Here is a 56,504-nt window from a genome sequence, read left to right as displayed (position 1 = left end):
GCGGCCCTGCTCGTGAGGCAAAATCAAGAATTCGCCGGCGGCGACCTGCCGATAGATGTAGTCGGCAATATCAGCAGCGGTGATCGGCGAGCTTTCCAGCAATTTGCCAACCTGGGCTTTCATGGCCGGGGTCGGGCCACGGAAGGAGTCCAGCAGATTGGTCTGGAAGAACGACGGGCAAACTACATGCACGCTGACTTCCTCGTGGGCCAGTTCAATCAGCAGACTTTCGGACAATGCCACCACACCCGCCTTGGCCACGTTGTAGTTGCTCATGGCCGGGCCTTGCATCAGCGCCGCCATCGAGGCGATGTTGATGATCTTGCCTTTGCTTTTCTCCAGCAGCGGCAGGAAGGCCTTGCAGCCCTTGACCACGCCCATCAGGTTGATCGCGATTTGCCAATCCCAGTCCTCCAGCGACAGTTCACTGAAGAACCCGCCCGAGGCCACACCGGCATTGTTGACAATGACATCGATACCGCCGAGTTTCTCTTCGCAGGCTTGGGCGAAGGCGGTCAACTGACTGTAGTCGCGCACATCGCAGCGCTGAATGAAGCCGTCACCGCCGGCTGCGCGCACCAACTTGAGGGTTTCCTGCAGGCCGGGCTCACTGACATCCGACAAGGCCAGTTGCCAGCCTTCACGCGCCCAGCGCAGCGCGATTTCGCGACCCAGGCCTGAGCCCGCGCCAGTGATCATCATGCGATTTTGCATAGCAAACAGCCTTGTTGTTCCGGGGAAGATGCACCGAGTGTAGCGAAGGATAATGCGCGACCCACGCTCCATCAGAGTGCTGAATGGCCAGCGATGAACCACGGCGCGGTCCGGTTGTTTCAACGTCGAAACGCTGTCAAAGAAATAAGCGTACCGTCCAAAAACATTAAAAAAACCTGGAATTATTTTTCATTGCCGCGAGTCGGATTTTGTAAGCAGCGCGGATTAATACAGTCCAGCTGAACGGCTGAAACGCCAAGTCAAATCCACAATGCTTCCAGCAAGGAAATAGACATGGGCACAATTCTTATCGTTCTTCTTATCCTGTTGCTGATAGGTGGTTTGCCGGTCTTCCCGCACTCCAGAAGTTGGGGTTACGGCCCGTCCGGTATCATCGGCACGGTGTTGGTGGTGCTATTGATCCTGCTGTTGCTTGGCAAGATATGAAGATTTTACCGGCAAAAAAAAGAGGCCCTGTGAAGGGCCTCTTTTGTATTCCGGAAAAACTTAGTCCGGTTTGCCGTTAACCACACCGGCGGTGTTATCGAGCAGGCTCTTGGTCGCCGTTTGCAGGAACGCTTCGAGCTTGAGCTTCAGCTCAGCTGTACGCGGTGCATCCGGAACGATCTCGGCGTGAGGCGTCGCACCCAGTTCGTACTGGTACATCTTCGGCGCCATTTCCTTTTCTTTCGGCAGCACCAGGATCTGGTCAGCCGTGACGATGGCGGTGGTCTGCTCGCTACCCGACGGCTTGATCACGCCAAAACCGGTGTCGCCTTCAGGCAGATTGAGCAGGTCGCGTCCCCAACACTGATGACGTACTTCGCCACCAATACGGCCCATGATGGTCGGCACGATGTCGATCTGGGTGCCCACGGTGTGGTCACGCTGGCCGAACTTTTCCTGGATGCCCGGTGCGATCATCAACATCGGCACGTTGAAGCGGCCCAGGTCCATTTCGGTGATCTGACGCTCGTTGCCAAAACCATGGTCGCCAACGATGACAAACAGGGTTTCCTTGAAGTACGGCTCCTTGCGGGCCTTTTCAAAGAATTGACCCACTGCCCAGTCCGCGTAACGCATGGCGGTCAAATGCTCGTTCAGGCTGCCGCGATCGGTTACAGGTTCAACCGGCAATGGTGTCGGCAAGGCATATGGCGTGTGGTTGGACAGGGTTTGCAGCAACGCATAGAACGGCTTGCCGTTTTCCCGCGCCTTGAGCTCTACCAGACCACGGTCGAACATATCCTGGTCGGATACGCCCCAGGTCGGGTCGGAGAACACCGGGTTCACGAAGTCGTTACGACCAATGAAGTTGGTCATGCCCTGGTTGCTGAAGAAACCCGACTGGTTGTCCCAGGCGAAATCGCCGTTGTAGACATACACGTCGCCGTAATCACGTGCGCTGAGCAGCTGCGGCAGGCCGGACAACTTGTGGCTGCCTTCCGGGGTCTGCATCAGGTATTCGAAACCCGGCAGGTTCGGGAAGCAGGCCATGGTGGCGAACATACCCTGGTGGGTATGCGTCCCGTTGGAGAAGAAGCGATCGAACAGCAGGCCTTCTTTCGACAGTTTGTCGAGATACGGCGTGATGTTGCCCGGTGCGCCCAAGGCCCCCACCGAGTGACCGGCCATGCTTTCCATCAGGATCACGACGACGTTCTTGATCGGAAGGGTCTTGTCGGCCGGCGGCATGTAATCGCGACGCACCGCTGCGATATCGGCATCCACCAGTTTTTCGTCCGGCATCACCAACATGTCACGCACGATTTGCTGAGCTTGCGGCTGTGGCAGCGTTGCCTTCCAGATATTGTCGCGATCTTCGGACATCCGGCTCTTGGCCGCCGCGATCAGCGACAGCGTGCCGTTGAGGCCCAACTGGTTGGCGAAGTTCGAGTCGGTGGTGTAAACATCACCCCAACGCAGCGGCGGGCCCTGGCGCAGGGTGCCACGCGCCGCGACCACACAGACCATCAGGCAGACCACGAACACTACGCCGCGCACATACCACGGAGCGACCTGGCGCGTGCCAATGCTGCCACCGCTGAACGGCCCGCGAGGACGCGTGGCGCGGTCGGCGCCCTTGAACGCCAGGGTCAGAATCAACGTGCCCACGGCCCAGGCCAACAGATAGCGAACTACCGGGAAACCGTACCAGAGCATGCTCATCACGGTTTTCGGGTCTTCTTTCACATACTGGAAGACCAGGCCGTTGAGGCGCTGGTGGAACTCGCGGTAAAAGTCCATCTCCATCAGGCCGAGGAACAGCGCGATACTCGAGGCAACGGTCAACCAGAGCCGGAAGAACCCGCGGGCCGCCATGGCCCGGGCGCTGAACAGGGCCAGCAGCAGCGGGACGCTGAGGTAAACCACCAGGCGCAAGTCGAAACGCAGGCCGTTGGCGAACGCTTCCAGGAAAGTCGAAGCCGGTGTGTCGAGGATCATCGAGCGGTTGTAGACCAGCAGCGCGACGCGCAGCAGGCTGAACATGACCATCATGATCAGGGCGCACAACAGCGTGTAGGCCAGATGCGATTTGACGGTCGGTTGCAGCAGGCGACTAGAAGCTCGCTGCTGATTCAGGGCGTCCGGGTTTGCCATGTCGTTTTAGGACCCATTGGAAGTTGAAGTTTCAAAAATACAGCGGCGCCTTGCCCTCTGTTGGCCATCCTCGGCCCCGGGGCGTGCGCGGTGCGCAAATGTTGCACGATCAACCGCGGCATTGCCATTGATTACTGTCCGGCAGCCCAACTGTCGCTTGTAGCGCTCTGGGACAAGAGGCGTGGCGCAAAGTTGCGGGGTTGACTCGTTGAGGCGAGAGCGAATTGTCTTGGAGACTTTGTGAAAATTTCGTCCAACGCATATCCGGAAACAAAATAAAGCCAACCCTTGGTAAAAAACGCAAACGCCCCGATCAAATCGGGGCGTTGTTCAACAGGTCGTATCAACTGGATACGCGGTTACTTCTCGGCGCGTTCTTTCAGGGCTTTGAGAGTATTGAACGGCGCATCGACCACGAACTTGTTGGCCAACCACGACGGCACGCTGCCGCCTGGATCGGTGTGGACCTGATACGTCACTTCGACTTGATCGCCTTTGGGCACGAACTTCCAGAAACCCTTGACCTGGGCAACCCGTACAAAACCTTTTTCTTCCGGAAGGTACTTCGGCTGCCCTTCCAGCTCGCGGGTCAGGCTGCCATCGGCGCCGTCAACGGTGGTGACATGCAATACCGAATCGCGAGAAGTCACCGGCCACGGTGTATTGAACTGAGTGTAAGTCCAGCTCTGGTTGCCTTCATGCTTGAGCAGCTTCTGGACCTTGCACTCGTGAATCCAGGCGCAGGCTCCCGGAACGTCTTCCTGCAGTGCACGCAGTTTGGCCATGGTGGTCTTCATGATCGTTACACCACGGTAAGCCTTGTATTGGGAACCGGTCACCTCACTCAAGGACACCTTGATGCCGTCCTCGTCCTTGGCGGTTTTCCAGTCTTCGGCCTGGGCCGTGGAGGCCAGCAAAACCGTCAAACCACACAGCACAGCGATACGATGCAGCGAACCCATAGTCTTATTCCTTATTGTTGAAGTTCCGTTCGTTGAACACATCACGCGGCCGTCATTTGCTCCCACCAGCCCAGCAATTTGATCGCTTCGTCGCGGCTGCTTCCGCAAACCTCGACATCGGCCTCAAATGCCGAACACACCGCGGGGCGTTCCGGCTTGCCGAAAATGCTGCACAGGTTATCGGCAGACAGTTGTACGCATCGTTCTCCGGCGGCTTTGCCATTGGGCATGCCGGGAATCGGCGAACTGATGGAAGGGGCAATGCAACAGGCGCCACAGCCTTCACGGCATCTCATGACGACAAGCTCCTCGCGACGAGCAATGTGTTTAAGGGACGTGGCACAGAGTAACGGCTAAAACAGTCGTTTTAAATTACCTGGGCCCGGGTTTTTACGCTCAAACGAACGTGACTGACCAGTCTCCGACAAAGCGTCTGTTTCAGGGGTCACGAATAGGGGGAAATTACTGCTTGAACTCGAACTCCAGCGCCGCGCCTTCAACTTCCCGGCGCTCTTCATTGCGCCGTTGCAGCTGCATTTCGTTGCTGATCAGGCGACCGTTGAGCTGGAACGGACTGCTCTTTTCACCGAACATTTGCGGCAACACCGCATCGTGTCGAGGCAACGGTACCGTGCCGATCGGTTTCAATTCGTCGACCTTATCCTTGGGCAAGCTCAAGTCGAGATTGGCGGGAGGGAGTTTGGTTTTCAGCACTTCACTGGCCGGTTTCGACTTGGAAGCAATGGGAGAACGCTTTTTGACCGGTGCAGCCTTCTTTGTGGCCGGAGCGGTTTTTTTGACCGCCACCGGTTTTTTCGCGGTTGCGGCGGCTGTCGGTTTTTCCTGAACGGAAGCCGCCATGACACCTTCCGCATGACAAGTCATCAACAGGCAGATCAATAACCAGGCGGCAGGAAAAATCGGTTTCATGGACCCAACGGCACGAACGGCAGAAAGTCATATGCTCGCCTGTTGGAGGCGACAAGACAAGCGGGCCGTTCATAACTGCCCGGCAAGTCAATAACCGCTCGTTGTCTCCTGACACAGTTGTGTCGCCAGCAGCCCCAGCGTCATCAATGCACGCTCGGCCTCGCGGTTCCAGGGGATGCCGCAGTTCAGGCGAATGCAGTGATTGAATTGCTCGGTGTTACTGAAAATAAGCCCCGGCGCAATGCTGATGCCCTGCTGCAACGCACGCACATGCAACTCTTGCGTATTGACCCGCCCCGGCAGACTGACCCACAGAATGAAACCGCCGGTAGGCCGGGTCATCTGTGTGCCTTCCGGGAAGTATTGCTGCACTGCCAACTGGAAAGCGCTGAGGTTCTTGCGGTACTCCTGACGGATGTAACGCAAATGCCGGTCGTAACCGCCGTTCTCCAGATAGGCCGCAATGCCCATTTGCGTGACGCTGCAGGCCGAATGCGTGCTGAACGTCTGCAGGCGCTGGATTTCCGACTGGTACTTGCCGGCAATCATCCAGCCGATCCGCACGCCGGGCGACAGGGTTTTGGAGAAGCTGGAGCAATAAATCACCCGATCCAGCCGGTCATAGGCCTTGAGCGATTTGGTGCGGCCCTGCTCGAACATCAGTTCGCCGTAAATATCGTCTTCAACGACTTGAATATCGAAATCCGAAGCCAGGCGCAGCAGTTGTTTCTGCCGCTCTTCGGGCATGGTGCCGCCCAAGGGATTGCTCAGGCGCGTGGTCAGCACCAGTGCCTTGATCGACCACTGGTTAGCCGCCAGTTGCAAGGCTTCGAGGCTCATGCCGGTGGCCGGATCGCTGGGGATCTCGATGACTTTCAGCCCCAGCAGGTCGGCCAGTTGCAGCAAACCGTAATAGGTCGGCGACTCGGCGGCGATCAGATCGCCCGGCCGGGTCAATACGCGCAGAGACATCTGCAACGCATCGACGCAGCCGTGGGTGATCACCACTTCCGACGGATCAACCACCACGCCGGCATCGCGCATGCGGATCGCCACTTGCCGACGCAACGGCTCGAAACCAGGGCTGAACATGTAGCTGAACGCCCGCGGACTATGGAAACGGGTGACTTTGGCCAGTTGCTGATGCAGTGCCCGCACCGGCAGATAATCGACACTCGGTACAGCCGCGCCCAACGGGAATACGCCTTCGCGGCGGGATTCGACCAGGACTTGCTGAATGATGCTGCTGCGGGTGACCAGGCCTGGGCGCTCGACCCGGGCGATGTCCGGGGTCGGTGCCGTCAGGGCGGGCGTCTGGTGCACGTAGTAACCGGATTGCGGCCGGGCACGGATCAGCCCTTGATCTTCAAGGTTGGCGTAGGCCTGCAACACCGTCGCATGGCTGACGTTGAGCTGCGAGCTCATCTTGCGCACTGAAGGCACGCGCTCTCCTGGCTGATAGACACCGCGGCGGATGTCTTCGGCCAGTTGCTGAGCAATACGTTGATAGAGCAAGAGATTGGTCATGACGCAGCACTCGATTTCACGGGCATTTTATTCTTGTGTGAAACAATACCGGAACAGTTTAGAAGTGTACTGGGACAGTTGCCACAATAGTCGACCATACAGTGCGGTGTCAGCAAAATCTGTACTGTTTTACGACGCATTCAACAGGCGCAAAAAAACCCGGCGCTGCTGAACAGGCCGGGCTTTCCAGTGACGCAGCCCTCAGCGGGCGGCGCCGAGCTGGCCTTTTTCGTCGGAGAATACAATCTCCACACGACGGTTCTGGGCACGACCGCGCTCGGAAGCGTTGGCGTCCACCGGGTATTCATCGCCGTAACCTTCGACCTGGATGCGTTTGTCGTCGATGCCCAGATCCGTCAGCACGTCGGCCACCGATTGCGCACGGTCGCGGGACAGCTTGAGGTTTTCCTGTTTACCGCCAGTGCTGTCGGTGTAGCCTTCAATCCGCACCACGCGCTTGGGGTTGAGTTGCAGGAACTGGACGATCTTCAGCACCACACGGTTCGCCGAGCTCTTCAGTTCCGCTTCACCGGTGTCGAACAACACATCACCCAGGGTCATCACCAGACCACGGTCGGTCTGGGTGGTCGCCAACGCCACGATCTGCTCTTCGAGCCACTTGCCCTGTTGCTGCACGCTGAGCAATTTGGACTCACGCAGTGCCAGTTGCAGGCGCTGACGCTCGAGTTCGAGCTTCGCTGCACGCTCTTCGTTGAGCACTTGATTGGTGTGTTCCCGGGCGATTTCGCTGTAGCGCTGGCTCAGGTAGGCGTAATGCACCACGTCAGAACCACTGCCCCAGTAGCTGGACAGACGATCGGCGCGGGCCAGGGACTCGCCGGCACGGATCACGTCTTTGGGCGCAATGCGCAGCACGTTGGAGTCTTCCTTGACCTTCTGGAAGTCGGTGCCGGCCTGCTGCAACGCGGCTTCACTGTGTTGACCGGCGCAGCCATAGAGGCTTGCGCAGCCGGCCAGGATCAAGCCGCCGAGTACTTGGGTCTTGAGGTTCATTGGGCATCTCCCAGTTGCTTGCGCAGGCGGGTGATGCGGGTATTGAGCACGCTCAACTGCTCCTCGCTCTTGTGGGTCAGGACCCGGGCTTCGGCCAGGCGCGCGTCCAGCTCGGCCTGCTCGGCCCGCATACGCGCATTCTTGAAGGACTGGTCGGCCATGTTGCCCTTGGCACGGTTGAACTTGTCCTGGGCCAGTTTCAGCTCCGGCACTTCCTCGGCGGTAGCGCCCACGGCCTTGGCTTGTTCGAGGGCCTGTTCGGTCAGGCGTATTTGTTCATTCGGCGCCGGATCGGCTGCACAACCCGCCAGAGCCAGAACGGCCAGGGCAGCGAAAAGAGGTCGAATATTCACTAAAAATCCCTACTGTTTTGGGGTACTGACAGGTTGTGGCTGCTGTTGTGAGCCTTGCACTTTCCAACGCTCGATATTGCGCAGCAACGCAGCTTCCGTCAGTCCGGACGCGGGCAATTCTGTCATCTTTTTGGCCAGCTGTCCGCGCAACCAAGGATCGTTGCAGGCGGAGTTATGGGAAACCGCGAGGTACAGGCCGGGTTTGTCGATGGGTTGTGGGTGGGCCATCAAGTCATTGGCCATCCCCAGCGTTTGCACCATGGCCATGCCCGAGTAACGGCCGGCGAGGACAAATTCCACCTCGCCCAGCAGCAATTTCTGAAAGGCCTGAGTCAGATTGGGTGTGCGCACGAGGGTCAATTGCTGCTCGGCGAAAGTGCCGAATGAAGAGGTCACTCGAGCCTTTTCCGACAACGCGCCGGGATGACCGTGAAGGTCCTGCGCTTCGTTGTAGACCAATAGCGAGTCGTTGCGAGTCCAGACCAGATAGTCGTTTTCCAGCAGCGCTGGATGGATGTAATCCAGATTTTCCAGCTCATTTACCGCCAAGGGCGCATCGGCCAGCATGTCCATGCGCCCGCTGCGCACTTCATCCAGGGCTTGGGAGCGTTTGCCGGCGTACAGCAGCTCAACCTTGATGCCCAACTCCCCCGCCACTTGCTGCAACAGATCAGCACTGGCGCCGATCAGGTGCTTGGGGTTTTGCGGGTCTTGCCACAGGTACGGCGGTGCGTCCGGGCTGCCGGTCACGATCAGGCGCTCGCACTTGCCCGCGGCAAACGACAGCCCTGGCAATAGCGATAATCCCAGCAAACCCCATACAAGGCGCAGATCCATGGCCAAACACTCCTCTCAATCCCGGATATGCCAACTGTAGGAGCTGTCGAGTGAAACGAGGCTGCGATCTTTTCAGCTCCACTTGAATCCCAAGCGAAAGATCAAAAGATCGCAGCCTCGTTTCACTCGACAGCTCCTACAAAGCACAAAAAAAAGCCCGACCAAAAGGCCGGGCTCTTTATAAGTCAAGCCGCCGGATTAGACCAGCTTCTCGAACTCGGGGATGGCTTCGAACAGGTCTGCCACCAAGCCGTAATCGGCCACCTGGAAGATCGGCGCTTCTTCGTCCTTGTTGATCGCAACGATCACCTTGGAGTCTTTCATGCCGGCCAGGTGCTGGATCGCGCCGGAGATACCGACGGCGATGTACAGCTGTGGCGCAACGATCTTACCGGTCTGACCGACCTGCATGTCGTTGGGTACGAAACCTGCGTCGACCGCGGCGCGGGAAGCACCCACGGCTGCGCCCAGCTTGTCGGCCAGGGCGTACAGGTGTTTGAAGTTGTCGCCGTTCTGCATGCCGCGGCCGCCGGAAACGACGATCTTGGCAGCGGTCAGTTCCGGACGATCGGACTTGGCCAATTCTTCGTTGACGAAGCTGGAAGTGCCGGCGTCGTGAGCAGCGGCAACGGCTTCAACGGCAGCCGAACCACCTTCGGCAGCCACCGGGTCGAAACCGGTAGCACGCACGGTGATCACTTTGACCGCAGCGTTCGATTGAACGGTGGCGATGGCGTTACCGGCGTAGATCGGGCGCTTGAAGGTGTCGGCGCTTTCGACCGAGATGATCTCGGAGATCTGGTCAACGTCCAGCTGAGCGGCAACGCGCGGCAGGATGTTTTTGCCGTTGGAAGTGGCGGCGGCCAGGATGTGGCTGTAACCAGCGCCCAGCTCGGCTACCAGTGGAGCAACGTTTTCCGGCAGTTGATGCGCGTAGGCGGCATTATCGGCCACCAACACTTTCGCCACGCCAGCGATTTTCGCTGCGGCGTCAGCCACGGCGCCAGCGCCCTGGCCTGCAACCAGAACGTGAATGTCGCCACCGATTTTGGCAGCGGCAGCCACGGTGTTCAGCGTGGCCGGAGCCAGCACTTTGTTGTCGTGTTCAGCAATAACCAAGATAGTCATTTAGATTACCTTCGCTTCGTTTTTCAGTTTCTCGACCAGTTCAGCCACCGACTTGACCTTGATACCCGCGCTGCGTGCAGCCGGCGCTTCGACTTTCACGGTCTTGTTGGTGGAGGCGGTGGAAACGCCCAAAGCGTCTGGAGTCAGCACTTCGAGAGGCTTCTTCTTGGCTTTCATGATGTTTGGCAGGGACGCGTAGCGCGGCTCGTTCAAACGCAGGTCGGTGGTGACGATGGCCGGCAGCTTCAGGGAAACCGTCTGCGCGCCGCCGTCGATTTCGCGAGTCACGGCAACGCTGTCGCCGCTGACTTCGACTTTGGATGCGAATGTGCCCTGACCGTAGCCGCTCAATGCTGCGAGCATCTGGCCAGTCTGGTTGTTGTCGCTGTCGATGGCTTGTTTGCCGAGGATCACCAGCTGAGGCTGTTCCTTGTCGACCACCGCCTTGAGCAGTTTAGCCACGGCCAGGGAAGTCAGATCTTCAGCGGATTCGACGAGGATGGCGCGGTCGGCACCCAGAGCCAGCGCGGTGCGCAGTTGCTCTTGAGCGGTGGACGGGCCGATGGAAACGACGACGATTTCAGTCGCAACGCCTTTCTCTTTCAGACGTACGGCTTCTTCCACTGCGATTTCGCAGAACGGGTTCATCGACATCTTGACGTTAGCGAGGTCGACGCCGGAATTGTCCGCCTTGACGCGAACCTTGACGTTGTAATCCACAACGCGTTTGACAGCTACAAGAACCTTCATGGATTCCTCGTTACTCTCCGGTGAAAAGAAAGTCGCCTAGGCGAACCTGGCGGTTGATGCACATGGGGCACAAGGGCACCTCTAAAAACGCTGGCAGGTGTATCGGGTGAACCTTGCTCACGAGGCTGATGACCGTTCGTCAGTGGTGACCGACGAGTCATTCATTATCGCGGCGTGTAAACTGCGTGCAAAACCTGCACAACGCATCACCTGGTACTGCCATCGCCCTGTCTTTAGAGGTGCTCTTGGAACCAACAATCAGCCTACGGCGAGCGCAAAACCGCCCGTATCTTGACCGGAACACCTATTCCGGTCAATACGGCAAAATGGCCAGTCATAAGCCGCGTGACTTTGATTTATCTGGCTTTGAGCCGATTCAAACAAACGTTTGTATTGGACGCTAAGAGTGGTGTAGATATAATGCGCCACCCAGAGAGAAAGGTGGTTCATCGATTGTCCTCTTCCCCGCGTTGTGGGGAATTCATGGATGCGACACCCAACCTCCAATTAGAAAAAAAACTGTTGAGCCTTGAGTAGGAGATAGCCTGTGGAACGCGAATACATGGAATTCGACGTGGTCATCGTCGGTGCCGGCCCCGCTGGCCTGTCCGCCGCCTGCCGTTTGAAGCAGAAGGCCGCCGAAGCCGGTAAGGAAATCAGCGTCTGCGTGGTCGAAAAAGGCTCCGAAGTCGGCGCTCACATCCTGTCCGGTGCCGTGTTCGAACCACGGGCCCTGAACGAATTGTTCCCGGACTGGAAAGAACTCGGCGCGCCGCTGAACACGCCGGTCACCCGCGATGACATCTTCGTTCTGAAGAACGCTGACAGCGCGCAGAAGATTCCAGACCTCTTTGTGCCCAAGACCATGCACAACGAAGGTAACTACATCATCTCCCTAGGCAATCTGTGCCGCTGGCTGGCCCAGCAGGCCGAAAACCTGGGCGTGGAAATCTACCCGGGCTTCGCCGCTCAGGAAGCGCTGTTCGACGAGAACGGAGTGGTTCGCGGGATCATCACCGGCGATCTGGGTGTTGACCGCGAAGGCAATCCGAAAGAAGGCCTGTACACCCCAGGCATGGAACTGCGCGCCAAGTACACGCTGTTCGCCGAAGGTTGCCGCGGCCACATCGGTAAGCAGCTGATCAAGCGTTTCAACCTCGACAGCGAAGCCGACGCCCAGCATTACGGCATCGGCCTGAAAGAAATCTGGGAAATCGACCCGGCCAAGCACCAGCCAGGCCTGGTGGTCCACACCGCCGGCTGGCCGCTGGACATCATGGGCACCGAGAACACCGGTGGTTCGTTCCTCTATCATCTGGAAAACAACCAGGTGGTGGTCGGTCTGATCGTCGATCTTTCCTACAGCAACACCTTCCTGTCACCGTTCGACGAGTTCCAGCGCCTCAAGCATCACCCGGTGCTCAAGCAATACCTGGAAGGCGGCAAGCGCGTCAGCTACGGTGCCCGTGCCATCTGCAAAGGCGGCCTGAACTCGCTGCCGAAAATGGTTTTCAAGGGCGGCGCGCTGATCGGTTGCGACCTCGGCACCCTGAACTTCGCCAAGATCAAAGGCAGCCACACCGCGATGAAGTCCGGCATGCTTGCCGCTGACGCCGTGGCCGATGCCTTGTTCGCCGACCTGGACGGCACGCAAGAGCTGACCACTTACGTCGACGCCTTCAAGAAGAGCTGGCTCTACGACGAACTGTTCGCCAGCCGCAACTTCGGCCCGGCGATCCACAAGTTCGGCGCCATCGTCGGCGGCGGTTTCAACTGGATCGACCAGAACATCTTCGGCGGCAAACTGCCGTTCACCCTGCACGACACCAAGCCGGATTACGCGTGCCTGAAACTGGCGGTCGACTGCAAGAAGATCGACTACCCGAAACCGGACGGCAAGATCAGCTTCGACAAGCTCAGCTCGGTGTTCATCTCCGGTACCAACCACGAAGAAGAGCAGCCGTGCCACCTGAAGTTGGCCGACGCGAGCATCCCGATCAGCAAGAACCTGCCGCTGTACGATGAACCTGCCCAGCGTTACTGCCCGGCCGGCGTGTATGAAGTCGTCACCCAGGAAAACGGCGAGAAACGCTTCCAGATCAACGCCCAGAACTGCGTTCACTGCAAGACCTGCGACATCAAGGACCCTGCACAGAACATCACCTGGGTGGCACCGGAAGGTGCCGGCGGCCCGACTTACCCGAACATGTAAGTCGATCGCTTGAACAACAAGGCTCCCTGAACGGGGGCCTTTTTGTTGCCCGCAATTCAAGCGTCACCACAAAGCCCTATGGATCAGGCAACGCGCTCATCCCCCGGATTACGCTCGAAGTAGCGCTTGTACTCACGGCTGAATTGCGACGTGCTCTGATACCCCACCCGATGCGCCACCTGGGCCACGCCCAGTCCTTCGCCCAGCAACAACTGCCGGGCCTTGAGCAAACGCAAACGCTTCAGATACTGCACCGGCGACAACAAGGTGCTGCGCTTGAAATGCTCATGAAACGTCGACGCACTCATGTTCGCGCAACTGGCCAGGGTCTCGACGTTCAGCGGCTCGGTGTAATGCGCATGCAGATGGCTCAACGAGGCCGCGATCCGGGCGAACTGCCCCTGTTGCTCCACCAGCGCCCGCAATACATCGGCTTGCGGCCCACGCAAGGCGACGAACAACAATTCACGCAATCGCGCCTGCCCCATGACTTGACACTCCAGCGGATCGTGCAGGCAACGCAACAACCGTTCAACACAACCACGCATCGCATCATCAAGCACCGCCGAAGTCATGGACTCTGGCGTCTGCGCCTCGATATAACGCCCCGGCGCCAGCCTCATGGCCAGCACCAACTCACCGAGCAACACCCGGTCAATGGCGATGGAAACGCCCAGCATCGGGCCATCCGGAGCCGAAAACGTCTCGCATTCGAACGGCACCGGCAGCGCCTGAATCAAATAATGCCCGGCGCCGTATTCCAGAGTACGCGGCCCCAGATACGCCAATTTGCTGCCCTGGGCGATGATGACCAAGCTTGGCTCGTAGATTTGCGGGCCACGGGCCAAATCACAACTGGCCCGCAAAATCTGCACGCCCGGCAACGCGGTAGGCGCGAAACCATCGCGTGTGGTCAACGGCTGGATCAGCGAAACCAGCGTGGCATTGGCATCGAGATGACGGGTCAACAACATGGGGGAGCTCTTCACAAAAGAAGTCACAAAAAAAGTCGCGAAAAAAGGGATGAAAACATCATCGCAGGTCTGAACGCCAATGCGACCCAACGAAGGCGCATGCCGGAGGATTAGGCATGACACCCGGAGGAATCGCCATGGCCGGTCACCCGTACGGTGCCCAGAATGGCTCGCCTCACCTGTCACTGCTTTTGCGAGGTTCACCATGTACACCGCCATCGGATACGCCGCTCAGTCGTCCACCACGCCCCTCGCCCCGATGAAATTCGAGCGCCGCAGCCCACGAGCCGACGATGTGGCAATCGAGATTCTCTACTGCGGCGTCTGCCATTCCGACATCCACCAGGCGCGCAACGAGTGGGGCATTGCGGTTTACCCGCTGATGCCCGGCCATGAGATCGTCGGCAAAGTGACCGCCGTCGGCGCGAACGTTACTAAACACAAAGTCGGCGATCTGGTCGGCGTCGGTTGCATGGTCGACTCGTGCCGCCATTGCGAAGCCTGCCAGGCCGATCTGGAGCAATACTGCCTCGAAGGTCCGACCCTGACGTATGCCACCCCGGACCGGGTCGATGGCAGCAACACCATGGGCGGCTACTCCGACAGCATCGTGGTCAGCGAGCACTTTGTCGTACGTATCCCGGAGAAACTCGACCTGGCCAGCGCCGCGCCGATTCTGTGTGCCGGCATCACCACCTACTCGCCGCTCAAGCACTACGGCGTCAAGGCCGGCGACAAGGTCGGAATTCTCGGCATGGGTGGCCTCGGCCACATGGGCATCAAGTTCGCCAAGGCGATGGGCGCTGAAGTGACGTTGTTCACCCGCTCGGCGAGCAAGGCTGAAGAAGCTCGTCGTCAGGGCGCGGACCACGTGATCGTATCCACCGACGCGCAACAGATGAAGGCCGCCGCAGGACATTTCGACTTCCTGCTGGACACCATTCCGGTGCAGCACGACCTCAATCCCTACCTCGATACGCTGCGTTTCGACGGCGTGCACATTCTGGTGGGCTTGATCGAGCCGGTCGATCCGCCGTTGCATGCGGGCAACCTGGTGATGAGCCGTCGCGTGTTGGCAGGTTCGTTGATCGGCGGCATTGCCGAAACCCAGGAAGTGCTGGATTTCTGCGCCGAGCACGGCATCACCTGTGACATCGAAATGCTCGACATCCGCCAGATCAACGAGGCTTACACCCGCATGATCGCCGGTGACGTGAAGTACCGCTTCGTGATCGACATGGCGACGCTGAAACTCTAAACCTTCAGGCCCAATTCCGCTGACAGCCGGGCTGTGACCCCTTTGATCAGGGGAATCAGCTCGGCCATTTTTTCCAGCGGCATGTACGGCACGGTGCTGGCGATGCTGATACCGGCGACAATGCGCTTGCTGGCATCGCGGATCGGCGCCGCCACGCAGCGGATCGACGGTTCGTTGTCTTCCAGGTCGAAGGCGTAACCGCCGGCCACGTACTCGGTCATGCGCTGCTGAAACTGCTCCCAGGATTGCTCCGGGTGCTGCGGCCAGAACTGATTTTTCCCGCCCACCGGCAAGCTGATTTCATACAGCCGTTGCCATTCTTCCTGCGAGTCATCAAGCATCAGCGCCTTACCAATCCCGGTACGCGCCAACGGCATGCGATGGCCGACCCGCGAACGCATTTCCGGGCCGTTGCGCCCCGGATTCTTGTGCAGGTACAGCACTTCGTCGCCTTCGCGAATCGCCAGGTGAATGGTGTCGCCGGTCAACGCCGACAACTCATCCAGATACGGCCCGGCCAGCGTCACCAACGGCAGCTCTTCGCGCGCCTGAAAACCCAGCTCGATCAGTTTCGGCCCCAACAGATAGCCGACTTGCGGCACCACCCGCAGATAACGCTCGTCCACCAGGCAACTGGCCAGACGATGGGTGGTGCTGCGCGTCGTGCCGATCAGCCGGGCGATTTCCTTGAGATCGCGGGCGCCACTGGCCACCGCCTGCACCACACCCAAGCCACGAAGCAGTGTCTGGGTGCCGGTCGGCGCGGCGTCCTTGGCGATTTTTGGGGCGTCTTCCTGCATATCCAGCCTTTACCGTTGAGCGAGAGAACGGGCGGCATTATGGTCGCCCGACGGCTGCGACTACAACTTGATACGCTCGACCTTGCCCACCAGCAACACGTAGGACAGCGCACCCAGCAACGCCAGAACAGAGACATAGGTGATCGCCGGGGCAAACGAATCACCGGAGGCGAGGAAACCGATGACGATTGGCGTGGTAATCGCCGCCAGGTTACCGATGAAATTGAACACCCCACCGGTCAGTCCGAGCAAGCGTGCCGGGGCCAGGGTCGACACCAGCGACCAGGTGATCGAGGCCAGACCGTTGCCGAAGAAGGCCAGCGCGAGAAAGGCAATCACCAGTGGCGTCGACTCGACGAAGTTGGCGCCGATGATCGAGGTGGAAATCAGCAAGCCACCGATGATCGGTAACTTGCGAGCAAAGCCCACCGTGCAGCCGCGACGAATCAAAAAGTCCGAGAAGAACCCCGAACACAGCACGCCGACGAAGGCCGCCAGAAACGGTAGCGACGCCAGCAAGCCAGACTTGATGAAGTCCATGCCGCGATACTTCACCAGATAAGTCGGGAACCACGTCAGGAAAAACCACAACGTCGAATTGAGGCAAAACTGGCCGAGGTAAATGCCCCACAACTTGCGTTTGCTCAGGACAATCCCGAGGTCGATCCAGCTGAATTTCGCCTTGGCCCTGGCGGCTTCGGCCTGAATATCCACCAACCCGCCGCCCTCGCGGATCAGCTCGATTTCCGCGTCATTGGCGCCCTTGAAATCCCGTGGTTCGCGATACACCGCGTACCAGATCACCGCCCACAGGATGCCCACCGCACCGGTGCTGACAAACACCATGTGCCAGCCATATTGGTGTTGCAGCCAGGCGAGTACCGGCGTCAGGAACGCCAGGCCGACGAACTGCCCGGAGGTGTAGAAACCGATGGCCGTGGCGCGTTCGCGCTCGGGGAACCAGGTTGTCACTACGCGGCTGTTGATCGGGTACGCCGGCGCTTCCAGTGCACCGACCGCCATGCGCAGCACGAACAGCGCAATGAAGCTGGCGGCGAAGCCGAGCATCACCGTGGCCAGCGACCACAGCAGCAATGCGACGCTATAGAGAATGCGCGGCGGCACCCGGTCCACCAGCCAGCCGCCGGGGATCTGCATGGCGGCGTAGGTCCAGCCAAACGCGGAAAAAATCAGCCCGACATGGATCGGATCGATGCCCAAATCGCTGGTCAGCGCCGGGGCGGCAATGGACAGGTTGCTGCGGTCCAGGTAGTTGATCACCACCGTGATGAACAACAGGACCATGATGAAAAAACGCTTGCGACTGGGCGTCACCAACGACGCCTGCCCGGTGAGGGTTTGCGGTTGCATGGGGGGTGCCTCTTCTTATGGTTATTGAGGTCGTAGTGGTTGATCGTTCCTACGCTCTGCGTGGGAATGCAGGCAGGGACGCTCTGCGTCCCAAGAGCGGACGCAGAGCGTCCGGTGAGGCATTCCCACGCAGAGCGTGGGAACGATCACCGCTTGAGTATCACCATTCGGCAAAACTGCCATCGGCATGGCGCCAGATCGGGTTGCGCCAGCGGTGGCCGACCGCCGCGCGTTCGATCACGTACTCCTCGTTGATCTCGATCCCCAGGCCCGGGCCATTGGGGATCTTCACGAAGCCTTTGTCGTAGTCGAACACCCGCGGATCTTTCACATAATCGAGCAGGTCATTGCTCTCGTTGTAATGGATGCCCAGGCTCTGTTCCTGAATGAACGCGTTGTAGCAAACCGCGTCCAGTTGCAGGCACGCCGCCAGGGCAATCGGGCCCAGCGGGCAATGCAGCGCCAGCGCCACGTCGTAGGCTTCGGCCATGTTGGCGATCTTGCGGGTTTCGGTGATACCGCCCGCGTGGGACGCATCGGGCTGGATGATGTCGACGTAGCCTTCGCTGAGCACACGCTTGAAATCCCAGCGCGAGAACAACCGCTCGCCAAGGGCAATCGGCGTGCTGGTCAGCGGCGCCAGTTCTTTCAGGGCTTCGTAGTTTTCACTGAGCACCGGCTCTTCGATGAACATCAGTTTGTACGGGTCGAGTTCCTTCATCAGCACCTTGGCCATCGGCTTGTGCACCCGACCATGGAAGTCCACGCCGATGCCGACATTCGGGCCGACCGCATCGCGCACGGCGGCAACGTTGGCCAGCGCCAGGTCGACTTTCTCGAAGGAATCGAGGAATTGCAGCTCTTCGGTGCCGTTCATTTTCACCGCAGTGAAACCACGGCTGACCGCTTCTTTCGCGGCGCGAGCAGTGTCCGCCGGGCGATCACCACCGATCCACGAATAAACCCGGATCTTGTCCCGCACCTGACCACCCAGCAAATCGCTGACCGACACACCCAGCGCCTTGCCCTTGATGTCCCACAACGCCTGGTCGATACCGGCCAGGGCGCTCATGTGGATCGCCCCGCCCCGGTAGAAGCCGCCACGGTAGAGCACGGTCCAGATGTCTTCGATGTTGCGTGGGTCTTTACCGATCAAGTAGTCGGACAATTCCTCGACCGCAGCAGCGACGGTGTGCGCGCGGCCCTCAACCACGGGCTCGCCCCAACCGGTCACGCCCTCGTCGGTTTCGACCTTAAGGAAGCACCAGCGCGGCGGAACGATGAAGGTGGTGAGTTTGGTGATTTTCATCTGTGCTCTCTTCTTGTAGATGCAGCGCTTATAGAAGTAGCGCGCTCGGCGCCAAAAAAGTCTTAACGCAAGGCATTCCAGGCAGCGACATACGCCTTGGCGCGCACCGCCACTTCGTCAGCCGTCATGCCCGGTTTGAACAACCCGGAGCCGAGACCGAAACCTTTGACGCCGGCCTCGACAAACACCTGCATGTTGTCTGGCGTGATCCCGCCCACCGGCACCAGCACCGTTCCCGCCGGCAACACCGCCAGCCAGGCTTTTACTACCGCAGGGCCCATCTGCTCGGCCGGGAACATCTTCAGCACATCCGCCCCTTCGGCCAGCGCGGCAAAGGCTTCGGTCGGCGTCGCCACGCCCGGCGACAGGAACAGCCCCGCTGCCTTCGCCGCGCGCAATACCTTGGCATCGCTGTGGGGCATGACGATCACCTGGCCGCCCGCCGCTTTCACCTGCTCGACCTGTTCCGGGGTCAACACCGTGCCCGCGCCGATCAGGCAATCGGCGGGTAATGTGCTGCGCAGGATGCGGATACTTTCGTACGGCTCAGGGGAATTTAGCGGCACTTCGATGACGCGAAATCCGGCCGAGTACAGGACTTCGCCGACGGCTTCCGCCTCTTGCGGACGCAGGCCACGCAAGATCGCGATCAGACCGTTTTGTGCCAATGCTTGCTTGAGCATGTCAGACCTCCAGTCAGGTTTAACGGGATGGGTTTGCAGTGATAAGGCCGGCGGCGACCGCCAGCTGCCACAAGCCGCGTTCGGTGGCCTGCTCGGCCAGGGTCACCCGGGCAAAACCGCAGGCGTCGAGCGCCCGGCTGTAGCGAGCGCAGAGTTGGACGTTGCCGATGAGGATGATCGAGGGCAGATGCACGCTGTTGCGACGACGCCGCTGCACATTGGCCAGGGCCGACAGTTCATGGCCGATCAACAAGCCGGACAGATAGTCCGGCTGAGCGCTGGCGCTCAGCTCGCCGGTCAGCCCCAGACTGCGGGCACTGAACAGCGTCGACAGCGGCCCGATCTCGCCGTCCGCCGACAGCGCCACTTGCACGCCACGGTCAAAAGCAGCGCCATCAAAAGACCCGCCGCGCTGCTGAGTGCGCCCCAGGATGCTGTGTTCGCTGAGTACGGCGAAGACTTCGCCGGTCATGAAAGTATCGAAATGCACGATGCAGCCATCGGCCACTTCCACCCATTTCGAATGGCTGCCCGGCAGGCCGATCAACAGATCGCTACCCGCCTCGTCCGGCAGATTCTGCAACACGCCGAGGACCTGGGTTTCCTCGCCGCGCATCACGTTCGGTAAGCGCGAACGCTGAATCGCGCCCGGCACGATGTGCACATCGACGCCGCGAAGACTGCGGACGGTTTGTAGGGAAGTTCCGAGATTGGCGACGTTCGCCGGCGTGTCGCAGTAAGCCGCTTCGCGCCAGCCCTGAGCACTGCCGACCATGCCGCAAGCAATCACCGGCAAATCGGGCTGCGCATCGAGCCAGTCACCGCAAGCCTCGTCGAAGGCCAGTTCAAAACCGTCGGAACACGCCTGACCGGCGATGATTCGCGGCGTCTTGGGCAACTGCATGATCCCGGACGACAGCGCACGCTGTTCCAGCACCTGGCCACCGAAGCCGAGTTTGTAAGCACGTAATGAGGTTGTCCCCCAATCGAGCGCGATCAATTGCGCCAGCATCGCTTCACCTGTTTTGTTTTTTGGACAGTGAGTGGGCTGGACTATAAACCTGCACGCAATAAAATCTCAATATATAAATATCATTCCCATATTATGGGATTTGCAGATATAGCTAGATTTTCTTCGCCAAAGCTCTGCAACGCAGCCTCACCCACCGCGTGGGTGAGACCGCCGAGATTGCGGATTTCAATCAGGGGTATACGTACTGGAAATCGGCCTTCGATGAGGGAAAGGCCGGGGTTTTCAAGATCACCGTGAGGCAGGCACTTGATGGTTTGATGAGCGGTAACTGGGAAGCGACGCCGGAGACATGAAAAATCCCGAGGCTCCTTGTTCCTGACAAGAGGCCTCGCCAAGCGCTGGATTTTTATTTTCTCTCGATAGCTCGCACCAAGTCGACCGTTGGAACACGCATAACGTTTGAAAAGTAAGTCTTGTAGGTCGTGGTATGAACCCGAAATACACAGGAAATATAGCTTCGATTAGTCAGCCAACGACTCAAAGCCTCGCCCTCCGGAAAAATCTCTGCCCCTTTTTCTCCGGTTGACTCCCTGAAAATAACATCAGCCTGGTATTTGTATACCGCGTCACCTTCAATTCGTTCCACCAAACCATAGCCAGATCGTTTTATCTGATGAGCCACGGCAAAATCGAGATCATCATCAACTGCGCAGATCAATCCTTGACCGATGCTGGACTGGAACAGATCAAGAAGCGCAACATCCGAAGTAAAGCGCACCTGATATATCCCAGTATCTCTTAGTTCATCAACATCGGAATATATAAGCGTCGCGATCGGTTTTCCGTGATTAAGAGAACACGAAGCGCATAAGGCAATAACCACCAACAAAACGCATCGAAACATCAAATACTATTCCTTAAAATAGTTCAGAACCGACTCATTCAGTATTTGCCGTGCCGTTTTTCCATTATTCAATGGTCGAATGTACATAATATGTGCATCGGCGTGGTTTACATCAACCCGCCCCATCACATCCGGCCCATCTACAATTTCCCACTGTTCGCCAAAATCTGCGACCCTGTCAGACATATTGCGCTTTTCAGGCGCGGCAGCAGCTCGAATATTAACCCAATACTCAGCTTTCGGCTTAGGCTGTAATCTATATATGTTCGAAATACTCCAAACAATCTTACCTTCGCCAACCGGGTCAATTGTTATCAACATTCTTACCTTGTAGCCTTTATCGGTCAGAACACTGGACAGGTGCGCGCCATTCCATCCTCCAAGACTATGACCAATGATGTATACCGCCGTAGAGCAATCAGGTATTTTTTTCAGCACATTTTCTGATAAATCTTTATCACTAATAAAATCATTGTAACCAAGAGGCCACGACTCAAATTTTCCATTCGGAAATTTTAGCTTCTTTGCATCACTGAGGAATATCTCACGCACATCATCCACATTATTATTCGGTCCACTTAAATAGTAGCTCTCCTGATCCCCGGCACCACCTATAAAAAACACAACAAAATTTCGTAGAGAAACAGAAACCTGCTTAACAGACTGATCCGTCTTGCACGTAAGCGTATGAGTTTTCACCTCTCTTTTCGCCAAGGGTGCTTCTACTGTCGCGTTTTCACCGGCCATCCTTGGTCACTCCACAAACAATTTAATGGTTTCAGCCAAATGCGAACTGACGGTATGGGTAAACCCGGACGCATCCGTGATGCCATGCTCTTCGCTGCCGTCCCCACGCTGAATGGTGTAGGGGTGATAGGGAACCGGCTCTCCAGTTGCCTCATTGACCACTTGCAACCTGTCCGTGAAATGCACCGGCATCGGCAGCAACCCACTAAATGGCGCCCCTCCGCCACTCTGGCCAATAATGACCGTGCCGGAGCCCCCAACCACCACGTTGCCATGACCGCCCGTACTGTCGAGCGTTGCGGCGTTGAGGCCGTTGATGAATACCGTACCCGAGACGCCGCCGGTGATCGGGCTGCCGCAGGCGGATTTGTCGGTCATGCGGGCAGCGGCGAGGCCGTCGAAGAACACGTCCGGGGAACCGGACACGATCGGGTTGGTGCCATGGCCCGGCAACGGGCACGCGGTAGGGTCGGTGACGCGCGCAGCGGGTTTTCCACTCAAGTCAAAGCTCCTTGCTTCTGAGGTTCAGGGTGAGGCTGATAGACATCAATGTCGGCCGCGGCGAAGCGCCAGCGGTTATCGACCGGGTCGAATAGCGCGTGACAATTGTCATGGCTGTCGGGGGATGAAACGTTGTGAAGGGTTTGCCAGGCTTCGGCGACTTGCCATTCCAGATCCGCATCCGAGACGCTGTCGAAGTCGTTGAGCCAGGCGTTGTAGTCGCGCAAGCCGATCCGGTCATAGGACGTTTGCAGCAGGCTGGTCATCTGCGGGCCGAAGTCGATGTAATGCTCTGCGGTCCATTGACCGACGTCGGAATAGACGTACCAGCCCATGGGCAACAATGTGCCATCGTTCAATAACGATTGATCCGCCAAGACAACGAAGCCACAGCAGACGTGCAGCGTCAGCCAGCCCTGATGATCCTGGATCAACTGATTTGGATCGAACGTGCGAAGCGGGACAACGCGGTACTCCTCAAGACCGCGACTGCGCGTCATCAACTCGGCGTCCAGACGCGAGACGAACGCCCGGATCGCCTTACCTCCCGTGCGGTTGAGGGTGCAAAGGATGTCCACCGACTGGCGATGGCGGTCGTCCGTGGAGCCAAGGTTTTTCACCAGGCCATACAAACGCATCGTCGCCCGAAGTCCGCTCATCGCCGGTCACTCATTGACGTAGCGAAGGCTCCACGGGCGTGGAGAAAGAGTGTCAAAGGCATTGCAGGTGTCGTCCGTGAGCGCGCAAAGAGCGCACAGAATGCCGAACTAGCGCGGTGCGGACAACCGATTCGTATCAGCTTGCAATCAAGCGATCAGCGTCCCTCGGCAAAATCCCTTAAAACCACCCCATCCATCCGGTACCGCACCCATTCTTCCTGCGGTTGTGCGCCGAGGGATTTGTAGAATTCGATCGCCGGTTTGTTCCAGTCCAGCACGCTCCATTCGAAACGGCCGCAGTCATTGGCGCAGGCGATTTTCGCCAGGTGGCGCAGCAGGGTTTTACCGGCGCCGCCGCCCCGTTGTTCTGGCGTGATGTAGAGATCTTCGAGGTACAGGCAATTGCTGCCCAGCCAGGTGGAATAGCTGAAGAAGAACACCGCGAAGCCGATCGGCAGGCCATCGCGCAGGCAGATCAGGCCATGGGCGGTGGCGCCTTCGCTGAACAGGCTGCGCTCGATGTCGGCGACGCTGGCGATGACTTCGTGGCGGGCACGTTCGAAGTCGGCCAGTTCAGTGATGAACGCGAGGATTTGCGGAGCATCGCTGGGGGTTGCCGGGCGGATTTCGATCGTCATGGACGTGCCTTGTCAAAAGTTGAAAACGCCATACTAAGTCCGCGCGCGGCGCTCGTCACATTTGAAATGGTCGAGGCTGCTACGGATCGCATTTACGGTTTAACTTACTGGCATTGGGGCAATCCCCCTCGCCACAAAAGCGTTTTCATACTTAAGGACTTTTATGACCACCGCTGCTTTCGCACCTCTGCAGAATCTGGCTTCTGAACTGCTGCCCCATGCGCTGGAACCTAGTGAGGACGGTGCCCACGATCTGTCGCACTTGCAACGGGTGTGGCACAACGTGCGCACGCTTCATGCTGAAGAAGGCGGTGATCTTGAGGTGCTGCTGGCCGCCGTGCTGTTGCACGATTGCGTGGCGGTGGAGAAGAACTCGCCGCTGCGTTCCCAGGCGTCACGGCTGGCGGCGCAGAAAGCGTCGACAGTGCTGACAGCCATGGATTGGCCTGACGGAAATATCACCGCGGTCGCCCATGCCATTGAGGCCCATAGTTTCAGCGCCAACATCACGCCCACTACCCTCGAAGCCCGAATCATCCAGGACGCCGACCGCCTCGACTCGCTCGGCATGCTCGGCGTGGCGCGTACCTTCTACATTGCCGGGCGCATGGGCAGCGCGCTGTACGACCCTGTGGACCCGAAGGCAAACGAGCGGGACTACGACGACAAACGCTTTTGCCTCGATCATTTCCAGACCAAACTGCTGCACTTGGCAGACGGTTTCCAAACGACCACCGGCCAGCGTCTGGCACAGGTTCGCCATCAACGCTTGAAGGGATTCATGGAGCTGTTCATGGAAGAAATCGGCGTTTGCTGACCGACTTCACCGTGGGTCGGTTGATCTGTCGTCACGTCAGGAGGAGCACAACGTTGCAGCAGGCCTAACTCGCCTCCGGGACCGCTCGTCGCTCATAAGGCACCCATCCCGATAGCGGCTGATCAGGCGCCAAAAGTCTCGCGGATCAACGCATCCACCTCAGCCGCCTCCGGCGAAGTCGCTGGCCCCCAACGAGTGACCGCCAACGCCGCTGCCGCATTCGCCCGCCGTGCCGCTTCAACCGCCGGCAAGCCCTGCGCCAACCCGGCAACAAACACCCCGGCATGGGCATCCCCCGCACCGTTGCTGTCGACGGCCGTGACCTTGAATCCCGGCACCTGCTGACGGTCGCCATGCTGGCTGATCCAGCAGCCCTGCGGCCCATCGCGAACCACCATCAGGGCGTGCGCCGGCAAATGATCCGCCAGATGATTCAACGCCTCGGCAATGTCCGACGCCCCGGTAAACCGCAGCGCCTCGACACTGTTGCTGGTCCACAAATCAATGCGCGACAGCAAGGCCTTCATCAACGGCGCGTCCGGCGAATCCACCAACGGGCCCGGATCGAACACCACGTTGATCCCGTCCGGCAACTCCAGCACCCAATCCACCAGCGCTTGAGCCTTGCCGCCATGCAGCAGGCTGTAGCCACTGACATAGACAAAGTCGCCCGCCTCGACCGGCACACTCGCCAGGTCTTCGGCGGTCAATTCGCCTTCGGCACCGATGTAGGAAATGAACGTGCGTTCGGCCGAGGCTTCGGTCAGTGCGACGCACAATCCGGTGTCGCGCTCGGTGCTCTGATCGACGCCGATGCGAATGCCTTCCGCATTCATCGCCTCCCGGGCCAGATCACCAAAACGGCCGTTGCCATGGCGCCCGAGGTAAACCACCGGCAAGCCGTTTCGCCGGGCCGCGGCCATCACATTGAAGCCGCCGCCGGCCTCGAAACGGGCGGATTGCGCCAGCACATCGCCGCCCGAATGAGGCAGTTTATTCACCGCCATGACCAGATCGATGATGACCTGGCCGGTGTGCAGCATTTTAGGCATGAGCGGGCTCGATCAATGCGGCACGGCGGTCCTTGGCACCGCCGAGCACCCAGTAAATCCCGCCAGCCACCACGAACGTCACGATCCAGCCCAGACCGTTGTGGCCCAGCCAGGAGTCGGACAGGAAGCCCCGGAACCAGACATCTTGTTCAGTGGTGCCAATGGTGGTGAAGCTGAAACCCAACACAATCGCCATCGCCCACGCACCGAACGCACGCCACTCGACGCCGCCGCGATACCAGTAGGCGCTGCTCGGGCTGACGTCCAGCAGGTCCTTGGGGCTGTAGTAATGACGGTGGATCAGGTCGACCACGAAGATCCCGACCCACGCCGTGATCGGCACCGCCAGCAAGGAAATGAAGGTGATGAACGGACCGTAGAAGCTCTCGGCGATCAGCATGAAGTAGATCGATCCGGCGAAGATCGCGACGATATCGACCACCACCGCATACACGCGCTTGACCTTCAGCCCGAGGGTCAAGGTGGTCAAACCGGCGGAGTACACCGACAGGTTGTTCGACAGCAGTAGCCCACCGAACGCGGTGATCAGGTACGGCACCGCCATCCAGGTCGGCAGCATGTCGCGGATCGCGACAATCGGGTCAGTGGCCGAGGCCAGATCATGGTTGCCCACCGACAGCAGGCCGCCGAGGGTGATCAGCAATACCAAAGGAATCCCTGCGCCGAACGCCGCCGACGCCACCAGGCGCACGGCTTTGACGCTGCGGTGCTGGTAACGCGACATGTCCGCGCCGGCGTTGGCCCAGCCGATCCCGGTGCCGGCGGCCATGGTGCCGATGCCGATAATCATCGCGCTCAACGGTGCTGGCGTGGCGTTGAACACGGCGCTCCAGTCAATGGTCGCGCAGAGGAAACCGCCGACCAGAATGTTCAGCGCACCGAACACGTAAGTCGCCCATTTCTGGATCACCAGCAATGTGGCGTGGCCGAGGCCGGACACCGACAACGTCAGCAGCACGAAAATCGCGATGAACACCAGGGTCAGCAGCGGCGCGCTTTTGGCTTGCACCGGCGAGCCAAACACTATCGAGCACAGCGACAGCAAGACGAACGCGGCGGTAGTGGTATTGACGATTTCCCAGCCCAGACGCGACATCAGCGAAACCAGCGTCGGGCCAATATTGCCACGTACACCGAAGATCGCTCGCGACAGCGTCAGGCTCGGTGCGCGACCACGACGACCGGCAATGGAGATGATCCCGACCACCGCGAAAGAACCGGCGGCGCCGAGGATGGCGACGATGATTGCCTGCCAGATCGCCAGGCCGCGAAAGGCCACCAGCGTGGCGCCCAACGGCAAGCCGAGAATGGAAATGTTGGCCGCGAACCACACCCAGAACAGTTGCAGCGGATGACCGTTGCACTCCCCTTCCGGCACCGGTTCGATGCCACGGGTTTCCAGTTGTCCGGCACTTTGTCCGGAACTTTGCCCGGCGCTCGATGAACTCATGAAAAATGCTCCTTGCCATTATTGTGGTTGTGGGCAATTTCGGAGGACAAAACAACAGCCGGCCGTCCTGCCCGTGTTTGTGCATTCCATTGCGGGTGAAAATTCAAGTATGCGGCGTATTCATCGCGGGCAGCCCGCGATGGGGCCAGCTCAGTCAACGTAAAGCCAACAGTCCTTTTACCAACGGCTCCAACTCCAACGAGTTAACCGCTTTAACCTGCTCGATCATCGCCACCGGCCAACTCTCAAGCCCCAGACAGGCCCCGAGCATGGCGCCGAGCATCGCCGCGATGGTGTCGGTGTCACCGCCCAGGCTCGCGGCCATGCACAGCGCTTCGAAGGCCGTCATCTCGCCGATAGCCACTTGCTGGGCCAGCGCAAACGAGACCACCACCGATTCCTGTGAGGCCACCGAAGTGCCAATCAGGTCGTACAGCAAGTCCGCCAGCAACGCCTTGTCGCTGTCGATGCCGATGCTCCGCGCCCAACTGATGCGCGAGGCGATCCGCCCGCCAGCGACCCAGTGGCCATGACTTTCAGCCTGCTGCGCGAACTGCTGGCCGAGGTTCAACGCCTCGCCCAGGTCCATGCCGTTGATCCCGGCGGAAACCACCGCCGCCACCGCCGCCGCGCTGGCAATCCCCAGCGAGGTGTTGTGGGTCACCTGACAGGCTTGCATCACGGCACGGATGAAACGCTCGGGATTGGCGACATCGGCCGCAATCCCTACCGGGGTGATGCGCATCGCCGCGCCATTGGTGGTGCCGTAGCGCCCCGCCTCTTCCAGCGAGTGGCCGGCGAGGATCATCTCGATCGCGCGTTTGGTCGAAGGGCCAAGCAAGTCTTGCGAGCCCTTGGCCTGCATCCCGGCTTCCCATTCGATCAATCGTTGGGCCAGCACCGCCGGTTCGATCCGGCCCTCGCCCTCAATCAACAACTGGCCGACCAGGATCGCCTGCTCGGTATCGTCGGTGATCGAACCTTTGGGCAGGTTCGCGGCAATCGGTTGATCGGGGCCGGCGTCTTGCAGATCGGTGATTTCAACGAAGCGCGCCTTGATGTCGGCGCGGCTCAGGGATTGGGTCGGCATGCCCAGCGCATCGCCCAGGGCCAGTCCATAGAACGCGCCGAGGGCATGGTTGAGCGCGGTCATTTTGGAGCTCCGAATTGCAAATGCAGACGAAAGTGCATCGGATCGAGCAGGCTTTCGACCTGCTCCATAAAACGGTTCTGACGGTCGTAGGTGGTGCGCAGGGCCTTGAGAAATACCGTGCCGACCGGACGCCCGAGCAGCTCGGCGTCTTCGGCGTTCAAGGGTTCGGCACCGATCCACTGATCGCCGTGCTCGCCGACATAGCCGTAGGCGGCCAACGTGATGGTCAGGGAATTATCGATCAGCCCCACTCGCGGCAGGCCTTCCAGGCCTCCGGTAGCAGGCATCAACGCGCGCTCCAGCGACACCAGCGTGCCGTCGGTGGCCCGCCGACGCCGGTCAAGGGTAACGAATTGATCGGTGCCGAAACGTGACAACAAGTCAGGCCGAGTCACCGCCTCCAGCCGCAGCACTTCGGTATTGATCAACGCCCCGCTGTCCGCCAGCGCCTGGGCCCAGCCGCTGCTCTGATCGAGCACTACGCCGTCGTAAGTAACGATGGAACCGACTCCGCTTTGCGTGGCGATGTAGTGACGCCGTTTCAGTTCGGCCAGGGCTTCACGCAGCGTACCGCGGCTGACCTTGAATTCTTGAGCCAACTGATGTTCACCCGGCAATAGCAAGCCGTCCTCCATGAGGCCGCTTTCGATGCGCCGGACAAGCTCGTCGACTATCTGTTGTTTCTTGTCAAATCGTACCGGTCTAATCATGTACACCTCGGGTGTACTGTCATAGCTGAAACGGGTTGAGGCGAGCAAGGAATATTTTGTGGGGCGCGAAGATCGTTCCCACGCAGAGCGTAGGAACGATCGGTGAAGCCCGCTCCCCCAGGGAAAATCAGCGTTGTTTCAGTCGGTCGATCACAACCGCCAGCAACAGGATCGAACCGCGAATCACGTACTGGTAAAAGGTATCGATGTTCTTCAGGTTCATCGCATTCTCGATGATCGCCAGAATCAGCACCCCGGCGATCACATGCCGAATCATCCCGATCCCGCCGCTCAGCGATACCCCGCCCAACACGCAGGCCGAGATCACCGTCAGCTCGAAACCCTGGCCAATCATCGGCTGACCCGAGGTCATGCGCGACGCCAGAATCACCCCGGCCAACGCACCAATCACCCCGTGCACGGCGAAGATAATGATCTTGGTCCGGTCAACGTTGACCCCGGCCAGCAGCGCCGCTTCCTGGTTGCCGCCGATGGCCATGGTGTTGCGCCCGTAGGTGGTGTAATTCAGCAGCCAGCCGAAAAACAGGAAGCAAACGATGGTGATCAGAATCGGCACCGGCACACCGAATAACTGGCCGTTACCGAAGACGAAGAACGACTCCTGGGACACGCCCACCGCTTTGCCGTTGGCAAAAATGTAAGCCAGGCCACGAACGATCTGCATGGTCGCCAGCGTGGTAATCAACGCATTGACCCGCAGTTTGGCGATCACGATGCCGTTGATCAGCCCGACAATCAGCCCCATCACCAGCGCCGCACTGACGCCGAGGAACACGCTGTTGGTGTCGCGCATCACCACCGCCGCGACCACGCCGGCGCAGGCAATCACCGAGCCCACCGACAAGTCGAAATGCCCCGACGCCAGGCAATACAACATGGTGCAGGCGGCAATCCCGGTGGTGGAAATCGCCAGGCCCAGACCGCGCATGTTCAGCGGCGACAGGAAGTTGTCGATCAGCAAGGTGCAGAGCACGAAGATCCCGACGGCCGCCAACAGCATTACCCAGTCATCGAGAAAGCGTCGCAGGTCCAGCGGTTTGCGCGGGGTTGGCAGAGTGTTGTTTTGGATGGTCATAGTCACCTCTCAGTTCGCCACGTCGGCAGCGCGTTGGCGTGGCAAAGCCAGTTGCAGCAGGTTGGATTCATTGGCTTGTTCGCGGGTCAGTTCGCCGCGCATCGTGCCTTCGCAGAGCACCAGGATGCGGTCGGAAATGCCCATGACTTCCATCAGGTCGCTGGACACCACAATCACCGCGATGCCGCTGGCGGCCAGGTTATGGATGATCTGGTAGATCTCGGCTTTGGCGCCGATGTCGATGCCGCGGGTGGGCTCATCGAGCAGCAGGATTTTCATCGGCATCGACAGCCAGCGACCGAGAATCGCCTTCTGCTGATTGCCGCCGGACAGGTACATGATTTTCTGCGCCGCGTTGGGCGTCTTCACTTTCAGCGCCTTGATCTGCTTGTCGGCGTTGCCCTTTTCCCACAACCCGCGCAACAGGCACCCGAAGGTGGAATGAGCGCCGCGGGCGCTGATGTTGATGTTCTCCGCAACGCTGGCCAGCGGCAGGATGCCCTCCTTCTTGCGGTCCTCGGGGCACAGCAGAATCCCCGCCGCAATGGCATCGCGTGGTGAACGCAGTTTCAGTTCATGGCCGCGTAATTCCAGGCGTCCGGCCGTGTTGCGGGTAAGCCCGCTGAGCATGCGAAACAGCTCGGTGCGACCCGCGCCAACCAGGCCGAACAGACCAAGGATCTCGCCCTTGTGCACCTCGAAACTCACCGGTTCACGCAAACCCGGCCCCAGTAAACCGTCAACCTTGAGCGCCACCGCGCCACGGGGGCGGCTGCGGTAATCGTAGATGTCCTGAATGTCGCGACCGACCATGCACGTCACCAACTGGTCATGGGTCAGCGCGCTCATGTCCTCGAAGGTGCGCACAAAGCGACCGTCCTTGAACACCGTCACCGCATTGCAAATGCGGAACACTTCTTCCATGCGATGGGAGACGTAAAGCACCACTTTGCCTTCGTCCCGCAGGCGACCGATGATCGCCATCAAGCGATCGATCTCCCGCGCCGACAGGCTGCTGGTGGGTTCGTCGAACGCAATCACATGCGCGCCACGGGACAACGCCTTGGCGATTTCCACCAGTTGCCGCTGGCCGAGGGACAAGCGCCCGACTTTCTCTTGCGGATCGATTTCATCGGCCAGGCCTTTGAGGCAGGCCAATGCCTGTTGCCGTAAAACGCTGCGATTGATCAGGCCGAAACTCGCCGGCAGATGGCCAAGAAACAGGTTCTCGGCCACGGTCATTTCCGGCACCAGGTGCAGCTCCTGATGGATCACCGCAACCCCGCTGCCAATGCTGTCGGCAGTGGATTTGAAGACCCTCGTCTGCTCGCCGATCCGCAGGTCGCCGCTGCTCGGCGTGTAAGCACCGCCGAGGATTTTCAGCAGCGTGGATTTACCGGCACCGTTCTCGCCCATCAAGGCGTGAACCTGCCCCGGATGCGCGACGAAGCTGATGCCGTCCAGCGCCTTCACCCCGGGAAAGGTTTTGCCGATCCCGTTGAAGCGCAGGCTGCCGCCAATGCGCTGTTCATCTGTTTGTACGTGTGCGTGCATAACCCACCTCATCACACCGATCAGGCAGCCCTGTTGCCAGGGCCGCCAATGAAATCAACCGACCCTCAATTCCACAGGCCGATCTTTTCCAGTTCCTGCTTGAAGTTGTCGCGCGTGATCAGCGTCACGTCGTCCATGGCGGTGTATTTCGGCGGTTCTTTGCCGGTGGTGACCCACTCGTGCATCATGCTGGCGGTGTTGTAGCCCTCGATGTGCGGGCTCGGCAGCATCGAGCCGAAGAAGCCGCTGTTGGCTTTCTTCAATTCGCCGATGGCATCGGTGCCGTTGATGCCGATACCGATTACGTTAGCCGCAGCAAAACCGGCGCTTTCGGTAGCGCGCACGCCGCCCAGCACGGTGTTGTCGTTCATCCCTCCGATGATCAGGTTTTTCGCCGCACCCGGCAGTTTCACCAGCGCCGAGTTGGTGGCGTCCATGCTGCCAGGTACGTCGAGGGTTTTCAGGGCCGAGAACAGAATGTGGTCTTTCGGCATCCCGGCGTCTTCCAGGGCTTTAACCGAACCGTCGGTGCGTTTCTTGCCGGTGTCGAGTTCGTTGAAGGTGTTGATCACCGCATAGGTTTGTTTCCAGTCCCAGCCGCGTTTCTTCGCTTCGGCGGCCATGGCGGCGCCTTGCTTCTGACCGACTTCGAAGGCCGCCATGCCGAGGTACGGCACGTCCTCCATGAACTTGCCGCCGGCATCGACGAAACGGTCATCGACAGCGATCACTTTCAAACCATTGAGCTTGGCCTTGGCCATGATCGCAGGGCCCAGGGATACGTCCGGCGGGCAGATCACGAAGCCCTTGGCGCCGTTCGCCGCCAGGCTGTCGATGGCCGAGAGGGTTTTCTCGCCATCAGGCACAGCGATCTTGATGACGGTGAAGCCCTTGTCCTTGGCGGCTTTTTCAGCGAAGGCCCATTCGGTCTGGAACCAGGGCTCTTCGGCTTGCTTGACCAGAAAACCGATCTTCACTTCCTCGGCCGCCAGCAACGTACTGCTCAGGCTGACTGCAGTGACCGCCAAAGCGGCACAGCACAGGGAACGGATCCCACGACGACGTTTCATAAGCTGACTCCTTGTTATTTTTTTTGAGCGTTATTTGAAAGCAATACAGCGGTCGAATCATGTAGCCAATAGTCATATCGTATGATGATTGGATTTCAGGCGTAGTTTCGCGCCTGAAACCCAAGTTATTCAGTCGTGGTACATGACCGAACGACCACCATCGATGGTGATGCACGAAGCGTTGATGAACGGCGCTTCATCGCTGGCCAGGAACACGGCGGTCATCGCCACTTCAATCGGCTGGCCGATGCGCCGCGGTGGATGCAGATCGAAGGCGCGCTGACGTTCGGCCTGGGGATCGGCAAAACCGTTCCAGTAATCGACGTTCAGTTGGGTTTCGATGTAGCCCGGCGCGATGGCGTTGACCCGAATGCCCTTGGGTGCGTATTCGATGCCCAAGGCGCGGGTCAGCCCGAGCAAGCCATGCTTGGCCACCGGGTACGGGAAGCAGCCGGGAATAATGTGGGAGGAATGGGTCGAAGCGATGTTGATGATGCTGCCGATGCCCTGCTCGATCATCTGCGGCAACACGGCCTTGCAGCCATACCAGGCGCCGTCCAGGTCGATGGCGAAGCAGCGACGCCAGTCCTCTTCAGTCATTTGCAGCGGATCGCGGAACACGTTGACCCCGGCGCAGTTGACCAGCACGTCGATGCGGCCGTGAAGCTCAATGGCCAACTTGGCCATGGCGTGCAGGTCTTGCTGGCGCGATACGTCGGCCTTGACCGCCACGACATCCGCGCCTTGTTCACGCCAATGCGCAGCGACTTTTTCGACTTTCTCGGCCTGGATATCGCTGATGACCAGTTTGGCCTGCTGGGACGCGAAGGTCGCGACAATCGCTTCACCGATCCCCTGAGCGGCTCCGGTCAACAGCACGACCTTGTTTTTCAGGCGCTCACCCTTGGGCGGTTCGGGCACCGGTGGCAAAGAAAGGGGTTCAGCCATGGATCAACACTCCTGTTCGAAGGCACGACGAAAACCGGGCATCTGTCGATGTCCGGTCAAAAGGCTTTTTGGAATAGGCAGGCAGGCGTGCAAACGCCCGGGCACCGGGGCGGCCTGAAGCACTGTCGCCCCAAGGGAGGACGGTGGAATATCGCTGCATCGCTTCACCTGTTTTGTTTTTTTAAGTGTGAGTGCGTGTAACTGATGGGGCCGACTATAAACCCGGCCACCAACAAATCTCAATATATAATTTTACATCCCATATTTTGGGATTTAGCCTGCAAATCTCTGACAAGCCTTTCCGGGCACATCGACTCGAACCGACAACAAAGCGCCATCCAATGGGTGGTTGAGCGGGCTCGCTGCACTGGTGATGTACAAGGTTTTGAAGTCTTCGCCACCAAACACGCAACTGGTGGGGCGACTGACAGGCAGTTCGATCACCCGATCGACGTGACCGTCCGGGGTCAGCCTGAGCAGGCAACTGCCGTCCCAGCGGGCGTTCCAGATGTAGCCCTCGGCATCCATCGCCGAGCCGTCGGGGCCACCCCGTTCGTGGGGGCCAAACCAGACGTAGGCGGTGTCGAGGTTGCCGTCGGTATGGATGAAATGTTGGTACAACGTGCCGTCGAGGCTGTCGGCGAAATACAGGGTTGTGCCGTCGTCGCTCCACTGCAACGTGTTGGGGATGCCCAGCCCTCGCAGCAGCGGCGTGACCCGAGCATCGCGGTCGATGCGAAACAGGCCACCGGAGCGGCGCACGATGGGCAAGTCTTCGCCCTGCTCGCCGATGTTGTTCTGCATGGTGCCCAGCCAAAGCCGGCCCAAGGCATCGCAGCGGGCTTCGTTGGCGCGGTTGCCGGGTTGCGGATCGGCCACACAGAGCAAGGTCAGCCGAGGTTCCAGGCCGGGAGAGTTCAGGTCCAGCCGATAAACCCCACTGCTCAATGTCACCAGGGCATCGCCGCTTTCGCAGGGGATGAATGCGGACACGTGTTCCGGCATCTGCCAGATTTCCACATTGGCGCCGATCAGTCGAAGCGCCTGTTTACCGGCGATATCAACCCAGTACAGCGCCTGGGTCGGTGCATCCCAGAACGGGCCCTCGCCGAGTCGCGCACGATGTTCCGTAACCGCAGTCCACGTCATGAAACCTCCTTTTTTATTGCTTTTATCTGGGAGCGAGCCTGGTCAGCTTGCCTTCTTGTCGGCCATGACTTGGGGGTAAAAACGCTTGATAGCCAGGTCGGCATTATCGATCAGCGTCATGCAGGCCCATACACCCCGCGCGGCATCCCGGGCGGCGATGGCGTCGGCCATGTCTTTGTGAATCGGCAAGGTACGGCGCAGTTCATCCGGGTCGGCGGCAGACACTTCGAACGACACTGCCAGCAACGCGCCGAGGGCCGGGACCATTTGTTCGATGAATTGATTGTGGCTGGCGGCGAGGATGCATTCGTGGAAGAACTGGTCGGCGCGGTTGTAATCGACGCCACTGTCCACGGCTCGCTCCAGCGCGTTGTAGGCCTGAAGCACCGCTTGCACTTGTTCCACCGTCGCGCGCTCGCAGGCCCAGCGCACCGCCATCGGTTCGATGGTGCGGCGCAGGTCAAGCAGGTCATCGACGAAGTTTTCCGGCAAACCGCTGCGCGACAACCAGCCGACGACTTGCGGATCGAAGAGGTTCCAGCGCCGTACCGGCAACACCCGCGTGCCGACCTTCGGCCCGACTTCGAGCATGCCTTTGGCGACCAGGGTCTTGATCGCTTCACGGATAACCGTACGGCTGACCCCGAGCTGCTCGCCCAGGTCGGCTTCTACCTTGATGGTTTGACCGGGCTTCACCTGGCCAGCGGCGATCCAGCACCCCAGCCAATCAACCGTCGACGCATGAAAACTGCTGGACATGGGTACCTCACCGCCCCGGTGAAAAAAAAGCGACACGACACAAAAGCCGTTCGCGATGGATGCCCACGCTAATCATCATATGATTGGGTGTCAATTGGATTTTCAGGTGTCCTTGCAAATACCGACTTTGTAAGCCCATAAAAAAACGGCCCGTTGCAATAACGGGCCGTTTCGTTTCCAGCGCTCAACCCGTTACGGCTCAAGCCCGATCGGGAAAAACTCGCCACCGCTCCAGACGCCGAGCCAGCTCTGCCCGTCAATCACACGGCTCACCGCCAGCTCTACCAATTGATAGAACACATTGCGGTGAATCAGCGCTTCAAGGTTGCTGCGCACATGCACGTACGGCGCCGGTTCCTGAGTCACTGGGTCGATCACCACGCGCATCGGGTGCTCGGCGCCGGCATCGACCGTTTCGTCGACGTTGGTGGTAAAGCGCAAGGCCTGAGCCTCACCCTCGCCTTCGACCTCCATGGCAATTGCCACGAAGGGTGCGTCGTCGACCTTGATGCCCACCTTTTCGACTGGAGTAATCAGAAAGTAATCATCGCCGTCGCGGCGAATGATGGTGGAGAACAGCTTGACCATCGGCTTGCGCCCGATCGGCGTGCCCAGGTAATACCAGGTGCCGTCGCGGGCGATGCGCATGTCGATGTCGCCGCAGAAGTCGGGGTTCCACAAGTGGACCGGCGGCAAGCCTTTGGTTTTGGGGATTTGCCCCAACAGGTCGTTGGCTTTTTGCGGGCCACTCATGGCGTTCTCCTTTGAATTACTGGTCGCTGAGCCCCAGCAGGCTACGAGCGTATTGCTCCAGCGGCGGGCCCAGCAGATCTTCTGGCTTGTTATCGTGGAACGTCAGTAAACCGCCACGACTCTTGATACGTGCAGTATCAATCAAATACTGGGTACTGGTCTCGATCAACATGATCTGAATCACGCCACTGTCGATCCCGAGGCGATCCGAGCGTTCCTGGTCGATCAATTCGTCCGTGTTGCCGATGCGGTCGTCGGCCTTGGCAAAACGCGTATAGAGCAGGTAGTGAGCACCGGCGGCACGGGCTTCACCCATGGCGGCGTCGAGGCCTTCCGGCGCGCGGGCGCGGCGGACCATCGGGAAATATTCGATAAAGCCATTGAAGGCTTCTTCGGCCACCACGTTAGGCCGCGGATTGGCACTGCCCGGCGGGGCGAAGGCGCCTTGGGCGATGTAGATGAAAGAGTCCGGCTGAATGCGGATGTTATTCACGCGACGGCTGTCGCTGTGGTCCAGCAGCCCCGCGTCGCTCATGTGGTAGCGAGTTCCTTCGGCCATATCGCTGACATTCATGCAGCCACCAAGCGCCAAAACGGCCAGCAGCAAAACCAGGCTACGCATCCTATCCCTCCAGAAGCCGGTGACGGAAAACCGGCGAATGGCCATGGGATGCAGCTTCCGCGCCAGCTCATGCAGGAATCATCTTTGTAGCAGCTGCCGAAGGCTGCTACAGCTCGCGATCAGCCGCCGATGATTTTCATGATGGTCGCGCCACCAGAGAACGCCACTTCCTGCTTGTCCCCCAACGCTTTGACCAGCAGTCGCTGCAACGCCGGCAGCGCCTGGTGACGGGGTTTGTCCAGCAGATCGCCGACATAGTGGCGATTGCTTGACGACAGGCAGCCATGCAGCCAGCCAGTGGACGACAAGCGCAGCCGCGAGCAGGTGCGGCAGAACGGGACGCTTTCGTTGGCGATCACGCCGAAGTGCCCCTGCCCCGGAATCTCGTAGCGCACCGCCGTGGCATCGACCGGCGCGTCGGCCTGAAGGTATTCGTAGTGCTCGCCGATCAGGCTCAGCAACTGCTGCAGGCTGACGAACTGTTGCAGGAAGGCGTTGGAATCGCTGGCCAGGTGGCCCATGCGCATCAACTCGATGAAGCGCAGCTCGTAGCCACGCTCCAGGCAGTAATCGAGCAGCGGCATCACCTGATCGAGGTTTTGCCCACGCAGCGGCACCATATTGACCTTGATCTTCATGCCTGCTGCCGCAGCCTGGGCCATGCCGTCGAGCACGGTCGCCAGATCGCCGCCGCGGGCAATGCTGCGGAAAGCACCGGCATCCAGGGTGTCGAGGGAAACGTTGATGCGCTGAATGCCGGCATTCACCAACAGCGGCAGCTTCTTCGCCAGCAACTGGCCATTGGTGGTCAGGCTGATGTCCGCCAGGCCCATCTGCCCGACGGCGGTCATGAAAGCTTCGAGTTTGGGGCTGACCAGTGGCTCGCCACCGGTAATGCGCAGGCGCTCGATGCCCGCCGCTTCGATCAGATAAGCCACGCCGCGTGCCATCGCCTCGGCCGACAACTCATCCTGCGCAGCCACCAGCCGTTTGCCGTTGGGCACGCAGTAGGTACAGGCGTAGTTGCAGGCGGAGGTCAGACTGATCCGCAAATTGCGAAAACGCCTGCCTTGACGGTCAACGATCATGGATCACTCCGGCGAAAGAAGATTCGAACGCGCAGAACTTGACTCACAAATCAAGTTTTAGCAAGCCCTATGCCTGAGTATATTCCTGCGGTACTGCGCCACGTAGCTAAATCATGGCTCATGGCGCAATTAGACAACTGGATGGCTCAGCTGCTCGGAGTGTCGGTATCGCGCTTGCGTTTGTTGCCCATGCGCACGCCAATGTCCATCAGGAACTGGAAGAAACCTTCCTGATCTTCCAGCACATTGCTCCAGAACGGCGAGTGATACAGCGCCACGGCGCCGTGCACCAGCGCCCAGGCTGCGCAGTAATGGAAGTAAGGCGGCACGTCTTCGAGCTTGCCTTCGCTGATCCGGCCTTTGATCAGCAGGGTCAGGCGTTCGAAGTTCGAGGCGCGGATCTTGTGCAGTTCCTCGACCATCTCCGGCACCTGGTTGCCCTTGACCACTTTTTCTTCCAGGCGATCGAACAACCGATAGCGTTGCGGATCGCGCATGCGGAATTCGAAGTAGGCCCGGGACAGGGCTTCCTTGTCCTTATCGACATCGGCGGAATGCAACAGCTCGTTCAAATCACGTTCGTAGTCGAGCATCAGGCGCAGGTAGATCTCCGCCTTGGATTTGAAGTGCTTGTAGATCGTGCCTTTGCCGATACCTACGGCATCAGCAATCATCTCGACGGTGACACTGTCTTCACCTTGTTCGAGGAACAGCTTGAGCGCGGTATCGAGAATTTCTTGCTCGCGGCGACGAAACTCACGGACCTTACGAGGTTCTTTATGCATAAGAAAAGGTCTGTAGGGGTCAAAATTCGAAGCCGCGTATTATGCCTAACTTACGCCAAAATGCACGGATCATCCGACCATATATGTGTTTCTTGATGAATTCACGCCACCTCGCCGGTTGATGAGAACTCAACCGAAGCGCGTGTATTCCAAATTTGTTTAAAAACCCGACCAGCTAAACTGGACTCGGCGCGATACTGATCAATACTTCAACTGTCGGCGAGGCATCTCCCCCAAGTGTCGCGCCGATGAAGGTACCAAAGGATTGCGTGCCTTTGTTTTACTCCTAATGGTCTTAACCCGGATTCACCCCCCAGAACCCGGGTTTTTTTTGCCTGCGATTTGAGACCAAAGCCCGCCGCAGGCCGCGATTTCTTCCAACGTTACGCCGATGCCCTGACGTGCGCCAACGGAAATAACCGCTTGAAATTCTCGGTAGTCTGCTCGGCAAATCGCTCGTAGGACTCGCCTCGCAACATTGCCAGAAACTCCGCTACCTCACGCACGTACTGCGGCAGGTTCGGTTTGCCGCGATACGGGATCGGCGCCAGGTACGGCGAGTCGGTTTCCACCAGCAATCGGTCGGTCGGTACCTTGCTGGCCACATCACGCAGGGCATCGGCATTGCGAAAAGTGACAATACCGGACAAGGAAATGTAATAACCCATGTCCAGCGCGGCCTTGGCCATGTCCCAGTCTTCGGTGAAGCAATGCAGCACGCCCGCCTGAGGCAGCGCCGCCTCGCGCAGCAGCTCCAGGGTGTCGGCCCGGGCGCCACGGGTGTGGATGATGACCGGTTTGCCAGTCTGTTGCGCCGCGTGCAGGTGCAGACGGAACGATTCCTGCTGCAACTCTGCCGCTTCCGGCTCGTAGTGGTAATCCAGACCGGTTTCACCGATCGCCACCACCCGCGGATGATTGAGTTCGCGCAACAACCAATCCAGTGCCGGAGCGGCACCCGGCTGCACGTCCAGCGGATGCACGCCGACCGAACAATCTACGTCGTCGTAGCGTTCGGCCAGGGCTTTGACGTCGGCGGCGTTGTCGACGCTGACGCCAATGCACAGAAAGTGCCCTACTCCCCTTTGACGGGCCGCAGCGAGCGCGGCATCCAGGGAGCCGTCGTGGGCGGTAAGGTCGAGGCGATCAAGGTGGCAATGGGAATCTACAAGCATAAAAGGGCTGCAACTTACATCGTATGAGTGGGACGGTCGGACTTCAGGGCTCCGGCCAGATGGGTTTCGATTCGACTGCGCGCGGTGTCATCGCCGTCGTTGAATTGCACGCCGACTCCAGCGGCGCGGTTGCCCTGGGCACCTTTGGGGGTAATCCAGGTGACCTTGCCGGCGACCGGGATCTTTTCCGGTTCGTCCATCAGGTGCAGGAGCATGAAGACCTCGTCGCCCAACTTGTAGCTCTTGTTGGTCGGGATAAACAGGCCACCGTTCTTGATGAATGGCATGTAGGCTGCGTAGAGCACGGACCTGTCCTTGATGGTCAAGGACAAAATGCCGTTGCGCGGCCCCGGACTGATGGGTTCGTTCATGCTGACCTCCACTGTCTGATGATCAGAGTTTAGTGTCCTGTCTCACAAATACGTTCCTTTTTTGACGAGTGTCTGTTGTCGTCAAGCAAGGCGCCGCGACGAGTCATAGCCCGCTATGGCGAGGAGCGGCAACGCAGCATGACGGCAACAGACGCCGTCAAAAAGGAACAGTATTTGCGAGACAGGATACTCAAAGTCACTTCTGGGTAGGCAAGGATACCCATTGCACCAACAGCGCCTCCAGCAACAGCGCCGGATTGAGGTTGGCCTTGCTCATCACTTTCTGGCGCTGGGCGAGAATCCAGTCCTGGATATTCAGGACTTTATCTTGAGCGGCTTTTTGCGCCAGGTATTGAATCACCTTGCGCATGTCCGCCAGCCCCAGCCCCGCTTCATCCTGAGTCAACTGATAACGCAGGATCAGGCTCGACCAGTCGCAGAACCAGTCAAACAGCAGCAACATGGGAATGGTTTTCCATTCCTCGGCCAGCTGCGTCGGCGATTGCTGCTGCTTGAGCAACTTCTTCACGCCCTCGACCACCAGCGCCCGTTGCTCACGCACGCCCTGGGCCTGCAATTTGACCGCGGCCAATGGCGAACCGGCGGCGAGAGTCAGCAGTTCAATGCGCTCTTCTTCCGAGCAGTCCGGCAACGTCCTGGCCAGCCACGCCAGGCTCATGGCTTCGCTCGGCAATGGACAGGCCTGCTGTACGCAACGGCTCTTGATGGTCGGCAGCAGACGGCTGGTCTGGTGGCTGACCAGCAGCAATACGGTGTCGCCGGACGGCTCTTCAAGGCTTTTGAGCAAGGCGTTGGCGGCGTTGATGTTCATCGACTCGACCGGCTCGATCAGCACCACTTTGCGACCGCCCATCTGCGAGGTCTGAACCACGAAGCTGACCAGATCACGCACCTGATCGACCTTGATCGCCTTGTCTGCCTCTTCCGGTTCCAGAATGTAGTTGTCGGGATGACTACCGGCCTTCAGCAGCAGGCAGGATTTGCACTCACCGCAGGCGCCCTGGGCGGTCGGACGCTGGCACAACAAACTGGCCATCAAGCGCTCGGCCAGCGCACGCTTGCCGATCCCGGCCGGGCCATGCAGCAAATAGGCGTGGGCGTGCTGGGCACGGCCGGCCAATTGCTGCCAGAGACTGTCCTGCCACGGATAGGCTTCAGCCACGGGTCAACTCCAGCAGACGTGGCAGCAAGGCATCCAGAGACTGCTGAACCTGCGCCAGCGGTTGAGCGGCATCCACCAGGACATAACGCGCAGGATCCGCTTTGGCGCGCTCGAGGAAGGCACTGCGCACGGCATCGAAGAACGTGCGGCCTTCAAGCTCGAAGCGGTCCAGGCGACCGCGGGCGCTGGCGCGGGCCAGGCCCACTTCCACCGGCAGATCGAAGATCAGCGTCAAGTCCGGGCGCAGATCGCCCTGGACGAACGTTTCGAGGGTCGCGATGCGCTCCAGCGACAAACCGCGACCACCGCCCTGATAGGCATAGGTCGAATCGGTAAAACGATCACACAAAACCACCGCGCCACGGGCCAGCGCCGGGCGGATCACCTCAGCCAGATGCTGGGCCCGCGCGGCGAACACCAACAGCAGCTCGGTGTCAGGGTTCATGACTTCATCGACCGGCGCCAACAACACGTCGCGGATCCGCTCGGCCAGGGGCGTGCCGCCCGGCTCCCGGGTCAACACCACCTCGATCCCGGCGGCGCGCAGACGCTCGGCCAGGTATTCGCGATTGGTGCTCTTGCCGGCACCTTCCGGGCCTTCCAGGGTAATAAACAAGCCAGTCACAGGCAGTCCTTAATCAGAGTCATTGCGGGCTTTGCGGTGCGGGCGCTGGCTCTTGTGCAGAGCCTTGCGGCGCTACTTGTGGCACGTCTTCGGCCGCCGTATCGGGTGAAGCCGCCGGGATCGGCGCCTGAGCATCTTCCATCGGCGGCGCGGTAGTCGGTGCCGGGCTGGAACGGTAATCGGCACGGCGATTGAGCTGGAACTCCCGCACCGCATTGTTATGGGCGTCCAGATCATCGGAGAACACGTGGCTGCCATCACCGCGCGCAACAAAATACAGGCTGTTGCCTTCCGCCGGATTCAACGCCGCATGGATCGCCTCGCGGCCGACCATCGCAATCGGTGTCGGCGGCAGGCCAGCGATCAGGTAAGTGTTATACGGCGTCGGCTCCTTGAGATGGGCGCGGGTCAACTTGCCGTTATAACGATCGCCCAAGCCGTAGATCACCGTCGGATCGGTCTGCAGCAACATGCCCATCTCCATGCGCCGCACGAACACGCCGGCGATTTGCCCGCGTTCCTGCGGCACACCGGTTTCCTTTTCCACCAGAGAGGCCATGATCAGCGCCTGATAGGGCTCGGTGTAGGGCACGTCGGCAGCACGCTGGCTCCATTCCTTGGCGAGGACCTCGTCGAGGCGGTCATAAGCTTTCTTGAGCAGATCGACGTCGGTCATGCCACGCACGAAACGGTACGTGTCGGGGAAGAAGCGCCCTTCCGGGAAAATCCCGCCGTGTCCGAGCTTGTCCATCACCTGGCTGTCGCTCAAACCGTTGAGGGTCTGTTCGAGCTTTTCATCCTTGGCCAGGGCGGCGCGGACCTGATGGAAATTCCAGCCTTCGACCAGCGTCAGGCTGTACTGAACCATTTCCCCGCGCTTCCACAGGTCGATCAGCCCTTCGACTGTCATGCCGGGAACCATGCGGTATTCGCCGCTGTGCAGCGGTTGACCCGGCAGGTTGAAGCGCCAGTACACGCGCAGCCAGAAAGCGTCCTTGATGACGCCATCGGCTTCAAGTCGAATGAAAGTGCGGTTCGGCGTAGTGCCCTTGGGCACTTCCAACAGCTCTTCCTTGGCGATATTCAGCGGCTGTTCCAGCGCCGAATGGATTTTCCAGGCGCAAGCGCCTGCCAACAGCCCCGCCAGAACCAGTCCGGTTTCCAGCAGCAGCAATAATTTACGTCTCACGAATCAAGCATCCAGTAGCGCACGGGCAATGGTTTGGAGTTTACGGGTGAGCGGCCCAACCGGCCAGCTCAGTGCGGCATAGGCGCGCACCGGCCAAACGCCATAAACGCTGTTGCAGACAAAGACCTCATCAGCCCATTGCAGCTGTTCGAGGGTAATGTCGGTGATTTGTGTAGGGATCCCCAATGACTCGGCTTGAAACAATAATTCGGCACGCATCACGCCTGCCACGCCACAACGCTTGAGATCGGCGGTCACCAGCACGCCATCGCGCACCAGGAACAGATTACTGAACACACCTTCGATCACCCGCCCGACCTGATCCAGCATCAAGCCCTCGGCATGCTCGGTGTCCTGCCATTCGGAACGGGCGATAACCTGTTCCAGGCGATTGAGGTGCTTGAGACCAGCGAGCAAGGGCTGCTTGGAAAGCCGTGTCGTACAAGGGAATAGACGCACGCCCTGCTTCGCATGCCCAGCCGGATAGGCAGCGGGAGGATTGCCTTGCAGAATGCGCCGGGCCTGGGCCGAGGGATCGGGGGCGTAACCGCGCAGGCTGTCGCCGCGGGTGAGGATGAGTTTGAGCACGCCCTCGCCCAGTGCGGCGGCATAGGCCAGCAGCTCCGCGCGGATCAGCTCATGATCGGTGGTAATCGCCAAGCGCGAACAGCCTTCGGCCAGACGCGACAAATGTCGATCCAGCAACAACGGCTGCCCGCCCTTGACGGCGATGGTCTCGAACAGACCATCGCCGTAAGCCAGGCCGCGATCTTTCAGCGACAGAGCGTCAGCCGGTTGACCGTCGACCCAGCTGTCCATCAGTCAGCGAACCGGCGGAACACCAGCGAGCCATTGGTACCGCCAAATCCGAAGGAGTTGGACAGCACCACATCGATATCCATGCCGCGCGCGGTGTGAGGTACGAAGTCGAGGTCGCAGCCTTCATCCGGCTCATCGAGGTTGATGGTCGGCGGGGCTACCTGACTGTTGATGGCCAGAACGCTGAAAATCGCCTCGACCGCGCCCGCCGCACCCAACAGGTGACCGGTCATGGACTTGGTCGAACTGACGGCCAGTTTGTAGGCGTGATCGCCGAACACCGATTTGATCGCACAGGCTTCGGCGAGGTCGCCGGCCGAGGTCGAGGTGCCGTGGGCATTGATGTACTGCACCTGATCGCCATTGATCTTCGCGTCGCGCAAGGCATTGGTGATACAACGCGCAGCACCCGCGCCATCGGCCGGTGGCGAGGTCATGTGGTAGGCATCGCCACTGGTGCCGAAACCGATCAGCTCGGCGTAAATGGTCGCGCCACGGGCCTTGGCGTGCTCCAGTTCTTCGAGAACCAGTGCGCCGGCACCGTCGGACAGCACGAAGCCGTCACGGCCCTTGTCCCATGGACGGCTGGCACGGGTCGGCTCGTCGTTGCGGGTCGACAGTGCGCGGGAGGCACCAAAGCCGCCCATGCCCAGACCACACGCGGCCATCTCGGCGCCACCGGCGATCATTACGTCGGCTTCGTCGTACATGATGTTACGTGCCGCCATGCCGATGCAGTGCGTACCGGTGGTACACGCCGTGGCGATGGCGTAGTTAGGCCCCTGTGCACCCAAGTGAATGGACAGGAAACCGGAAATCATATTGATGATCGAGCCAGGCACGAAAAACGGAGAAATCCGTCGTGGGCCGGAATCATGCAGTGTGCGGCTGGTGTCTTCGATATTGGTCAGACCGCCAATACCCGACCCCATGGCCACGCCGATACGCTCGCGATTGGCGTCGGTAACCTCAAGACCTGCGTTACGCACGGCTTGAAAACCTGCAGCCAGACCGTATTGAATGAACAGATCGAGTTTGCGGGCTTCCTTGACCGACAGGTATTCCTCGACATTGAAACCTTTTACCGAGCCGCCAAAACGGGTGGAATAGGCAGAAAGGTCGGTGTGTTCGATCAGACCAATGCCACTGCGGCCAGCCAGAATGCCCTGCCAGCTGCTTGGCACATCCGTGCCCAGTGGCGACAACATACCCATACCGGTGACTACGACGCGTCTACGCGACACAGCACTCTCCTTTTTTCAAATGACGACTTCGCACAAGGCCTAAAGAAAAAACCGCACGCCATGATGGCAGTGCGGTTTTTCCATGACAGCGAGCGACGACTAAAAACTATTACGCCTGATGGCTGGTAACGTAGTCGATTGCTGCTTGTACAGTAGTGATCTTTTCAGCTTCTTCGTCAGGGATTTCGGTCTCGAATTCCTCTTCCAGAGCCATCACCAGCTCAACGGTGTCAAGGGAGTCGGCACCCAGGTCTTCAACGAAGGAGGCGGTGTTGACCACTTCTTCTTCTTTAACGCCCAGTTGCTCAGCAACGATTTTCTTGACGCGCTCTTCGATGGTGCTCATACCTTGTTTTCACTCCTAATGGACAAATTCAGGCAGCTGGCCAGTGGGTAAGTGTATAGAAAGACTTTTCAGCTTTTCAACTGAAAGCTTCACTCCTCAAACCCTGCGGCCCTCTGCCGATAAAATAGATTGCAGCTTTATAACGGATTTTAGACAGCTCGTATGACATTTTTTTGAAGCAATCCGTCACATTTAACTCATGTACATCCCGCCGTTCACCGGGATTGTAGCCCCAGTAACGTAAGCCGCACCGTCGGACGCAAGAAAAGCGACCACAGACGCGATCTCTTGAGCTTGCCCCAGACGACCCAGCGGAATTTGCGTCTGCAAGGCTTCACGCTGCGCCTCGGGCAGTTCGCGGGTCATATCGGTGTCGATGAACCCTGGGGCCACCGAGTTTACCGTAATCGAACGCGAACCGACTTCACGCGCCAGCGCACGGCTGAAACCTTCCAGACCGGCCTTGGCGGCTGCGTAGTTTACTTGGCCTGCGTTGCCCATGGCACCCACAACCGAGCCAATACTGATAATTCGTCCCCAACGGGCTTTGGTCATACCGCGCAAAACGCCCTTGGACAGGCGGAACAGACTGTTCAAGTTGGTGTCGACAACGTCATGCCATTCGTCATCTTTCATGCGCATCATCAGGTTATCGCGGGTGATACCGGCATTATTGACCAGGATCGCCGGCGCACCGAACTGCTCCTGAATGCTCGCCAGCACGGCCGCTACGGACTCGTCGCTGGTGACATTGAGTTCCAGGCCAGTGCCCTGAATACCGTTTTCTTTCAGAGTGGCGGCGATACGCTCGGCACCCGATGCGGAGGTCGCGGTGCCGACAACGATGGCACCCTGACGACCCAGCTCCAGAGCGATAGCCTGGCCGATACCACGGCTGGCACCGGTGACCAGTGCAACTTTACCTTGCAGACTCATGCAAGCTTCTCCTTGATCAGACCAGCGCTGCACGGGCGGCAGCGAAAGCATCTGGGGTATTGAGGTTAGAGGTCGACACGCCTTCGGCGCAACGCTTGTTCAGACCAGCCAGGACCTTGCCCGGGCCGCATTCGACCAGTTGGGTCGCACCCTTGGCAGCCAGCGCCTGGACCGATTCGACCCAGCGTACAGGCTTGTAGAGCTGCTCAAGCAGATCGCGCTTGAGGGTTTCCAGATCGGCCGGTACGTCGGCACTGACGTTCTGCACTACCGGAATCTGCGGCGCCTGCCAGTCGATCGCTGCGATCGACTCGGCGAATCGCTCGGCGGCCGGACGCATCAGCTCGCAGTGGGACGGCACACTGACCGGCAACGGCATGGCGCGCTTGGCACCACGCGCCTTGCAGCCTTCGATGGCGCGTTCGACCGCAGCCTTGGCGCCGGCAATCACTACCTGGCCCGGCGAGTTGAAGTTGACCGCGCTGACCACTTCACCCTGCGCCGCTTCGGCGCAGGCTGCCAGCACGTCGGCATCGTCCAGACCGAGGATAGCGGCCATGCCGCCCTGCCCGGCCGGAACGGCTTCCTGCATCAGCTGACCGCGACGCTCTACCAGCTTCACCGCGTCGCCCAGGCTCAGGCTGCCCGCAGCCACAAGAGCGCTGTATTCGCCCAGGCTGTGACCGGCAACGTAAGCCGGACGCGCACCACCTTCAGCCAGCCACAGACGCCACAGGGCGATCGAGGCGGTCAGAATGGCCGGTTGGGTTTTATCGGTTTGATTGAGTTGCTCTTCCGGCCCTTGCTGGGTCAGCGCCCACAGGTCGTAACCCAGAGCATCGGAAGCTTCTTTGAATGTTTCGAGGACCACCGGGTGTTGCGCGCCCAACTCGGCCAGCATGCCGAGGGACTGCGAACCCTGTCCTGGAAAGACGAATGCGAGGGAAGCAGACATGTAACAAGCCCCTAATGATCTTGTCGTCGGAGAATTGACGTCCCGCCAGGGGAACGCAAGAAACTGACAGTTGGATGGCTCATTGAACTGAGCGGTCACATTTAAGCATTGTCTGACGAAAACGCCTAAGGCAACAAATCTTCCAGGCGCCCATGAAGACGTTCCGGCAAGTTTTCCTGGATCTCGATCAAGGCGCGCTGAATCGCACTCTGGAAGCCCTGAACCCCCGCCGAACCATGACTTTTCACGACAATTCCCTGCAAACCGAGGAAACTTGCGCCGTTATGGCGTGCCGGCGCCAGCTCGGCCTGCAAGCGCTTCATCAGCGGCAGCGCCAGTGCGCCCACCAGTTTCGACGCCAAATTTTTCTTGAACTGGGCCTCGATGCGCCCGGCAATCATGGTCGCCAGGCCTTCGCTGGACTTGAGCAGGATATTGCCGACAAAGCCGTCACACACCACCACATCCGCCTCGCCACGGTACAAACCGTCACCTTCGACAAACCCGATGTAGTTCAGGCCACGCGCATGTTGCAGCAGGGTCGCCGCCAGCTTGACCTGCTGATTACCCTTAATGTCTTCGGTGCCGATATTCAGCAACGCGACCCGCGGCCGAACGACCCCCAACGCTTGCGCCGCCACCGACCCCATCACTGCAAACTGCAACAGATGCTCGGCACTGCAATCGACATTGGCGCCCAGATCGAGCAACTGGCAGAAACCTTTCTCGGTCGGAATGGCGGCGACCATGGCCGGCCGATCGATCCCCGGCAAGGTTTTGAGCACAAACCGCGACAACGCCATCAACGCACCGGTATTGCCGGCACTGACGCACGCCTGGACCTTGCCATCACGCAACAACTCCAGCGCCACGCGCATCGACGAGTCAGGCTTGCCGCGCAAGGCCTGGGCAGGCTTTTCGTCCATGGTGATGACTTCGGACGCCGGCACAATCGACAGGCGCGAGCGATCCACAGCCGATTGGCCAGCGATCAATTCTTCAAGTAGGGAGGGTTGACCGACAAGGGTCAGGTGCAGCGAGGGCGTAGCTGAGAGACAAGCAAGGCTGGCCTGAACAATGCTGCGGGGACCGAAGTCCCCGCCCATTGCGTCAATCGCGATGACTTGAGCGGACAAGGATTACTCGTCAGCGCCCTTGTCGATCACTTTACGGCCACGGTATACGCCTTCTGGCGATACGTGGTGACGCAGGTGAACTTCACCGGTGGTTTTTTCTACAGACAGGGTGCTAGCCTCGAGAGCATCGTGCGAACGACGCATGTCACGGGCAGAGCGGGATTTTTTGTTCTGCTGAACAGCCATAATTGATTAACTCCTAAACGTTTGGGTCACGCTTTAACTGCGCCAATACACTGAACGGGTTGGACCGCGTTACCTCGTCCTCGCTCGGTTCGGGCTCATCTGCTCCCGCCGGCTGCTGGCATTCTTCCGGATGATGAGCAGGCACAATGGGCAAGGCGAGCAGAAGCTCCTCCTCGATCAGTGACTGCAGATCCAATGGATCTTCGCCCAGTTCCAGCACGTCATAACCTTTCGGCAACGACTGGGTATTCGCACCCTCCTTCACCACAGCATAACTGCATTCGCTATGGATCGGCAGGGTGACCAGCTCAAGACAACGCTGGCAAACCATTTTGACTTCGGTGTCGATAAAGCTGTGGATTACCACAGACTTACGTTCATCTCGTTCAAAAACGAATTTAGCCTGCACCGTACCGACATTGTCGGAAAGCGGGTCGCAGAGTCTCTCCAAATCGGCCAGCAGCATTTCACCTTGAAGGGTGGTGCCACGGTCAGCCAATTTGCGCGGGTCAACGTGAGGTGGAATCGGGTCATTCAACATAGGCGCAGCATTATAGGGATGCCCCCAGCCATGTCAAAGGAAATTCAGCCCTGCCCGTCACTTGAGCCTGCGCTAGAATTCGTCCCTTGCCCTTTGGAGATGCGCATGCTGCCTTTATTACTCGCTTCAAGCTCGGTTTATCGCCGGGAATTGTTGGCCCGCCTGCAGTTGCCGTTTACTTGCAGCTCGCCGGATATCGACGAAAGCCATCGCCCGGACGAGTCAGCCATCGAACTGGTAAAGCGCCTCGCCGAAGAAAAAGCCCGCGCACTTGCCGCCAGTCACCCCGCCCACCTGATCATCGGCTCGGACCAGGTCGCGGTACTGGGCCAGCGGATTATCGGCAAGCCACACAGCTTCGAAAAGGCCCGCGAACAACTGCTGGCATCGAGCGGCGCCAGCGTGACATTCCTCACCGGCCTGGCACTGCTCAACAGTCAGACCGGCTACTGCCAGGTCGACTGCGTGCCGTTTACCGTACACATGCGCGCACTCGACGCAGCACGCATCGAACGCTACCTGCACGCTGAACAGCCCTACGACTGCGCTGGCAGCTTCAAGGCTGAAGGATTGGGTGTGAGCCTGTTTCAAAGCACCGAAGGCCCTGACGCCACCAGCCTGATCGGCCTGCCACTGATTCGCCTGGTCGACATGTTGCTGGCTGAAGGCGTGCAAATACCCTGAACCACATCCGTGTAGCAGCAGGCTGCGCCCGCACAAAAAACCGGCCACGCAGGCCGGTTTCTTTATACAGCCACACGATCAGCGCAATGCCGGCCCCTGAAAGCCCATCCACATCGCCAAATGCTCAGCCACGCTGGCACCGAGCTTTTTCGAGAAACGATCAAACGGCGACTCCTCGATAGTAAAGTCCACCAGCTCTTTCTCGCCAATCACGTCACGCGCCACCGAACTGGCACTGCCCAACCCATCAATCAATCCCAGCGGCAGCGCCTGTTCACCTGACCAGACCAGCCCGGAGAATAGTTCCGGATGCTCTTTGTCCTTGAGACGATCGCCACGCCCCTTCTTGACGCTACTGATGAACTGCTGATGGGTGGTATCGAGCACCCCCTGCCAGAACTGAGTTTCCTCAGGCTTCTGCGGCTGGAACGGATCGAGGAATGATTTGTGCTCACCGGAGGTGTAGGTACGACGCTCGACCCCCAACTTCTCCATGGTGCCGACAAAACCGTAACCGGCCGCCGTCACACCAATGGAACCCACCAGGCTCGCCTTGTCGGCGTAAATCTGATCTGCCGCACTGGCAATGTAATAGGCACCGGAAGCCCCCAGATCCGAGATCACCGCGTAAACTTTGGTATCCGGATGCAGGCCGCGCAAACGACGGATCTCGTCGTAGACATAACCCGACTGCACCGGACTGCCGCCCGGGCTGTTGATCCGCAGGATCACACCCTTGACCTTATTATCCTCGAAGGCTTTACGCAGACTGCCGACGATATTGTCAGCACTGGCCGGCTCTTTCTCGGCGATCATGCCGGTTATATCGATCAGTGCCGTGTAACCGGAGCCGCGAGCGGCGCTTTTTTCCACATCCATCAGCGGCGAGAACAAGAACAACGCAAGCAACAGGTACGCAAAGGCCAGCAGTTTGAAAAAAATCCCCCAGCGACGGGACCGGCGATGCTCCTGCACATTGGCCAGCAGGGTTTTTTCCAGCAGCGCCCAGCTTTTCTCGTCACCGCTCTCTGCGCTCGCCTTGGCGGGCGCTTTCCATTCGTCGGTCATGACACTTACCCCTGCAAAAACCCGTTATGCCCGCTGACTCAGCCAGGAGCGCAATTCTGAAAAACGATCAATGGACAGTCGTGGCTCGAACTGCTGCAACGCCTCGATCGATTGAGCGCCATAGCTGACCGCCACCGAATCCATGCCAGCGTTACGCGCCATCTGCAGATCGAAGGACGAATCCCCGACCATCAGCGCCTGCTCCGGGCGAACCTCGCAATGGGCGAGGATTTGCTCGAGCATCAACGGATGGGGCTTGCTGGCCGTTTCATCGGCCGCACGAGTGACATCAAAATAATCTTCCCAGCCGTGAGCTTTCAGCACCCGGTCCAGCCCGCGCCGCGCCTTGCCGGTGGCAACCGCCAGGTGATAGCCGTCAGCACGAAACGCTTCCATCGACTCGAGCACGCCCTCGAACAACGGCGAAGGAACAGCCTCCGCCGCAATGTAGTGCTCCGCGTAATAATCACGGAACGCTACCAGTTCGCTATCACTGATCTCGGGATACAAGGTGCGAATCGCCTCCGGCAGTCCGAGACCGATGATGCCTTTGACCGCAAAATCATCACGCAACGGGAAGCCGGAGCGCCTGGACGCCACGTGCATCGCCTCGACAATCCGACCAATGGAGTCCGCGAGCGTACCGTCCCAATCGAAAATCAGCAGCTTGTAATCAGATGGGCGCACTCAATCGCTCCACGGTTTTGGCCCACATTTCGTCGACCGGCGCCTGCAACTTCAGCTCGCCGCCATCAGGCAGCGGCACGGTCAGCATGTAGGCATGCAGGAATAGACGCTTGCCGCCCAGGTCACGAATTTCTTTGCTGAAATCTTCATCGCCGTACTTGGTGTCGCCGGCAATGCAATGCCCGGCATGCAAAGTATGGACGCGAATCTGGTGAGTGCGACCGGTGATCGGCTTGGCTTCGACCATGGTGGCGAAGTCACCGAAGCGGCGCAGCACCTTGAATACGGTCAGGGCTTCCTTGCCTTCTTCGTCGACTTCGACCATGCGCTCGCCAGAGCGCAGATTGCTCTTTTGCAAGGGCGCACGAACCTGTTTGATTGAAGTCGCCCAGTTGCCGCGCACCAGAGCCATATAGCGTTTGTCGACGCCATCGCCGCGCAATGCGGCGTGCAAGTGACGCAACATGCTGCGCTTTTTGGCGATCATCAGCAGGCCGGACGTGTCCCGGTCGAGGCGGTGAACCAACTCGAGCTCTTTTGCATCAGGCCGTAACTGACGAAAGGCTTCGATGACGCCGTAATTCAAGCCGCTGCCGCCGTGAACCGCGATGCCAGCGGGCTTGTTGATCACGATCAGCGCCTTGTCTTCATAGACAATCGAGGCCTCGAGCCGCTGCAGCAGCCCCTGGGCCAGCGGCACGGGCTCGTCGCGTTCGGGCACGCGAACCGGCGGCACGCGCACGATGTCGCCCGCCTGCAGCTTGTATTCGGGCTTGATCCGACCTTTGTTCACCCGCACTTCGCCTTTACGCAAAATGCGGTAAATCAAGGTCTTGGGCACGCCTTTGAGCCGAGCGAGAAGGAAGTTATCAATACGTTGGCCGGCATATTCCGGCGAGACCTCAAGCAGTTGTACGCCTGGGGTCGAAGGGGCAGTAGTCGTCATGGTGCGGATGATAACAATTTTTTATGGAATTGAAGCACTTAATCATTGCTGCTATAGTCGCGAACGCCGCCAAAAGTGGCCTGGACAGCGGACTAACGGTCAAAAACCGGCCCTGACCAACGCAATTCACGAGGACGAGAGGCCGTCCTACGGGGCTTTCGCTACGTAACGGCAGAGTTTGCAGTTGTAACAAGCGCAGGTGACATAAGGCCTGAATCATGCCGCAAAGCAGAGTTTTCACTCGCCTTCCGAGCAAATATTCACGGCCAGTTCACAAAGTGCAGTCAGCGGCAAACGACCCCGAGCGAACGCTTCGGAAACAACGCCTAAATTAGCCATGATGCGTGACCTCCCCCTTTCGGAGCTCACGGTAAATGCCAACCCGCTGCGGATTCTGCGCGCGGCAGCACCCGAATTATCAGGGATACGTGTAGGGTGGAGATGCACAACCGCTGGACTGTGTAGCAATAGGCTTTATCAAGACGCTTCATCTCGTCCACAGCCGCCGGTTGATTCCTCCTCCTGACTGAGTGCTTAAGTAGCCACAGCAAGCAGGACGCGTACGTCGCGACACCGGCCCAATTGACCGGGGTTCGCTAGACACTGGAGTGGCCAGCCACTCCTGACGCACCTGACACCGACCGTGAGAAGTCGTGTGTGCCGAACGCCGTTTCCGGCAGCCCGGAAACCGACGGTACTACATGAAAAGAATGCTGATTAACGCGACTCAACCCGAAGAGTTGCGTGTTGCACTGGTAGATGGCCAACGCCTCTACGACCTGGACATCGAATCCGGTGCACGCGAGCAGAAGAAGGCCAACATCTATAAAGGCCGGATTACTCGCATCGAACCAAGCCTTGAGGCTGCCTTTGTCGATTTCGGCTCTGAGCGCCACGGCTTCCTGCCCCTCAAAGAAATCTCCCGCGAATACTTCAAGAAAACCCCCGAAGGTCGCGTCAACATCAAGGACGTCCTGAGCGAAGGCCAGGAAGTCATCGTTCAGGTCGAAAAAGAAGAACGTGGCAACAAGGGCGCCGCCCTGACCACCTTCATCAGCCTGGCCGGTCGTTACCTGGTTCTGATGCCGAACAACCCGCGTGCCGGCGGTATCTCCCGTCGCATAGAAGGTGAAGAGCGCAACGAACTGCGTGAAGCCCTGAACGGTCTGGTTGCCCCGGCCGACATGGGCCTGATCGTTCGCACTGCCGGCCTTGGCCGCAGCAGCGAAGAAATGCAGTGGGACCTCGACTACCTGCTGCAACTCTGGACCGCCATCAAAGAAGCCTCGCTGGACCGCGCCGCGCCGTTCCTGATCTACCAGGAAAGCAACGTGATCATCCGCGCCATCCGCGATTACTTGCGCCAGGACATCGGCGAAGTGCTGATCGACAGCGTTGAAGCCCAGGACGAAGCCCTGACCTTCATTCGCCAGGTGATGCCGCAGTACGCCAGCAAGATCAAGCTGTACGAAGACAGTGTTCCGCTGTTCAACCGCTTCCAGATCGAAAGCCAGATCGAAACCGCCTTCCAGCGCGTCGTCGAACTGCCTTCCGGCGGTTCCATCGTCATCGATCCGACCGAAGCCCTGGTGTCCATCGACATCAACTCGGCGCGCGCCACCAAAGGCAGCGACATCGAAGAAACCGCGCTGCAGACCAACCTTGAAGCTGCCGAAGAAATCGCCCGTCAGTTGCGCTTGCGCGACATCGGCGGCCTGATCGTCATCGACTTCATCGACATGACCCCTGCCAAGAACCAGCGCGCCGTGGAAGAGAAAGTCCGCGAATGCCTGGAAGCCGACCGCGCCCGCGTGCAAGTCGGTCGCATCTCGCGCTTCGGCCTGCTGGAAATGTCCCGTCAGCGCCTGCGTCCATCGCTGGGCGAAAGCAGCGGCATCGTTTGCCCGCGTTGCAACGGCACCGGCATCATCCGTGACGTTGAATCGCTGTCGCTGGCGATCCTGCGCCTGATCGAAGAAGAGGCCCTGAAAGACCGTACCGCCGAAGTTCGCGCCCAAGTGCCGATCCCGGTGGCTGCGTTCCTGCTCAACGAAAAGCGCAACTCGATCACCAAGATCGAACTGCGCACCCGCGCTCGCATCGTCATTCTGCCGAACGATCACCTCGAAACCCCGCACTTCGAAGTTCAGCGTCTGCGCGATGACAGCCCGGAAGCCAGCATCAATCAGTCCAGCTACGAAATCGCTGCTGCCGCTGCCGAAGTCGAAGAAGTCCAGCCAGCCGCTGCGACCCGCACCCTGGTTCGCCAGGAAGCCGCGGTCAAGACCGCTCCGGCCCGCGCCAACGCTCCGGTTCCGACCGAAGTCGTCGCCGCTCCAGTGGCTGCACCGGTTGCCGCGCCAGAGCCAAGCCTGTTCAAGGGCCTGGTGAAGTCGCTGATCAGTCTGTTCGCGACCAAGGAAGAGCCTGTTGCTCCGGTTGTGGTTGAAAAACCAGCGACCACTGAACGCCCTGCCCGCAACGAAGAACGTCGCAACGGTCGTCAGCAGAGCCGCAACCGTAACGGTCGCCGCGATGAAGAGCGCAAGCCTCGTGAGGAACGTGCACCGCGTGAAGAGCGCGCACCACGTGAGCCACGCGAAGCCCGCGAAGAAACGCCAGCAGTCGCCCGCGAAGAACGCGCACCACGCGCCCCTCGTGAAGAACGTGCACCGCGCGCACCGCGTGAAGATCGCAAGCCACGTGGCGAGCGTGAAGAACGTCCGGTTCGTGAACTGCGCGAGCCTCTGGATGCCGCACCGGCCGCCGCTGCCACCGCTGAAGAGCGTCCGGCCCGTCAGCCACGCGAAGAGCGCGCTCCACGCCCACCGCGTGAAGAACGTCAGCCACGCACCGAGCAAGCCGCTGCCGCCGTTGCCGAAGAAGAGCTGCCAACCAACGAAGAGCAACTGCAGGAAGACGGTCAGGAAGTCGCCGAAGGCGATCGTCCACGCCGCCGTTCCCGTGGCCAGCGTCGTCGCAGCAATCGTCGTGAGCGTCAGCGCGATGCGAACGGCAACGTGATCGAAGGTTCGGAAGAATCCGAATCCGCTGAAAACGCCGAAGCACCAAGCGCTGCCGATCTGGCCGCCGGCCTGGCTGTTACCGCAGCCGTTGCCAGCACCGTGATCAGCGCACCTGCTGAAGCACAAGCCAATGAGCAAGCCGAACGCGCCACTGCCGCCACTCTGGAAACCGCTCCGGTTGAAGCACCAGTGGTTGAAGCGACCACGCCGGTAGAAGCCATCGCCGCTCCGGAAGTTGAAGTGGCACCGATGCGTGAAGCACAGCCGGAAGTTGAAGCTGCCGCTGAACCAGTGGTTGCTGCAGAACCTGTAGTTGAAGCGCCTGCGGCTGAACCGGCACGTGAAATTCGCGAAGTTCGTGAAGAACAAACCACGTTCAACTGGGTTGCCGAGCCACCGGTTGCTGTCGAAGCGCCAGTGTCAGTCGCTGAAGCCCCGGTTGCTGAAGCTCCAGTTGCCGAAGCCCCAGTTGCCGAAACCGTGCTCTCCGAGCCAGTGGTTGTGGCTGGCGAGCC

General features: G+C 59.4%; 58 protein-coding genes (1 of these 58 running past the window's edge). 6 read left to right on the top strand and 52 right to left on the bottom strand.

Translation table 11 applies throughout. From position 1 onward, the window contains the following. Window positions 1-714, bottom strand: partial view of an SDR family oxidoreductase gene (locus PMI21_RS00670; RefSeq protein ID WP_007942059.1) — the 5' portion only. 102 nt of this gene lie to the left of the window's left edge; the window shows 714 of its 816 coding nt (coding positions 1-714); it begins with the start codon at window positions 712-714; the stop codon falls past the left edge of the window. Between the two features lie 288 nt (window positions 715-1,002). Here PMI21_RS00670 and PMI21_RS29285 point away from each other — a divergent pair, with 288 nt between their 5' ends. Continuing rightward, complete coding sequence (locus tag PMI21_RS29285) at window positions 1,003-1,161, top strand: DUF3309 family protein (RefSeq protein ID WP_177318308.1); 159 nt, start codon at window positions 1,003-1,005, stop codon at window positions 1,159-1,161. Window positions 1,162-1,221: 60 nt separating this feature from the next. Here PMI21_RS29285 and PMI21_RS00680 read toward each other — a convergent pair whose 3' ends face one another. The 10 genes from PMI21_RS00680 to PMI21_RS00725 all read right to left on the bottom strand — a co-directional run bounded on the left by PMI21_RS00680 (window position 1,222) and on the right by PMI21_RS00725 (window position 10,816). Continuing rightward, window positions 1,222-3,315 (bottom strand): LTA synthase family protein, encoded by a 2,094-nt coding sequence (locus PMI21_RS00680; protein WP_007942056.1) that lies wholly within the window; start codon window positions 3,313-3,315, stop codon window positions 1,222-1,224. Between the two features lie 359 nt (window positions 3,316-3,674). Continuing rightward, window positions 3,675-4,277: an START domain-containing protein gene (locus PMI21_RS00685; RefSeq protein ID WP_007942054.1), complete on the bottom strand. Its 603-nt coding sequence runs from the start codon at window positions 4,275-4,277 to the stop codon at window positions 3,675-3,677. Window positions 4,278-4,318: 41 nt separating this feature from the next. Beyond that, window positions 4,319-4,573, bottom strand: a complete 255-nt coding sequence (locus PMI21_RS00690) for a YkgJ family cysteine cluster protein (protein WP_007942053.1) — start codon at window positions 4,571-4,573, stop codon at window positions 4,319-4,321. A gap of 166 nt (window positions 4,574-4,739) precedes the next feature. Further along, window positions 4,740-5,207, bottom strand: coding sequence for a hypothetical protein (locus PMI21_RS00695; protein WP_033064280.1), 468 nt, complete (start codon window positions 5,205-5,207; stop codon window positions 4,740-4,742). Window positions 5,208-5,294: 87 nt separating this feature from the next. Then, window positions 5,295-6,734: an aminotransferase-like domain-containing protein gene (locus PMI21_RS00700; protein WP_007942051.1), complete on the bottom strand. Its 1,440-nt coding sequence runs from the start codon at window positions 6,732-6,734 to the stop codon at window positions 5,295-5,297. A gap of 201 nt (window positions 6,735-6,935) precedes the next feature. Next, window positions 6,936-7,748: an OmpA family protein gene (locus PMI21_RS00705; RefSeq protein ID WP_007942050.1), complete on the bottom strand. Its 813-nt coding sequence runs from the start codon at window positions 7,746-7,748 to the stop codon at window positions 6,936-6,938. Next, on the bottom strand, window positions 7,745-8,101 hold the full coding sequence (locus PMI21_RS00710; protein WP_007942049.1) for a DUF4398 domain-containing protein: 357 nt from the start codon (window positions 8,099-8,101) through the stop codon (window positions 7,745-7,747). Before PMI21_RS00710 ends, PMI21_RS00705 begins: the two co-directional genes overlap by 4 nt. Window positions 8,102-8,110: 9 nt before the next feature. Then, a complete protein-coding gene (locus tag PMI21_RS00715; RefSeq protein WP_007942048.1) occupies window positions 8,111-8,938 on the bottom strand; it encodes a substrate-binding periplasmic protein in 828 nt (275 codons plus the stop codon). 198 nt (window positions 8,939-9,136) lie between these two features. Continuing rightward, window positions 9,137-10,066 carry an electron transfer flavoprotein subunit alpha/FixB family protein gene (locus PMI21_RS00720; RefSeq protein ID WP_007942047.1) on the bottom strand — a complete coding sequence of 310 codons (930 nt, stop codon included), beginning with the start codon at window positions 10,064-10,066 and terminating at the stop codon, window positions 9,137-9,139. Then, a complete protein-coding gene (locus PMI21_RS00725; protein WP_007942046.1) occupies window positions 10,067-10,816 on the bottom strand; it encodes an electron transfer flavoprotein subunit beta/FixA family protein in 750 nt (249 codons plus the stop codon). It abuts the gene before it with no gap. Window positions 10,817-11,363: 547 nt separating this feature from the next. Between PMI21_RS00725 and PMI21_RS00730 the strand changes: the two genes are divergently transcribed. Beyond that, on the top strand, window positions 11,364-13,028 hold the full coding sequence (locus PMI21_RS00730; RefSeq protein WP_007942044.1) for an electron transfer flavoprotein-ubiquinone oxidoreductase: 1,665 nt from the start codon (window positions 11,364-11,366) through the stop codon (window positions 13,026-13,028). An 83-nt stretch (window positions 13,029-13,111) separates the two neighbouring features. Here the strand turns inward: PMI21_RS00730 and PMI21_RS00735 are convergent, their stop codons facing one another. Beyond that, window positions 13,112-14,002, bottom strand: coding sequence for an AraC family transcriptional regulator (locus tag PMI21_RS00735; protein WP_007942043.1), 891 nt, complete (start codon window positions 14,000-14,002; stop codon window positions 13,112-13,114). Between the two features lie 205 nt (window positions 14,003-14,207). Here PMI21_RS00735 and PMI21_RS00740 point away from each other — a divergent pair, with 205 nt between their 5' ends. Then, window positions 14,208-15,260, top strand: coding sequence for an NAD(P)-dependent alcohol dehydrogenase (locus tag PMI21_RS00740; protein ID WP_007942042.1), 1,053 nt, complete (start codon window positions 14,208-14,210; stop codon window positions 15,258-15,260). On the opposite strand, the gene PMI21_RS00745 is transcribed toward PMI21_RS00740, so the two are convergent. The 10 genes from PMI21_RS00745 to PMI21_RS00785 form a co-directional block, all read right to left on the bottom strand. After that, complete coding sequence (locus PMI21_RS00745) at window positions 15,257-16,060, bottom strand: IclR family transcriptional regulator (RefSeq protein ID WP_007942041.1); 804 nt, start codon at window positions 16,058-16,060, stop codon at window positions 15,257-15,259. The two genes, PMI21_RS00740 and PMI21_RS00745, sit on opposite strands and share 4 nt — an antisense overlap. Window positions 16,061-16,120: 60 nt before the next feature. Further along, on the bottom strand, window positions 16,121-17,431 hold the full coding sequence (locus PMI21_RS00750; protein ID WP_007942040.1) for an MFS transporter: 1,311 nt from the start codon (window positions 17,429-17,431) through the stop codon (window positions 16,121-16,123). Window positions 17,432-17,591: 160 nt separating this feature from the next. After that, the gene (gene dgoD / locus PMI21_RS00755; protein ID WP_007903915.1) at window positions 17,592-18,740 is read right to left on the bottom strand and encodes a galactonate dehydratase; all 1,149 of its coding nucleotides are present in this window, start codon (window positions 18,738-18,740) and stop codon (window positions 17,592-17,594) included. A 62-nt stretch (window positions 18,741-18,802) separates the two neighbouring features. Beyond that, window positions 18,803-19,423 (bottom strand): 2-dehydro-3-deoxy-6-phosphogalactonate aldolase, encoded by a 621-nt coding sequence (locus tag PMI21_RS00760; RefSeq protein ID WP_007942039.1) that lies wholly within the window; start codon window positions 19,421-19,423, stop codon window positions 18,803-18,805. Between the two features lie 19 nt (window positions 19,424-19,442). Beyond that, window positions 19,443-20,435, bottom strand: a complete 993-nt coding sequence (locus PMI21_RS00765; protein WP_007942038.1) for a 2-dehydro-3-deoxygalactonokinase — start codon at window positions 20,433-20,435, stop codon at window positions 19,443-19,445. A 367-nt stretch (window positions 20,436-20,802) separates the two neighbouring features. Then, on the bottom strand, window positions 20,803-21,300 hold the full coding sequence (locus PMI21_RS29765) for a hypothetical protein (protein ID WP_033064279.1): 498 nt from the start codon (window positions 21,298-21,300) through the stop codon (window positions 20,803-20,805). A 6-nt stretch (window positions 21,301-21,306) separates the two neighbouring features. Then, window positions 21,307-22,047, bottom strand: coding sequence for a hypothetical protein (locus PMI21_RS00770; protein ID WP_007942037.1), 741 nt, complete (start codon window positions 22,045-22,047; stop codon window positions 21,307-21,309). Between the two features lie 6 nt (window positions 22,048-22,053). Then, window positions 22,054-22,548 (bottom strand): PAAR domain-containing protein, encoded by a 495-nt coding sequence (locus PMI21_RS00775; RefSeq protein WP_007942036.1) that lies wholly within the window; start codon window positions 22,546-22,548, stop codon window positions 22,054-22,056. After that, the gene (locus PMI21_RS00780) at window positions 22,545-23,207 is read right to left on the bottom strand and encodes a hypothetical protein (protein WP_007942034.1); all 663 of its coding nucleotides are present in this window, start codon (window positions 23,205-23,207) and stop codon (window positions 22,545-22,547) included. Before PMI21_RS00780 ends, PMI21_RS00775 begins: the two co-directional genes overlap by 4 nt. Before the next feature lie 155 nt (window positions 23,208-23,362). Beyond that, window positions 23,363-23,845: a GNAT family N-acetyltransferase gene (locus PMI21_RS00785; RefSeq protein WP_007942033.1), complete on the bottom strand. Its 483-nt coding sequence runs from the start codon at window positions 23,843-23,845 to the stop codon at window positions 23,363-23,365. Window positions 23,846-24,008: 163 nt separating this feature from the next. On the opposite strand from PMI21_RS00785, the gene PMI21_RS00790 reads away from it, so the two are divergent. Beyond that, complete coding sequence (locus PMI21_RS00790) at window positions 24,009-24,662, top strand: HD domain-containing protein (RefSeq protein WP_007942031.1); 654 nt, start codon at window positions 24,009-24,011, stop codon at window positions 24,660-24,662. Window positions 24,663-24,784: 122 nt separating this feature from the next. Here PMI21_RS00790 and PMI21_RS00795 read toward each other — a convergent pair whose 3' ends face one another. From PMI21_RS00795 to PMI21_RS00925, 27 genes are all read right to left on the bottom strand, one after another. Next, window positions 24,785-25,714: a PfkB family carbohydrate kinase gene (locus PMI21_RS00795; protein WP_007942028.1), complete on the bottom strand. Its 930-nt coding sequence runs from the start codon at window positions 25,712-25,714 to the stop codon at window positions 24,785-24,787. Beyond that, window positions 25,707-27,185, bottom strand: a complete 1,479-nt coding sequence (locus PMI21_RS00800) for a purine-cytosine permease family protein (RefSeq protein WP_007942027.1) — start codon at window positions 27,183-27,185, stop codon at window positions 25,707-25,709. The genes PMI21_RS00795 and PMI21_RS00800 overlap by 8 nt, the downstream gene beginning before the upstream one ends. Before the next feature lie 154 nt (window positions 27,186-27,339). After that, window positions 27,340-28,338, bottom strand: coding sequence for an ADP-ribosylglycohydrolase family protein (locus PMI21_RS00805; protein ID WP_007942026.1), 999 nt, complete (start codon window positions 28,336-28,338; stop codon window positions 27,340-27,342). Beyond that, the gene (locus PMI21_RS00810; RefSeq protein WP_007942025.1) at window positions 28,335-29,048 is read right to left on the bottom strand and encodes a GntR family transcriptional regulator; all 714 of its coding nucleotides are present in this window, start codon (window positions 29,046-29,048) and stop codon (window positions 28,335-28,337) included. The genes PMI21_RS00805 and PMI21_RS00810 overlap by 4 nt, the downstream gene beginning before the upstream one ends. Before the next feature lie 127 nt (window positions 29,049-29,175). Next, window positions 29,176-30,144: an L-arabinose ABC transporter permease AraH gene (gene araH, locus PMI21_RS00815; RefSeq protein ID WP_007942024.1), complete on the bottom strand. Its 969-nt coding sequence runs from the start codon at window positions 30,142-30,144 to the stop codon at window positions 29,176-29,178. 9 nt (window positions 30,145-30,153) lie between these two features. Then, complete coding sequence (gene araG, locus PMI21_RS00820; protein WP_007942023.1) at window positions 30,154-31,698, bottom strand: L-arabinose ABC transporter ATP-binding protein AraG; 1,545 nt, start codon at window positions 31,696-31,698, stop codon at window positions 30,154-30,156. Between the two features lie 65 nt (window positions 31,699-31,763). Next, on the bottom strand, window positions 31,764-32,768 hold the full coding sequence (locus tag PMI21_RS00825; RefSeq protein ID WP_007942021.1) for a substrate-binding domain-containing protein: 1,005 nt from the start codon (window positions 32,766-32,768) through the stop codon (window positions 31,764-31,766). A 129-nt stretch (window positions 32,769-32,897) separates the two neighbouring features. After that, the gene (locus PMI21_RS00830; RefSeq protein ID WP_007942020.1) at window positions 32,898-33,716 is read right to left on the bottom strand and encodes an SDR family oxidoreductase; all 819 of its coding nucleotides are present in this window, start codon (window positions 33,714-33,716) and stop codon (window positions 32,898-32,900) included. A 273-nt stretch (window positions 33,717-33,989) separates the two neighbouring features. After that, entirely contained in the window at window positions 33,990-34,865 is an 876-nt protein-coding gene (locus PMI21_RS00835; protein WP_007942019.1) for an SMP-30/gluconolactonase/LRE family protein, read from the bottom strand. Window positions 34,866-34,907: 42 nt separating this feature from the next. Further along, window positions 34,908-35,624 (bottom strand): FadR/GntR family transcriptional regulator, encoded by a 717-nt coding sequence (locus tag PMI21_RS00840; RefSeq protein WP_007942017.1) that lies wholly within the window; start codon window positions 35,622-35,624, stop codon window positions 34,908-34,910. A 192-nt stretch (window positions 35,625-35,816) separates the two neighbouring features. Beyond that, a complete protein-coding gene (locus PMI21_RS00845) occupies window positions 35,817-36,377 on the bottom strand; it encodes a DUF1285 domain-containing protein (protein WP_007942015.1) in 561 nt (186 codons plus the stop codon). Between the two features lie 16 nt (window positions 36,378-36,393). Beyond that, the gene (locus PMI21_RS00850) at window positions 36,394-36,999 is read right to left on the bottom strand and encodes a DUF4823 domain-containing protein (RefSeq protein WP_007942014.1); all 606 of its coding nucleotides are present in this window, start codon (window positions 36,997-36,999) and stop codon (window positions 36,394-36,396) included. 119 nt (window positions 37,000-37,118) lie between these two features. Continuing rightward, window positions 37,119-38,087, bottom strand: coding sequence for a GTP 3',8-cyclase MoaA (locus PMI21_RS00855; RefSeq protein WP_007942013.1), 969 nt, complete (start codon window positions 38,085-38,087; stop codon window positions 37,119-37,121). Between the two features lie 146 nt (window positions 38,088-38,233). After that, the gene (locus PMI21_RS00860; RefSeq protein WP_007942012.1) at window positions 38,234-38,872 is read right to left on the bottom strand and encodes a TetR/AcrR family transcriptional regulator; all 639 of its coding nucleotides are present in this window, start codon (window positions 38,870-38,872) and stop codon (window positions 38,234-38,236) included. A 383-nt stretch (window positions 38,873-39,255) separates the two neighbouring features. Then, window positions 39,256-40,047 carry a TatD family hydrolase gene (locus PMI21_RS00865; protein WP_007942011.1) on the bottom strand — a complete coding sequence of 264 codons (792 nt, stop codon included), beginning with the start codon at window positions 40,045-40,047 and terminating at the stop codon, window positions 39,256-39,258. Window positions 40,048-40,061: 14 nt separating this feature from the next. Beyond that, the gene (locus PMI21_RS00870) at window positions 40,062-40,418 is read right to left on the bottom strand and encodes a PilZ domain-containing protein (RefSeq protein ID WP_007942010.1); all 357 of its coding nucleotides are present in this window, start codon (window positions 40,416-40,418) and stop codon (window positions 40,062-40,064) included. A gap of 196 nt (window positions 40,419-40,614) precedes the next feature. Further along, entirely contained in the window at window positions 40,615-41,601 is a 987-nt protein-coding gene (locus PMI21_RS00875) for a DNA polymerase III subunit delta' (RefSeq protein ID WP_007942009.1), read from the bottom strand. Then, complete coding sequence (tmk, locus tag PMI21_RS00880) at window positions 41,594-42,226, bottom strand: dTMP kinase (RefSeq protein ID WP_007942008.1); 633 nt, start codon at window positions 42,224-42,226, stop codon at window positions 41,594-41,596. Before tmk ends, PMI21_RS00875 begins: the two co-directional genes overlap by 8 nt. 19 nt (window positions 42,227-42,245) lie before the next feature. Beyond that, a complete protein-coding gene (gene mltG, locus PMI21_RS00885; RefSeq protein WP_007942007.1) occupies window positions 42,246-43,415 on the bottom strand; it encodes an endolytic transglycosylase MltG in 1,170 nt (389 codons plus the stop codon). Window positions 43,416-43,418: 3 nt separating this feature from the next. Further along, window positions 43,419-44,234, bottom strand: coding sequence for an aminodeoxychorismate lyase (gene pabC / locus PMI21_RS00890; RefSeq protein ID WP_007942006.1), 816 nt, complete (start codon window positions 44,232-44,234; stop codon window positions 43,419-43,421). Further along, entirely contained in the window at window positions 44,234-45,478 is a 1,245-nt protein-coding gene (gene fabF / locus PMI21_RS00895) for a beta-ketoacyl-ACP synthase II (protein WP_007942005.1), read from the bottom strand. Before fabF ends, pabC begins: the two co-directional genes overlap by 1 nt. Window positions 45,479-45,587: 109 nt before the next feature. Continuing rightward, window positions 45,588-45,824, bottom strand: a complete 237-nt coding sequence (gene acpP / locus PMI21_RS00900; protein ID WP_003175607.1) for an acyl carrier protein — start codon at window positions 45,822-45,824, stop codon at window positions 45,588-45,590. 192 nt (window positions 45,825-46,016) lie between these two features. Further along, window positions 46,017-46,760: a 3-oxoacyl-ACP reductase FabG gene (gene fabG, locus PMI21_RS00905; protein ID WP_007942004.1), complete on the bottom strand. Its 744-nt coding sequence runs from the start codon at window positions 46,758-46,760 to the stop codon at window positions 46,017-46,019. A 16-nt stretch (window positions 46,761-46,776) separates the two neighbouring features. Beyond that, window positions 46,777-47,715 carry an ACP S-malonyltransferase gene (gene fabD, locus PMI21_RS00910; RefSeq protein WP_007942003.1) on the bottom strand — a complete coding sequence of 313 codons (939 nt, stop codon included), beginning with the start codon at window positions 47,713-47,715 and terminating at the stop codon, window positions 46,777-46,779. A 125-nt stretch (window positions 47,716-47,840) separates the two neighbouring features. Continuing rightward, the gene (gene plsX / locus PMI21_RS00915) at window positions 47,841-48,851 is read right to left on the bottom strand and encodes a phosphate acyltransferase PlsX (protein WP_081499576.1); all 1,011 of its coding nucleotides are present in this window, start codon (window positions 48,849-48,851) and stop codon (window positions 47,841-47,843) included. 3 nt (window positions 48,852-48,854) lie between these two features. Beyond that, complete coding sequence (rpmF, locus tag PMI21_RS00920; protein WP_003179396.1) at window positions 48,855-49,037, bottom strand: 50S ribosomal protein L32; 183 nt, start codon at window positions 49,035-49,037, stop codon at window positions 48,855-48,857. Between the two features lie 13 nt (window positions 49,038-49,050). After that, entirely contained in the window at window positions 49,051-49,578 is a 528-nt protein-coding gene (locus tag PMI21_RS00925) for a YceD family protein (RefSeq protein WP_007942001.1), read from the bottom strand. A 105-nt stretch (window positions 49,579-49,683) separates the two neighbouring features. On the opposite strand from PMI21_RS00925, the gene PMI21_RS00930 reads away from it, so the two are divergent. Next, window positions 49,684-50,262: a Maf family protein gene (locus PMI21_RS00930; RefSeq protein WP_007942000.1), complete on the top strand. Its 579-nt coding sequence runs from the start codon at window positions 49,684-49,686 to the stop codon at window positions 50,260-50,262. Window positions 50,263-50,340: 78 nt separating this feature from the next. Here the strand turns inward: PMI21_RS00930 and sppA are convergent, their stop codons facing one another. Genes sppA through rluC form a run of 3 tightly spaced genes read right to left on the bottom strand, consistent with a single transcriptional unit; the run spans window position 50,341 to window position 52,963 of the window. Further along, entirely contained in the window at window positions 50,341-51,330 is a 990-nt protein-coding gene (sppA, locus tag PMI21_RS00935) for a signal peptide peptidase SppA (RefSeq protein WP_007941999.1), read from the bottom strand. A 24-nt stretch (window positions 51,331-51,354) separates the two neighbouring features. Beyond that, window positions 51,355-52,017 (bottom strand): HAD-IA family hydrolase, encoded by a 663-nt coding sequence (locus PMI21_RS00940; RefSeq protein ID WP_007941998.1) that lies wholly within the window; start codon window positions 52,015-52,017, stop codon window positions 51,355-51,357. After that, a complete protein-coding gene (gene rluC / locus PMI21_RS00945) occupies window positions 52,004-52,963 on the bottom strand; it encodes a 23S rRNA pseudouridine(955/2504/2580) synthase RluC (RefSeq protein ID WP_007941997.1) in 960 nt (319 codons plus the stop codon). The genes PMI21_RS00940 and rluC overlap by 14 nt, the downstream gene beginning before the upstream one ends. Before the next feature lie 701 nt (window positions 52,964-53,664). Here rluC and rne point away from each other — a divergent pair. After that, the coding region (gene rne, locus PMI21_RS00950; RefSeq protein ID WP_007941996.1) for a ribonuclease E at window positions 53,665-56,504 on the top strand (2,840 nt) is incomplete at its 3' end.

It is taken from the genome of Pseudomonas sp. GM18, assembly GCF_000282195.1.
In the GTDB taxonomy this organism is placed as follows: Bacteria; Pseudomonadota; Gammaproteobacteria; order Pseudomonadales; family Pseudomonadaceae; genus Aquipseudomonas.
This window is presented reverse-complemented; position numbering and strand designations above follow the sequence as displayed.

Coding starts and splice junctions, on each gene's coding strand:
- PMI21_RS00680 (WP_007942056.1), bottom strand. CDS start 3,315: ATGGCAAACCCGGACGCCCTGAATCAGCAGCGAGCTTCTAGTCGCCTG.
- PMI21_RS00685 (WP_007942054.1), bottom strand. CDS start 4,277: ATGGGTTCGCTGCATCGTATCGCTGTGCTGTGTGGTTTGACGGTTTTG.
- PMI21_RS00690 (WP_007942053.1), bottom strand. CDS start 4,573: ATGAGATGCCGTGAAGGCTGTGGCGCCTGTTGCATTGCCCCTTCCATC.
- PMI21_RS00695 (WP_033064280.1), bottom strand. CDS start 5,207: ATGAAACCGATTTTTCCTGCCGCCTGGTTATTGATCTGCCTGTTGATG.
- PMI21_RS00700 (WP_007942051.1), bottom strand. CDS start 6,734: ATGACCAATCTCTTGCTCTATCAACGTATTGCTCAGCAACTGGCCGAA.
- PMI21_RS00705 (WP_007942050.1), bottom strand. CDS start 7,748: ATGAACCTCAAGACCCAAGTACTCGGCGGCTTGATCCTGGCCGGCTGC.
- PMI21_RS00715 (WP_007942048.1), bottom strand. CDS start 8,938: ATGGATCTGCGCCTTGTATGGGGTTTGCTGGGATTATCGCTATTGCCA.
- PMI21_RS00720 (WP_007942047.1), bottom strand. CDS start 10,066: ATGACTATCTTGGTTATTGCTGAACACGACAACAAAGTGCTGGCTCCG.
- PMI21_RS00725 (WP_007942046.1), bottom strand. CDS start 10,816: ATGAAGGTTCTTGTAGCTGTCAAACGCGTTGTGGATTACAACGTCAAG.
- PMI21_RS00735 (WP_007942043.1), bottom strand. CDS start 14,002: ATGTTGTTGACCCGTCATCTCGATGCCAATGCCACGCTGGTTTCGCTG.
- PMI21_RS00740 (WP_007942042.1), top strand. CDS start 14,208: ATGTACACCGCCATCGGATACGCCGCTCAGTCGTCCACCACGCCCCTC.
- PMI21_RS00745 (WP_007942041.1), bottom strand. CDS start 16,060: ATGCAGGAAGACGCCCCAAAAATCGCCAAGGACGCCGCGCCGACCGGC.
- PMI21_RS00750 (WP_007942040.1), bottom strand. CDS start 17,431: ATGCAACCGCAAACCCTCACCGGGCAGGCGTCGTTGGTGACGCCCAGT.
- dgoD (WP_007903915.1), bottom strand. CDS start 18,740: ATGAAAATCACCAAACTCACCACCTTCATCGTTCCGCCGCGCTGGTGC.
- PMI21_RS00760 (WP_007942039.1), bottom strand. CDS start 19,423: ATGCTCAAGCAAGCATTGGCACAAAACGGTCTGATCGCGATCTTGCGT.
- PMI21_RS00765 (WP_007942038.1), bottom strand. CDS start 20,435: ATGCTGGCGCAATTGATCGCGCTCGATTGGGGGACAACCTCATTACGT.
- PMI21_RS29765 (WP_033064279.1), bottom strand. CDS start 21,300: ATGTTTCGATGCGTTTTGTTGGTGGTTATTGCCTTATGCGCTTCGTGT.
- PMI21_RS00770 (WP_007942037.1), bottom strand. CDS start 22,047: ATGGCCGGTGAAAACGCGACAGTAGAAGCACCCTTGGCGAAAAGAGAG.
- PMI21_RS00780 (WP_007942034.1), bottom strand. CDS start 23,207: ATGAGCGGACTTCGGGCGACGATGCGTTTGTATGGCCTGGTGAAAAAC.
- PMI21_RS00785 (WP_007942033.1), bottom strand. CDS start 23,845: ATGACGATCGAAATCCGCCCGGCAACCCCCAGCGATGCTCCGCAAATC.
- PMI21_RS00790 (WP_007942031.1), top strand. CDS start 24,009: ATGACCACCGCTGCTTTCGCACCTCTGCAGAATCTGGCTTCTGAACTG.
- PMI21_RS00795 (WP_007942028.1), bottom strand. CDS start 25,714: ATGCCTAAAATGCTGCACACCGGCCAGGTCATCATCGATCTGGTCATG.
- PMI21_RS00800 (WP_007942027.1), bottom strand. CDS start 27,185: ATGAGTTCATCGAGCGCCGGGCAAAGTTCCGGACAAAGTGCCGGACAA.
- PMI21_RS00805 (WP_007942026.1), bottom strand. CDS start 28,338: ATGACCGCGCTCAACCATGCCCTCGGCGCGTTCTATGGACTGGCCCTG.
- PMI21_RS00810 (WP_007942025.1), bottom strand. CDS start 29,048: ATGATTAGACCGGTACGATTTGACAAGAAACAACAGATAGTCGACGAG.
- araH (WP_007942024.1), bottom strand. CDS start 30,144: ATGACCATCCAAAACAACACTCTGCCAACCCCGCGCAAACCGCTGGAC.
- araG (WP_007942023.1), bottom strand. CDS start 31,698: ATGCACGCACACGTACAAACAGATGAACAGCGCATTGGCGGCAGCCTG.
- PMI21_RS00825 (WP_007942021.1), bottom strand. CDS start 32,768: ATGAAACGTCGTCGTGGGATCCGTTCCCTGTGCTGTGCCGCTTTGGCG.
- PMI21_RS00830 (WP_007942020.1), bottom strand. CDS start 33,716: ATGGCTGAACCCCTTTCTTTGCCACCGGTGCCCGAACCGCCCAAGGGT.
- PMI21_RS00835 (WP_007942019.1), bottom strand. CDS start 34,865: ATGACGTGGACTGCGGTTACGGAACATCGTGCGCGACTCGGCGAGGGC.
- PMI21_RS00840 (WP_007942017.1), bottom strand. CDS start 35,624: ATGTCCAGCAGTTTTCATGCGTCGACGGTTGATTGGCTGGGGTGCTGG.
- PMI21_RS00845 (WP_007942015.1), bottom strand. CDS start 36,377: ATGAGTGGCCCGCAAAAAGCCAACGACCTGTTGGGGCAAATCCCCAAA.
- PMI21_RS00850 (WP_007942014.1), bottom strand. CDS start 36,999: ATGCGTAGCCTGGTTTTGCTGCTGGCCGTTTTGGCGCTTGGTGGCTGC.
- PMI21_RS00855 (WP_007942013.1), bottom strand. CDS start 38,087: ATGATCGTTGACCGTCAAGGCAGGCGTTTTCGCAATTTGCGGATCAGT.
- PMI21_RS00860 (WP_007942012.1), bottom strand. CDS start 38,872: ATGCATAAAGAACCTCGTAAGGTCCGTGAGTTTCGTCGCCGCGAGCAA.
- PMI21_RS00865 (WP_007942011.1), bottom strand. CDS start 40,047: ATGCTTGTAGATTCCCATTGCCACCTTGATCGCCTCGACCTTACCGCC.
- PMI21_RS00870 (WP_007942010.1), bottom strand. CDS start 40,418: ATGAACGAACCCATCAGTCCGGGGCCGCGCAACGGCATTTTGTCCTTG.
- pabC (WP_007942006.1), bottom strand. CDS start 44,234: ATGGACAGCTGGGTCGACGGTCAACCGGCTGACGCTCTGTCGCTGAAA.
- acpP (WP_003175607.1), bottom strand. CDS start 45,824: ATGAGCACCATCGAAGAGCGCGTCAAGAAAATCGTTGCTGAGCAACTG.
- fabG (WP_007942004.1), bottom strand. CDS start 46,760: ATGAGTCTGCAAGGTAAAGTTGCACTGGTCACCGGTGCCAGCCGTGGT.
- fabD (WP_007942003.1), bottom strand. CDS start 47,715: ATGTCTGCTTCCCTCGCATTCGTCTTTCCAGGACAGGGTTCGCAGTCC.
- rpmF (WP_003179396.1), bottom strand. CDS start 49,037: ATGGCTGTTCAGCAGAACAAAAAATCCCGCTCTGCCCGTGACATGCGT.
- PMI21_RS00925 (WP_007942001.1), bottom strand. CDS start 49,578: ATGTTGAATGACCCGATTCCACCTCACGTTGACCCGCGCAAATTGGCT.
- PMI21_RS00930 (WP_007942000.1), top strand. CDS start 49,684: ATGCTGCCTTTATTACTCGCTTCAAGCTCGGTTTATCGCCGGGAATTG.
- sppA (WP_007941999.1), bottom strand. CDS start 51,330: ATGACCGACGAATGGAAAGCGCCCGCCAAGGCGAGCGCAGAGAGCGGT.
- rluC (WP_007941997.1), bottom strand. CDS start 52,963: ATGACGACTACTGCCCCTTCGACCCCAGGCGTACAACTGCTTGAGGTC.